55 protein-coding genes (2 of these 55 cut by a window edge) are annotated in these 56158 nt (G+C 70.8%); 28 read left to right on the top strand and 27 right to left on the bottom strand.

Translation table 11 applies throughout. The features are described from left to right. Positions 1 to 104, top strand: partial view of a DUF4307 domain-containing protein gene (locus IOD14_RS05900; RefSeq protein WP_123991358.1) — the end only. 295 nt of this gene lie to the left of the window's left edge; only the last 104 of its 399 coding nucleotides appear in the window; its start codon lies off the left edge, out of view; the stop codon is at positions 102 to 104. A gap of 180 nt (positions 105 to 284) precedes the next feature. Then, complete coding sequence (greA, locus tag IOD14_RS05895; protein WP_123991357.1) at positions 285 to 785, top strand: transcription elongation factor GreA; 501 nt, start codon at positions 285 to 287, stop codon at positions 783 to 785. Between the two features lie 98 nt (positions 786 to 883). On the opposite strand, the gene IOD14_RS05890 is transcribed toward greA, so the two are convergent. The 3 genes from IOD14_RS05890 to ilvA all read right to left on the bottom strand — a co-directional run bounded on the left by IOD14_RS05890 (position 884) and on the right by ilvA (position 4148). Next, positions 884 to 1729, bottom strand: a complete 846-nt coding sequence (locus tag IOD14_RS05890) for an ABC transporter permease (protein WP_212669811.1) — start codon at positions 1727 to 1729, stop codon at positions 884 to 886. Beyond that, complete coding sequence (locus IOD14_RS05885; protein WP_212669810.1) at positions 1726 to 2751, bottom strand: ATP-binding cassette domain-containing protein; 1026 nt, start codon at positions 2749 to 2751, stop codon at positions 1726 to 1728. Before IOD14_RS05885 ends, IOD14_RS05890 begins: the two co-directional genes overlap by 4 nt. A gap of 167 nt (positions 2752 to 2918) precedes the next feature. Continuing rightward, positions 2919 to 4148 carry a threonine ammonia-lyase gene (gene ilvA, locus IOD14_RS05880; protein WP_123991354.1) on the bottom strand — a complete coding sequence of 410 codons (1230 nt, stop codon included), beginning with the start codon at positions 4146 to 4148 and terminating at the stop codon, positions 2919 to 2921. Positions 4149 to 4311: 163 nt separating this feature from the next. Here ilvA and IOD14_RS05875 point away from each other — a divergent pair, with 163 nt between their 5' ends. From IOD14_RS05875 to IOD14_RS05865, 3 genes are all read left to right on the top strand, one after another. Next, positions 4312 to 4815, top strand: coding sequence for a MarR family transcriptional regulator (locus tag IOD14_RS05875; protein WP_174269323.1), 504 nt, complete (start codon positions 4312 to 4314; stop codon positions 4813 to 4815). A 138-nt stretch (positions 4816 to 4953) separates the two neighbouring features. Then, entirely contained in the window at positions 4954 to 5457 is a 504-nt protein-coding gene (locus IOD14_RS05870; RefSeq protein ID WP_123991353.1) for a sigma factor-like helix-turn-helix DNA-binding protein, read from the top strand. 28 nt (positions 5458 to 5485) lie between these two features. Further along, positions 5486 to 5734, top strand: a complete 249-nt coding sequence (locus tag IOD14_RS05865; protein ID WP_212669809.1) for a hypothetical protein — start codon at positions 5486 to 5488, stop codon at positions 5732 to 5734. Between the two features lie 10 nt (positions 5735 to 5744). On the opposite strand, the gene IOD14_RS05860 is transcribed toward IOD14_RS05865, so the two are convergent. Next, positions 5745 to 6902 carry a cystathionine gamma-synthase gene (locus IOD14_RS05860; RefSeq protein WP_123991351.1) on the bottom strand — a complete coding sequence of 386 codons (1158 nt, stop codon included), beginning with the start codon at positions 6900 to 6902 and terminating at the stop codon, positions 5745 to 5747. 194 nt (positions 6903 to 7096) lie between these two features. On the opposite strand from IOD14_RS05860, the gene IOD14_RS05855 reads away from it, so the two are divergent. Together IOD14_RS05855 and IOD14_RS05850 are read left to right on the top strand one after the other, a co-directional pair. Next, entirely contained in the window at positions 7097 to 8215 is a 1119-nt protein-coding gene (locus IOD14_RS05855) for a hypothetical protein (RefSeq protein ID WP_123991350.1), read from the top strand. Between the two features lie 187 nt (positions 8216 to 8402). Next, positions 8403 to 9320: a DUF5829 family protein gene (locus IOD14_RS05850; protein ID WP_212669808.1), complete on the top strand. Its 918-nt coding sequence runs from the start codon at positions 8403 to 8405 to the stop codon at positions 9318 to 9320. A 116-nt stretch (positions 9321 to 9436) separates the two neighbouring features. Here the strand turns inward: IOD14_RS05850 and msrA are convergent, their stop codons facing one another. Continuing rightward, positions 9437 to 9949 carry a peptide-methionine (S)-S-oxide reductase MsrA gene (gene msrA / locus IOD14_RS05845; RefSeq protein ID WP_123991348.1) on the bottom strand — a complete coding sequence of 171 codons (513 nt, stop codon included), beginning with the start codon at positions 9947 to 9949 and terminating at the stop codon, positions 9437 to 9439. 163 nt (positions 9950 to 10112) lie between these two features. Here msrA and IOD14_RS05840 point away from each other — a divergent pair, with 163 nt between their 5' ends. Next, on the top strand, positions 10113 to 10706 hold the full coding sequence (locus IOD14_RS05840; protein ID WP_212669807.1) for a hypothetical protein: 594 nt from the start codon (positions 10113 to 10115) through the stop codon (positions 10704 to 10706). A gap of 73 nt (positions 10707 to 10779) precedes the next feature. After that, on the top strand, positions 10780 to 11088 hold the full coding sequence (locus tag IOD14_RS05835) for a hypothetical protein (RefSeq protein WP_212669806.1): 309 nt from the start codon (positions 10780 to 10782) through the stop codon (positions 11086 to 11088). Positions 11089 to 11118: 30 nt separating this feature from the next. Here the strand turns inward: IOD14_RS05835 and IOD14_RS05830 are convergent, their stop codons facing one another. After that, positions 11119 to 11502 carry a VOC family protein gene (locus IOD14_RS05830; protein WP_123991345.1) on the bottom strand — a complete coding sequence of 128 codons (384 nt, stop codon included), beginning with the start codon at positions 11500 to 11502 and terminating at the stop codon, positions 11119 to 11121. Positions 11503 to 11630: 128 nt separating this feature from the next. Then, positions 11631 to 12671 carry an NAD(P)-dependent alcohol dehydrogenase gene (locus tag IOD14_RS05825; protein WP_123991344.1) on the bottom strand — a complete coding sequence of 347 codons (1041 nt, stop codon included), beginning with the start codon at positions 12669 to 12671 and terminating at the stop codon, positions 11631 to 11633. Positions 12672 to 12854: 183 nt separating this feature from the next. Here IOD14_RS05825 and IOD14_RS05820 point away from each other — a divergent pair, with 183 nt between their 5' ends. After that, a complete protein-coding gene (locus tag IOD14_RS05820; protein ID WP_212669805.1) occupies positions 12855 to 13751 on the top strand; it encodes a helix-turn-helix transcriptional regulator in 897 nt (298 codons plus the stop codon). On the opposite strand, the gene IOD14_RS05815 is transcribed toward IOD14_RS05820, so the two are convergent. Then, a complete protein-coding gene (locus IOD14_RS05815; protein ID WP_212669804.1) occupies positions 13742 to 14512 on the bottom strand; it encodes an antibiotic biosynthesis monooxygenase in 771 nt (256 codons plus the stop codon). The genes IOD14_RS05820 and IOD14_RS05815 overlap by 10 nt on opposite strands. Positions 14513 to 14657: 145 nt before the next feature. Here IOD14_RS05815 and sigJ point away from each other — a divergent pair, with 145 nt between their 5' ends. Continuing rightward, the gene (gene sigJ / locus IOD14_RS05810) at positions 14658 to 15557 is read left to right on the top strand and encodes an RNA polymerase sigma factor SigJ (RefSeq protein ID WP_212669803.1); all 900 of its coding nucleotides are present in this window, start codon (positions 14658 to 14660) and stop codon (positions 15555 to 15557) included. An 83-nt stretch (positions 15558 to 15640) separates the two neighbouring features. On the opposite strand, the gene IOD14_RS05805 is transcribed toward sigJ, so the two are convergent. The 6 genes from IOD14_RS05805 to IOD14_RS05780 all read right to left on the bottom strand — a co-directional run bounded on the left by IOD14_RS05805 (position 15641) and on the right by IOD14_RS05780 (position 25194). Further along, on the bottom strand, positions 15641 to 18964 hold the full coding sequence (locus IOD14_RS05805; RefSeq protein ID WP_212673217.1) for a S8 family peptidase: 3324 nt from the start codon (positions 18962 to 18964) through the stop codon (positions 15641 to 15643). 214 nt (positions 18965 to 19178) lie between these two features. Beyond that, positions 19179 to 19862, bottom strand: a complete 684-nt coding sequence (locus IOD14_RS05800; RefSeq protein WP_212669802.1) for an ABC transporter ATP-binding protein — start codon at positions 19860 to 19862, stop codon at positions 19179 to 19181. A gap of 205 nt (positions 19863 to 20067) precedes the next feature. Further along, positions 20068 to 21531, bottom strand: a complete 1464-nt coding sequence (locus IOD14_RS05795) for an ABC transporter permease (RefSeq protein WP_212669801.1) — start codon at positions 21529 to 21531, stop codon at positions 20068 to 20070. Positions 21532 to 21678: 147 nt separating this feature from the next. Beyond that, complete coding sequence (locus IOD14_RS05790) at positions 21679 to 22632, bottom strand: DUF3710 domain-containing protein (protein WP_212669800.1); 954 nt, start codon at positions 22630 to 22632, stop codon at positions 21679 to 21681. A gap of 745 nt (positions 22633 to 23377) precedes the next feature. Further along, positions 23378 to 24643, bottom strand: a complete 1266-nt coding sequence (locus IOD14_RS05785; protein WP_123991338.1) for an Ig-like domain-containing protein — start codon at positions 24641 to 24643, stop codon at positions 23378 to 23380. A gap of 206 nt (positions 24644 to 24849) precedes the next feature. Further along, the gene (locus IOD14_RS05780) at positions 24850 to 25194 is read right to left on the bottom strand and encodes a hypothetical protein (protein ID WP_174269218.1); all 345 of its coding nucleotides are present in this window, start codon (positions 25192 to 25194) and stop codon (positions 24850 to 24852) included. A 130-nt stretch (positions 25195 to 25324) separates the two neighbouring features. Here IOD14_RS05780 and IOD14_RS05775 point away from each other — a divergent pair, with 130 nt between their 5' ends. Beyond that, on the top strand, positions 25325 to 25606 hold the full coding sequence (locus IOD14_RS05775) for an LPXTG cell wall anchor domain-containing protein (RefSeq protein WP_212673216.1): 282 nt from the start codon (positions 25325 to 25327) through the stop codon (positions 25604 to 25606). 42 nt (positions 25607 to 25648) lie between these two features. Further along, positions 25649 to 26404, top strand: a complete 756-nt coding sequence (locus IOD14_RS05770; protein ID WP_249125845.1) for a hypothetical protein — start codon at positions 25649 to 25651, stop codon at positions 26402 to 26404. A gap of 44 nt (positions 26405 to 26448) precedes the next feature. Here the strand turns inward: IOD14_RS05770 and hutH are convergent, their stop codons facing one another. The 3 genes from hutH to IOD14_RS05755 form a co-directional block, all read right to left on the bottom strand. Then, entirely contained in the window at positions 26449 to 27987 is a 1539-nt protein-coding gene (gene hutH, locus IOD14_RS05765) for a histidine ammonia-lyase (RefSeq protein ID WP_212673214.1), read from the bottom strand. A gap of 82 nt (positions 27988 to 28069) precedes the next feature. Then, entirely contained in the window at positions 28070 to 29218 is a 1149-nt protein-coding gene (locus IOD14_RS05760; protein WP_123991337.1) for a GGDEF domain-containing protein, read from the bottom strand. Positions 29219 to 29643: 425 nt separating this feature from the next. Then, complete coding sequence (locus IOD14_RS05755) at positions 29644 to 30444, bottom strand: enoyl-CoA hydratase-related protein (protein ID WP_212669799.1); 801 nt, start codon at positions 30442 to 30444, stop codon at positions 29644 to 29646. A gap of 201 nt (positions 30445 to 30645) precedes the next feature. Here IOD14_RS05755 and IOD14_RS05750 point away from each other — a divergent pair, with 201 nt between their 5' ends. Next, positions 30646 to 31314 (top strand): hypothetical protein, encoded by a 669-nt coding sequence (locus IOD14_RS05750; RefSeq protein ID WP_212669798.1) that lies wholly within the window; start codon positions 30646 to 30648, stop codon positions 31312 to 31314. Here IOD14_RS05750 and IOD14_RS05745 read toward each other — a convergent pair. Together IOD14_RS05745 and IOD14_RS05740 are read right to left on the bottom strand one after the other, a co-directional pair. Further along, positions 31311 to 32405: an adenylate/guanylate cyclase domain-containing protein gene (locus IOD14_RS05745; protein ID WP_212669797.1), complete on the bottom strand. Its 1095-nt coding sequence runs from the start codon at positions 32403 to 32405 to the stop codon at positions 31311 to 31313. The two genes, IOD14_RS05750 and IOD14_RS05745, sit on opposite strands and share 4 nt — an antisense overlap. Positions 32406 to 32580: 175 nt before the next feature. Continuing rightward, positions 32581 to 33444: a biotin--[acetyl-CoA-carboxylase] ligase gene (locus IOD14_RS05740; RefSeq protein ID WP_123991334.1), complete on the bottom strand. Its 864-nt coding sequence runs from the start codon at positions 33442 to 33444 to the stop codon at positions 32581 to 32583. Positions 33445 to 33555: 111 nt separating this feature from the next. On the opposite strand from IOD14_RS05740, the gene IOD14_RS05735 reads away from it, so the two are divergent. Together IOD14_RS05735 and IOD14_RS05730 are read left to right on the top strand one after the other, a co-directional pair. Beyond that, positions 33556 to 35151, top strand: a complete 1596-nt coding sequence (locus IOD14_RS05735; protein ID WP_123991333.1) for an acyl-CoA carboxylase subunit beta — start codon at positions 33556 to 33558, stop codon at positions 35149 to 35151. A gap of 17 nt (positions 35152 to 35168) precedes the next feature. Beyond that, complete coding sequence (locus IOD14_RS05730; protein ID WP_212669796.1) at positions 35169 to 35378, top strand: acyl-CoA carboxylase subunit epsilon; 210 nt, start codon at positions 35169 to 35171, stop codon at positions 35376 to 35378. On the opposite strand, the gene IOD14_RS05725 is transcribed toward IOD14_RS05730, so the two are convergent. Further along, positions 35375 to 36487 (bottom strand): SGNH/GDSL hydrolase family protein, encoded by a 1113-nt coding sequence (locus IOD14_RS05725; RefSeq protein WP_212669795.1) that lies wholly within the window; start codon positions 36485 to 36487, stop codon positions 35375 to 35377. The two genes, IOD14_RS05730 and IOD14_RS05725, sit on opposite strands and share 4 nt — an antisense overlap. 114 nt (positions 36488 to 36601) lie before the next feature. Between IOD14_RS05725 and IOD14_RS44720 the strand changes: the two genes are divergently transcribed. Next, complete coding sequence (locus IOD14_RS44720; RefSeq protein WP_086724589.1) at positions 36602 to 36730, top strand: hypothetical protein; 129 nt, start codon at positions 36602 to 36604, stop codon at positions 36728 to 36730. A 19-nt stretch (positions 36731 to 36749) separates the two neighbouring features. Next, positions 36750 to 37370 (top strand): nucleoside triphosphate pyrophosphatase, encoded by a 621-nt coding sequence (locus IOD14_RS05720; RefSeq protein WP_212669794.1) that lies wholly within the window; start codon positions 36750 to 36752, stop codon positions 37368 to 37370. A 131-nt stretch (positions 37371 to 37501) separates the two neighbouring features. On the opposite strand, the gene IOD14_RS05715 is transcribed toward IOD14_RS05720, so the two are convergent. Further along, the gene (locus IOD14_RS05715; protein ID WP_249125844.1) at positions 37502 to 38023 is read right to left on the bottom strand and encodes a hypothetical protein; all 522 of its coding nucleotides are present in this window, start codon (positions 38021 to 38023) and stop codon (positions 37502 to 37504) included. Positions 38024 to 38387: 364 nt separating this feature from the next. Between IOD14_RS05715 and IOD14_RS05710 the strand changes: the two genes are divergently transcribed. Continuing rightward, positions 38388 to 40160, top strand: coding sequence for a biotin carboxylase N-terminal domain-containing protein (locus tag IOD14_RS05710; protein ID WP_212669793.1), 1773 nt, complete (start codon positions 38388 to 38390; stop codon positions 40158 to 40160). Between the two features lie 665 nt (positions 40161 to 40825). On the opposite strand, the gene IOD14_RS05705 is transcribed toward IOD14_RS05710, so the two are convergent. Beyond that, complete coding sequence (locus tag IOD14_RS05705) at positions 40826 to 41785, bottom strand: DeoR/GlpR family DNA-binding transcription regulator (RefSeq protein ID WP_123991327.1); 960 nt, start codon at positions 41783 to 41785, stop codon at positions 40826 to 40828. A 166-nt stretch (positions 41786 to 41951) separates the two neighbouring features. After that, entirely contained in the window at positions 41952 to 43400 is a 1449-nt protein-coding gene (locus tag IOD14_RS05700; protein ID WP_123991326.1) for an NAD(P)H-quinone dehydrogenase, read from the bottom strand. Between the two features lie 96 nt (positions 43401 to 43496). Here IOD14_RS05700 and IOD14_RS05695 point away from each other — a divergent pair, with 96 nt between their 5' ends. The 3 genes from IOD14_RS05695 to IOD14_RS05685 all read left to right on the top strand — a co-directional run bounded on the left by IOD14_RS05695 (position 43497) and on the right by IOD14_RS05685 (position 46929). Beyond that, positions 43497 to 43934, top strand: coding sequence for a gamma-glutamylcyclotransferase (locus IOD14_RS05695; protein WP_123991325.1), 438 nt, complete (start codon positions 43497 to 43499; stop codon positions 43932 to 43934). 113 nt (positions 43935 to 44047) lie between these two features. Continuing rightward, entirely contained in the window at positions 44048 to 44872 is an 825-nt protein-coding gene (locus tag IOD14_RS05690) for a purine-nucleoside phosphorylase (protein ID WP_123991324.1), read from the top strand. 425 nt (positions 44873 to 45297) lie between these two features. Further along, a complete protein-coding gene (locus IOD14_RS05685; protein ID WP_212669792.1) occupies positions 45298 to 46929 on the top strand; it encodes a phospho-sugar mutase in 1632 nt (543 codons plus the stop codon). A 143-nt stretch (positions 46930 to 47072) separates the two neighbouring features. Here IOD14_RS05685 and IOD14_RS05680 read toward each other — a convergent pair whose 3' ends face one another. After that, positions 47073 to 48635 carry a metallophosphoesterase family protein gene (locus tag IOD14_RS05680; protein ID WP_174269322.1) on the bottom strand — a complete coding sequence of 521 codons (1563 nt, stop codon included), beginning with the start codon at positions 48633 to 48635 and terminating at the stop codon, positions 47073 to 47075. Between the two features lie 215 nt (positions 48636 to 48850). Here IOD14_RS05680 and IOD14_RS05675 point away from each other — a divergent pair, with 215 nt between their 5' ends. Continuing rightward, positions 48851 to 50002, top strand: coding sequence for a hypothetical protein (locus IOD14_RS05675; protein WP_212669791.1), 1152 nt, complete (start codon positions 48851 to 48853; stop codon positions 50000 to 50002). A gap of 127 nt (positions 50003 to 50129) precedes the next feature. Here the strand turns inward: IOD14_RS05675 and IOD14_RS05670 are convergent, their stop codons facing one another. After that, positions 50130 to 50789 (bottom strand): PH domain-containing protein, encoded by a 660-nt coding sequence (locus IOD14_RS05670; RefSeq protein WP_123991321.1) that lies wholly within the window; start codon positions 50787 to 50789, stop codon positions 50130 to 50132. A gap of 110 nt (positions 50790 to 50899) precedes the next feature. Here IOD14_RS05670 and deoC point away from each other — a divergent pair, with 110 nt between their 5' ends. Genes deoC through IOD14_RS05655 form a run of 3 tightly spaced genes read left to right on the top strand, consistent with a single transcriptional unit; the run spans position 50900 to position 54196 of the window. Beyond that, complete coding sequence (gene deoC / locus IOD14_RS05665) at positions 50900 to 51859, top strand: deoxyribose-phosphate aldolase (RefSeq protein ID WP_123992843.1); 960 nt, start codon at positions 50900 to 50902, stop codon at positions 51857 to 51859. A 5-nt stretch (positions 51860 to 51864) separates the two neighbouring features. After that, positions 51865 to 53301, top strand: a complete 1437-nt coding sequence (locus IOD14_RS05660; protein WP_123991320.1) for an aldehyde dehydrogenase family protein — start codon at positions 51865 to 51867, stop codon at positions 53299 to 53301. Next, entirely contained in the window at positions 53294 to 54196 is a 903-nt protein-coding gene (locus IOD14_RS05655) for an aldehyde dehydrogenase family protein (protein WP_123991319.1), read from the top strand. Before IOD14_RS05660 ends, IOD14_RS05655 begins: the two co-directional genes overlap by 8 nt. Before the next feature lie 85 nt (positions 54197 to 54281). On the opposite strand, the gene IOD14_RS05650 is transcribed toward IOD14_RS05655, so the two are convergent. Then, positions 54282 to 54677: a hypothetical protein gene (locus IOD14_RS05650; RefSeq protein WP_123991318.1), complete on the bottom strand. Its 396-nt coding sequence runs from the start codon at positions 54675 to 54677 to the stop codon at positions 54282 to 54284. Between the two features lie 129 nt (positions 54678 to 54806). Between IOD14_RS05650 and IOD14_RS05645 the strand changes: the two genes are divergently transcribed. Both IOD14_RS05645 and IOD14_RS05640 read left to right on the top strand, forming a co-directional pair. Then, the gene (locus IOD14_RS05645; protein ID WP_249125843.1) at positions 54807 to 55439 is read left to right on the top strand and encodes a uridine kinase; all 633 of its coding nucleotides are present in this window, start codon (positions 54807 to 54809) and stop codon (positions 55437 to 55439) included. Positions 55440 to 55510: 71 nt separating this feature from the next. Beyond that, positions 55511 to 55834, top strand: a complete 324-nt coding sequence (locus tag IOD14_RS05640; RefSeq protein WP_123991316.1) for a DUF6281 family protein — start codon at positions 55511 to 55513, stop codon at positions 55832 to 55834. A 147-nt stretch (positions 55835 to 55981) separates the two neighbouring features. On the opposite strand, the gene IOD14_RS05635 is transcribed toward IOD14_RS05640, so the two are convergent. After that, positions 55982 to 56158, bottom strand: the 3' portion of a protein-coding gene (locus IOD14_RS05635) for a SigE family RNA polymerase sigma factor (RefSeq protein ID WP_123991315.1). 567 nt of this gene lie beyond the right edge of the window; only the last 177 of its 744 coding nucleotides appear in the window; its start codon lies off the right edge, out of view — the gene reads right to left on this strand; it ends in the stop codon at positions 55982 to 55984.

Here is a 56158-nt window from a genome sequence, read left to right as displayed (position 1 = left end):
ACTTCCGCTTCGACGGGGACGCCACCCGCATCGACAAGGTCGTCACGCTCCGTACGACGGCCCCGGGCACCACGGCCGAGCTGCTGGGCTGTCACGCCGACTGATCCCGTCGACTGGCGTCACCCCGATACGTGACCGCTGACCTGCGCCGACGTATTTCTGATGGCTTATGTCCTCCCCCTTCGGCTCCTGAATTGTTAGGCTCGTGGTTTCGCCCATCCGTGAAGGAACATTCTTCTGGGTAGGGCGATGCTTTGTATTCCCAGTACCTACGAGGAGCACCTGTGACCCAGACCAGCGAAGACGTCACCTGGCTGACCCAGGAGGCGTACACCAAGCTCAAGGAAGAGCTGGCGTACCTGTCTGGTCCCGCGCGCGAGGAAGTCACCGCGAAGATCGCGGCAGCGCGCGAGGAGGGCGACCTGCGCGAGAACGGCGGGTACCACGCGGCCAAGGAAGAGCAGGGCAAGCAGGAGCTCCGCATCCGCCAGCTGACCCAGCTCCTGGAGAAGGCCAAGGTCGGCGAGGCTCCGGCGTCCGCGGACGGTGCGGTGGCGCCCGGCATGGTCGTGACGATCGCCTTCGACGGGGACGAGGACGACACCATGACCTTCCTGCTCGCCTCGCGCGAGTACGCGAGCGCGGACGTCGAGACCTACTCTCCGCAGTCCCCGCTGGGCTCGGGCGTGATCGGCCACAAGGTCGGCGAGGACGCGGAGTACGAACTGCCGAACGGCAAGAAGGCCTCCGTGACCATTCTCAAGGCCGAGCCCTACAACGGCTGAGGCCGACCGAGCGTCCGCCTTCGACGGGCCCCCGGCGTCTTCCTGACACCGGGGGCTCTGTCATGCCCTGCTCGATCCCTCATGCCGTGGCCGAGCCGTCATGCCGTGGCCGAGCGGTACTTGCGGACCGCCAGGGTTCTGAACGCGACGATGATCAGGATCGAGTAGATCAGCGAGGCCCACACCGGATGCTGCATGGGCCAGGCGTCCGACGGGGACACCCCGGGGTTGCCGAACAGTTCGCGGCAGGCCTGGACCGTGGCGCTGAACGGGTTCCAGTCGGCGACGTGCCGCAGCCACGGGGTCATGCGGCTGGAGTCCACGAACGCGTTCGAGATGAACGTCACCGGGAAGAGCCAGATCAGCCCGCCCGAGGTGGCCGCCTCGGGAGTGCGCACGGACAGGCCGATCAGAGCGCCGACCCAGGTGAACGCGTACCCGAGCAGGAGCAGCAGGCCGAAGGCGCCGAGCACCTCGCCGAAGCTGGTGTGGGTGCGCCAGCCGACCAGCAGGGCGACCATGGCCAGCACGAACAGGGTCAGCGCCGTCTGCACCAGGTCGGCGAGCGTCCGTCCGGTGAGCACCGCGCCACGGGCCATCGGCAGGGAGCGGAAGCGGTCAATGAGCCCTTTGTGCATGTCGTCCGCGATCCCCGCGCCGGCACCCGCGGTGGCGAAGGTGACGGTCTGCGCGAAGATGCCGGCCATCAGGAACTCGCGGTAGACGGAGGAGTCCGTGGTTCCGCCGATGTTCATGGAGCCGCCGAAGACATAGCTGAACAGCACCACGAACATGATCGGCTGAATGAGGCCGAAGATGATCATCTCCGGGATCCTGGACATCCGGATCAGGTTGCGCTTGGCGACGACCAGCGAGTCTCTGACGGACCGGCCGATGGGATTGCCGGGAGCCGCGACCCGGGCGATGTCGGTGACGGCACTCACTTGGCGTCCTCCTGCGTCTCCGTCTTGGCTGTCTTCTTGTCCGACTTCTTGTCCGACTTCTCGCCCGTGTCCTCGTCCTTCGCCTCGGCCACGTGTCCCGTCAGGGACAGGAACACGTCGTCGAGGGTGGGGCGGCGCAGTCCGATGTCGTCTATCTCGATGCCGCGGGTGTCGAGTTCCCGGATGACCTCGGCGAGCAGCTTGGCGCCGCCGGTGACGGGCACGGTGAGCTTGCGCATGTGGTCCTCGACCGTGGTGTCGCCCTTGCCGAAGCCGCGCAGGATCTCGGAGGCGGCCTGGATGTGCTCGCGCTCGTGCACGACGACCTCGACGCGCTCGCCGCCGGTGCGGGCCTTGAGCTGGTCGGAGGTGCCGGTAGCGATGACATGGCCGTGGTCGACGACGGCGATGTCGTGGGCGAGGTGGTCGGCCTCTTCCAGGTACTGGGTGGTCAGCAGCAGGGTCGTCCCCCCGGAGACCAGCTGCTTGATGACCTCCCACAGCAGTTGGCGGTTGCGCGGGTCGAGGCCGGTCGTGGGTTCGTCCATGAACATCACGGGCGGTGAGACCACGAGGGCGGCCGCGAGGTCGAGGCGCCGGCGCATGCCGCCGGAGTAGGTCTTGGTGGGGCGGTCGGCCGCGTCGGCGAGATCGAACTGCTCCAGCAGCTCGCTCGCGCGGACCTTCGCCTGCTTGGCCTTCATCTGGTAGAGCTGGCCGACCATCTGGAGGTTCTCGCGGCCGGTGAGGTATTCGTCGACCGCAGCGAACTGGCCGGAGAGGCCGATGGAGCGGCGCACGGCGTCGGGGTGCTTGAGGACGTCGATGCCGGCGACGACGGCCGAGCCGCGGTCCGGCTTGAGCAGGGTCGTCAGACAGCGGACGGTCGTCGTCTTGCCCGCGCCGTTCGGTCCGAGGAGGCCCAGGACGGTGCCCTCCGGGACATCGAGGTCGACGCCGTCCAGAGCCTTTACGTCACCGAAGGTCTTGACCAGGCCTTCGGCGTAGATGGCGCCTGGCATATGAGTCTCCACGTCGTCGGGGATTTTGAGGAAGCCTAGATTTGTGCGGTTTCATCCGCCCGTGCTTTTTCGCGACGGGCGTGAGCGGCGGCACGAGACACACCATAACGCGATGTATCGCGTCTCTCAATGGACTTGCCCGAACGAGTGAACCCCGGCTCGTGACCTCAGTCGATGACCGTGTAGCCCGCCTCGCGCAGAGCTCGGCCGACCTCGGCGCAGTGCTCGGGTCCCTTCGTCTCCAGGTGCAGCTCGACCTCCGCCTCCGCGAGCCCGAGCCGTGGATCGGTCCGGACGTGGCTCACGTCCAGGACATTAGCGTCGACCACTGACAACACCCCGAGAAGCGTCGCGAGGGCCCCGGGCCGATCCGTGAGCCGCAGCCGTACGGCCAGGTAGCGGCCCTGCGCGGCCATGCCGTGCCGCAGGACGCGCTGCAGCAGCACGGGGTCGACGTTGCCACCGGACAGCACCGCGACGACCGGCCCTTCGAAGGCGTCCGGATCGCTCAGCAGAGCGGCGACCGGGCTCGCCCCGGCCGGCTCGACGACCAGCTTGGCCCGCTCCAGGCACAGCAGCAGCGCGGCGGACAGTTCGTCCTCGGTGACCGTGCGGACCTCGTCCACGAGTTCGCCCACGATCCCGAACGGCACGTCCCCGGGCCGACCCACCTTCATGCCGTCGGCCATCGTCGCCGGGTTCTCGATCGACACCGGGTGCCCGGCCGCCAGCGAGGGCGGATACGCGGCCGCGCCCGCCGCCTGCACGCCCACGATCCGCACGTCGGGCCGCAGCGCCTTCACGGCGATCGCGACACCGGCCGCGAGTCCGCCGCCGCCGATGCCGAGGACGATCGTGCGCACCTCCGGGCACTGCTCCAGGATCTCCAGGCCGACCGTGCCCTGGCCCGCGATGACGTCCGGGTGGTCGAAGGGGTGGATGAACACCGCGCCCGTCTCGGCCGCGTACTCCTGCGCGGCGGCCAGCGTCTCGTCGACCACCTGGCCGTGCAGGCGCACCTCCGCGCCGTAGTGCCTGGTGGCGCTGATCTTCGGCAGCGGGGCGCCCTTGGGCATGAACACCGTGGAACGCACGCCGAGCAGTGTGGACGCCAGCGCGACGCCCTGCGCGTGGTTCCCGGCGCTCGCGGCCACCACACCCGCGGCCCGCTCCTCGGGCAGCAGCCCGGCGATCCGGACGTAGGCTCCGCGGAGTTTGAAGGACCCCGTCCGCTGGAGGTTCTCGCACTTGAAGTGCACCGGCGCGCCCACCAGCCGGGTGAGATGGCGGCTGCCCTCCATGGCGGTCGTCCGCGCCACGCCCGACAGCATCTTCTGCGCGCCGCGCACGTCGTCGAGCGTCACCGGCGGCACGGGGTGGGCCTTGCGGTAGTTCATGACTCAAGTCTCGCAGTTCACACGTGCGCGCTCGCGCTGTGACCAACGTCCGAGACGGGTTTGCGCAGCGCCGGTACGGCCCGCCTCCCGGCCGCGTACTCTGTCCCCCAATCCAGCTCCCCCTTCATGAAGTGAGCCTCCGGCCATGCCCACAACACCTGGAATGTCGATGGACATGACGACCGTCGGTGACACCGGTCTTCTCGACACCCTGCAGCACGAGGTGGCGGTCTTCGCCCGTCGTGCCGAACAGACCCGGCTCGGCGGGGTGGGGCAGGTGCGCAATTCCATGGACCGCGCCGCGTACCTGCTGCTCAACCGGCTCGACAAGGAAGGCCCGATGGGCGTCAAGGCGCTCGCGGCGAGCATGGGGATCGACTCGTCGACGGTCACCCGGCAGGTGGCACCGCTCGTCGACACCGGCCTGGTCAAGCGCACCTCGCACCCCGAGGACGGACGCGCGGTCGTCCTTCAGCTGTCCCCGCGCGGGCAGTCCCGGCTGGAGGAAGTGCGCTCCTCCCGGCGTCAGTTGATGGCCGAGCTGACACACGACTGGGCCCCGGAGGAGCGCGAGGCGTTCTGCACGCTCCTGACGCGCTTCAACACCGCGCTGTCCTCCCGGATGTCCGCCCAGGGCGTTCCGGGACCGGAGGCGCAGTCCTCGTAGGCACGCACGCGCGCGTGTACTGCCCCACCTCTTGACCGGACGGCCGCGCCGGGCCTCATATGAGACCGGGTCCTTCGAGACCGGGTCCTCGTGGTCGTACGAAGCCGTCGTACGGCCATCCGCAGGCGGGGAGGTGCGGTGCGGCAACGGCAGGTGTCCCAGGGCACGCGTCGGGCCCGGGAGTTCGAGGCGTTCGTCGCGGGCGCCGCCGGGCGGCTGCTGCATGCCGCGACGCTCCTGACGGCGGAGGCGCCGGACGACAACCCGCGCGCGCGGCGCCTGCTGACGCTGGCGCTCGCCCACACGTACGCGTGCTGGGACCGGCTGCGCGGCGAGGACCCCTACGACCGGACCCGCCAGTACCTCGCCCTGCGCTTCGCCCACGGAGCGTGGCGGCGGCACGGCATCCTGTTCCGCGGCCGCACCCACCCCTCCAGCCCGTTGGCCCGGCTGGCCCCCCAGGAGCGCCTGATCGTGGTGCTGCGACTGTACGAGGGCGTGGCCGAGGAACAGGCCGCGGCCCTGCTCGGTCTGCCCACGGAACGCGTGCACACGATCTGCGACCGGGCGACGGCCACGCTCCTGCACCCGCCGCGGGGGCCGGCTCCGGCGGTCGTGGGGGCGAAGGTGGCGGCGTCATGACAGGGGCGGCCCGCCCCGGGAGGTGCGCGTGAACCGGACCCAGCGCGAGGCGGCCGTGCGACAGCTCATGGAGCGGGTGTCGCCGCAGGTGCCCGCGGACCTGTACGGGGACGCCGTACGGCGCGGGTCGCGCATGCTGCGGCGCAGGGTGGCGGCGCGCCGGCTCATGTGGCTGGTGCTGTTCGCCGCGAGTGTGGCTTTCGTGGTGTGGGCGCTGACCGCGCGCCCGTGGGCGGAGCCGCCGTCCACGACGACTCCACCGATGACGGGCTGGTGAGCCGGTCCCGCTAGCCGGCCAGCGCCTGCTGGAGGTCCTCCAGCAGGTCGTCGACGTTCTCGATGCCCACGGACAGGCGAACGAGGTCGGCGGGGACCTCCAGGGCCGAGCCCGCCACGGACGCGTGGGTCATCCGGCCGGGGTGCTCGATCAGCGACTCGACGCCGCCCAGGGACTCCCCCAGTGTGAAGATCCTGGCGCGGTTGCAGACCTCGACGGCCGCCTCCTCGCCGCCTTCCACGCGGAAGGAGACCATGCCGCCGAAGGACCGCATCTGCTTCGCCGCGACCTCGTGGCCGGGGTGGTCCTCCAGGCCGGGGTAGAGCACCTGCGTCACGCGCGCGTGCCGGGTCAGCATGTCGGCGATCTTCGTGGCGTTCTCGCTGTGCCGGTCCATGCGCACCGACAGCGTCTTGGCGCCGCGCAGCACCAGCCAGGAGTCGAAGGGCCCGGCGACCGCGCCCATCGCGTTCTGGTGGTACGCCAGCTCCTCGCCGAGCGTCTCGTCGGCGGTGACCAGGGCGCCGCCCACGACGTCGGAGTGGCCGCCCATGTACTTGGTCAGGGAGTGCACGACGACATCGGCGCCCAGCGACAGCGGCTGCTGCAGGTAGGGCGTGGCGAAGGTGTTGTCGACGACGAGCCTCGCGCCCGCGTCCCGGGAGACCTGGGCGACGGCGGCGATGTCGGTGATGCCGAGCAGCGGGTTGGAGGGGGTCTCCACCCACACGACCTTGGTCTTCGGGGTGATGGCGGCCCTTACGGCGGCCGGGTCGCTGGTGTCGGCGACCGACCACTCGACGCCCCAGCGGGCGACGACCTTCGCGAAGAGGCGGAACGTGCCGCCGTACGCGTCGTTGGGGATGACCACGTGGTCGCCGGGGCTGAGCAGCGTACGCAGCAGGCAGTCCTCGGCCGCCAGTCCGGACGCGAACGCGAGGCCCCGGCGGCCGCCTTCGAGGGCGGCGAGGTTCTCCTCCAGGGCGGTGCGGGTCGGGTTGGCGCTGCGGCTGTACTCGTAGCCGCCGCGCAGACCGCCCACGCCGTCCTGCTTGTAGGTCGAGACCTGGTAGATCGGCGGGACCACCGCGCCGGTGAGGGGGTCCGCGGTGTTGCCCGCGTGGATCGCGAGGGTCTCGAAGTGCTGACTGATGTGCCTGTCGCTCATGGGCTCCGAGGGTAGTCCGCCCGACGGGCCGATGGCGGACGGCGGGCTCCGCAGGGCCGTACGGCAGGGTTTTCCCCAGGCGTTCGGGCCGGTCCCGGTGAGTTTTCCCCAGGATTCCGGGCCGGCCCGGGGAGTTTTCCACAGGGCGCGGACCGGGTTGGGCAATTGTCGGCGGCGTCTGGAACTCTTGGGGCATGGAGATTCTCTGGGTCCTGATGGCGGCGGTCCTGCTGAGCTTCGTGCTGCTCCCGTTCCTGCGGCGCAGGCGGGGCGGGATCGAGCAGGTCCCGGCGGGCCACCCGGACGCCGCGGACCCGGCGGACTACGGCTTCGTGCGGCAGGAGGAGCTGGACATCCGCATGCCCGGCCCCGACCAGGACCTGCTGGACGTCCTGGACCTGGTGCAGCGCACGCAGGACTACAAGGCGGCCTCCCAGCTCCTCTCCGGCACCGAGCGCGAGGGCGAGCGGCGCTGGCAGCGCGTGCAGGCATTCGCCGGGGCCGCCTCGCTGGAACTGCAGCAGCGGCCGGGCGGGGTCTCCGAGGCGCCGGGCGGGCAGTGGCTGCGGGTGTGGCGGACCGAGCAGCCCAAGGACGCGGGCGGCGCGGCCGTGCACGCGGAGTTCCTGGTGCAGCAGGCGTGGCGCACGTCGACGCCGGGCACGGACGAGTTCCGGATCATCATGGAGGAGGCGAAGGCGGCCTGCGGCCAAGCGGCGCTGCTGGCCCCGGGCGACCCGGTCCCGTACATCGTCGAGCTCTCCGTCGCACGCGGACTGGCCTATTCCCAGTCGGAGTTCGAGCAGCTGTGGCTGAAGATCCTGGACCGCGCGCCGAACCACATGGGGGCGCATCTGGCCGCGCTGCACTACTGGTGCGAGAAGTGGCACGGCTCGCGGGAGCTGGCGTACAGCTTCGCGGAGGCGGCGGCCGCCCGGGCCCCGCGCGGTTCGCTCCTCGCGGCGATGCCGTTGTTCGCGGTCTTCGAGCATCTGCCCGAGGTGAACCTGGTCAGCGGTTTCTACCGGAGCGAGGTCGTGACCAAGGCGATCCACGGCGCGCTGCACGCCGTGCACTCGGCCCGCGCCGACGACCCGATGCTGGCCCACGTCCGCCATCTGCTGGTCTTCTTCCTGGTGCGCGGCGAGCGCTGGGCGGAGGCCATGAGCCAGCTGGTGCACATCGACGGCCATGTCGGTGCCCTGCCCTGGACTCTGTCCGCCGATCCGGCCGCGGAGTTCGCGATATACCGGGCGCTGGCGGTCGCGGGATACGAGGCGAACGGCGGAAGCCCGGCGACGCTGACGCAGTGATCGACCGGACGTCGTCCGAGGGTGTCCGGGGTCGGCTCGGCGGTCGGCCGTATCCCGTGGCTCTCGGGGCGGCACGACACCCCGCCGCACGCCGGGTGGCAAGCACTTCGACCTCGTTGGAAAGGAACCGCGGTCGTCGCCTCCCCGACCTACGATCGCCCGCATGGGGATACAGCGGATATTACGGATGATCGTCGTGCTCGTCGCGGCCCTCGCCGCAGCGATCGGGGGCGCCGTGGGAACGGCACAGGCCGAGGGGAGCCGGTCCTCGTCCGACCGGCAGTTGTTGTTCTACAACCACTCCTACGGGGTGCTCGACCGGGAGACCGCCGACGCCATCGAACACTCCGACTACCTGAAGGACTTCGCCAACTTCCTGGTCCGCACCACGACCGGCACCGGCGGGCAGACCTGGACCGGCCGCTACCTGATGGGCCGCGAGACCTACTTGGAACTGTTCGGAGTCGGGGACATCTCCGGCCCGGACGGCACCCTGGGCTCCGCGGGGCTGGGCCTGTCGACGGAACGGGACGGCGACCTGGCGACGGTCACCGAGCGGCTGAGGAACGAAGGGGTCACCCCCATCGACTTCCTCCAGACGCGGGACTTCGGTGACGGTGTGCCCGTGCCGTGGTTCGACGCCGTCCTCACCGCCACCGAGTACGACGCCTTCAACGCGTGGGCGATGGAGTACCGGCCGGAGTACTTCGCCGATCCCCGCAGCAAGACCGAGCCGCCGAGTTTCCCCGGTGACGTCGGCAGGGAACGCGTGCTGTCCGACGACTACAGCACCCACCTGATGCGTGACGTGACGTCCATCCGCGTCGCGGTCACCGAGGGTGACCTGGCCGACACAGTGCCGCTGCTGCGGGCCGGCGGGTTCGCCGTCAAGGGCGTGGCGGGCGGTGGAGTCGTCGCGCAGGGGGGCGGCACCGCGATCCGGTTCGACGTCGTCCCGCGCGAGCGGGCGGGCCTGCAGCGGGTCGACATGTCACTCAACCGGCCTGTGAAGGACCGGCACGTGGAGCGGATCGGTCACTCGACCCTCACCGTCGGCCCCGGCAGCCGTGCCGTGTGGACCTTCGCCGCGAACGGCACCCGGTAGGCGGGCAGATGACGGGTGCGCCCCGGCGAGGGGCGCACCTTCATGTCCGGAACCGGAGCGGGGTGCGTCACGGGGACGAACCCTTCAGCTCTGCGGAGCCTGCGCTGCTCCGCCGGTCAGCCCTCGGTGCGGGCGGGCAGCCGCCATCCCGGGCGCGGGAAGTGGCAGGTGTAGCCGTCCGGGTAGCGCTGGAGGTAGTCCTGGTGCTCGGGCTCGGCCTCCCAGAAGGGGCCGACCGGCTCCACCTCGGTGACGACCTTGCCGGGCCACAGGCCGGAGGCGTCCACGTCCGCGATGGTGTCCTCGGCGATCCGCTTCTGCTCGTCGTCCACGTAGTAGATCGCGGAGCGGTAGCTGAGGCCGATGTCGTTGCCCTGGCGGTTCTTGGTGCTCGGGTCGTGGATCTGGAAGAAGAACTCCAGGAGCGCGCGGTAGTCGGTCTGCTCGGGGTCGTAGAGGATCTCGATGGCCTCCGCGTGCGTGCCGTGGTTGCGGTAGGTCGCGTTCGGCACGTCACCGCCGGTGTATCCCACACGGGTCGCCGTCACGCCCGGAAGGCGACGGATCAGCTCCTCCATCCCCCAGAAGCATCCGCCCGCCAGCACGGCCCTCTGTGTCTGCGCGGCCATTACGGCCCTCCCAATCTGTCGGCTCGGTCACTCGGGCGGGCCACTGTGCTCACACATCACCGGCATTCTGCGCCCACCCCCCTCAACGCACGAGCGCTCCGGACGATTCCGGGCCGCCCGACCGGGCGCGTCCCCTGGCGGGCGGACAGGCGATCATGGCGGGGTGACAGCACTCTCGCCGTATCAGCAGACCCTGCGTGACCGGTTGCTCGCGGTGCCCGTGGTGGCCGCGCCCGCTCCCTGGCGGCCGGTGTTCGAGAGCTGCGCCGCCGTCGGCGGACTGCTCGGCATCGGCTTCGCGACGCACCCCGACAGCGGCGACGACCTGCTGATGGTCGTCTCGCACGACGGTCACGGTCTCTTCGACGCCGTCAGCGGCGAGCGGCTCGCCCGGGACCGGGACCCCGATCCCGGGAGCAGTACGCCGGACACGACCGCGGATCTGACCTGCCCGGGCCTCGGACCGGTCGCCGGCCACAGGGTGCACATCGCGGGGCTGTTCGGCGGCGGGCTCCACACCACGGCCACCGGCGGCTGGTCCGTGGACGTCGTCGCCCCGGCCTGGCCGAACGAGCGTGTGCTGCTCTCCCGGGGCAGCGGAATGCCCCACAGCGATCCGCACGGCGAACGGTGGTGGCACATTTTCCACTCCGACTGCTCCGAGCTCCGAGCCGTCGGCTTCTCCCCTTCCGGCCGCACCCTCGCCGTCGCGACGAGCAGCGACGTGACCCTGTGGACCCGCGCGCCGAGCCGGTGATTCACCGAGGCGCCGACGCGGGCTCCGCACGCCCCGCACCAGTCCACGATCACCGTCCACGGGAAGGTGCGCCATGACCCACTACCTGCGGTTCTTCTTCGAGGCCGGTGTGGACACCCCGCTGTGGCCGGAGGACACGGCCAGTCCGTACGGCTGCCCCTGCGAGTTGGCGCGCCTGCCGATCAAGCCGGAGACACGGGCCGAGTTGGCCAGGTTGAGCGAGTGGTACCAGTCGTCGATCGACTGGGATTATCCGCCGAATCCTTCGCCGTGGTCCGAGGAGGAGCTGCAGCGGTTCAAGGAGCAGGCGGGCAGCGCACTGGAGGTGTTGCGTCGAGAGCTGGGTGCGGGCTGGGTCGTCCGGGACGAGAGCCTGCTCTGAGGCCGGCCGGACCGCCTCCGGGACGCCGCGTCAGGCCCCGCTGCCGTAGGGGCGGGTCAGGATCTCCAGCCGATGACCGTCCGGGTCGTCGAAGTACGCGCCGCGGCCGCCGTCGTTGTGGTTGATCTCGCCGGGGCGGTGGTGGAAGGGATCCGCCCAGTACATCAGCCCCGCCTCCCGGACCCGGGCGAAGATCGTGTCGAAGTCGTCCTCGGAGACGAGGAACGCGTAGTGCTGGGGCGTGATCTCGTCGGTCGTGTCCATGAAGTCGAGGGTCACGCCGTTGGGGATCTCGACCGGGATGAAGGGGCCGTACTGCGGGCTCACGCTCAGGCCCAGGATGTCGGCGAGAAACCGGGCGGAGGTGTGCTTGTCGTGTGCGGCGACGATGGTGTGGTTCAGCTGAACGGTCATCGTGAAGCCCTCCTCCTTCCGACCCTACTGCGCGAGCGGTCGGGGGGAGCCCTGCGTGGATCCAGGGCGCCCGGTCCGCGGAAAGGGCCCCGGCATCAGACCGGGGCCCTTCGTTCACGCGGTGGGTGTCAGATCGTCGCCGTGTCGATCACGAACCGGTACCGCACGTCGCTGTTGACGACCCGCTCGTACGCCTCGTTGACCTCCGCCGCGGCGATCAGCTCGATCTCGGCGCCGATGCCGTGCTCCGCGCAGAAGTCCAGCATCTCCTGGGTCTCGGCGATGCCTCCGATCGCCGAACCGGCGAGGGTCTTGCTGCCGCCGATGAGGGAGAAGAGGTTCAGGGAGACCGGCTCCTCGGGGGCACCGACGTTCACCAGGGCGCCGCCGGCCTTGAGGAGGCCGAGGTAGGCGCCGAAGTCCAGCGGGGCCGAGACCGTGGAGAGGATGAGGTCGAAGGAGCCGGCCAGCTCCTTGAAGGTGTTCTCGTCGCTGGTCGCGTAGTAGTGGTCGGCGCCCAGCTTGAGGCCGTCGTCCTTCTTGCGCAGCGACTGGGAGAGGACGGTGACCTCCGCGCCCAGCGCGTGCGCGATCTTGACGCCCATGTGGCCGAGCCCGCCCAGGCCGATCACGGCGACCTTCTTGCCGGGGGCGGCGCCCCAGCGCTTGAGCGGGGAGTAGGTGGTGATGCCGGCGCACAGCAGCGGCGCGGCCTCGTCGAGGGACAGGCCCTCGGGGATGCGGACGACGAAGTTCTCGTCGACGACGACCTTCTCGGAGTAGCCGCCGTACGTGGGCTCGCCGTCCTTGCCGACGGAGTTGTACGTGCCGACGTTGCCGCCGGTGCAGTGCTGCTCCAGGCCGGCCTTGCAGTTGTCGCACTCACGGCAGGAGTCGACGAGGCAGCCGACGCCCACACGGTCGCCGACCTTGTACTTGGTGACACCGGGGCCGACCTCGGAGACGATGCCCGCGATCTCGTGGCCCGGGACCATCGGGAAGATGGCCTCGCCCCAGCCCTCACGGGCCTGGTGGATGTCGGAGTGGCAGATGCCCGCGAACTTGATGTCGATCAGCACGTCGTGCTCGCGGACCGCGCGGCGCTCGATGGTGGTGCGCTCCAGGGGTGCCTTGGCGGCGGGTGCGGCGTATGCGGCGACAGTGGTCATGCCGGGGTTTCTCCTAGCGGGGGGTCCGTGCCCGGCTGCCTTCTGTCTGTCCATCCGTCCGGGCACGATCACCAGCGTGCCCCAGGAACGGGGATTCACCCAGGCCACGGCTCTGCGTACGTCCGGCGGTCCTACTACTGGCGGGGACAGGATGCTGTGCGTACGACCAGGAATACTTGACGTATGGACGACATGGCCGAGAACCGGACCGGAGGCGGCTCGCTGGACCGGCGTGCCGAGCTCAGCGAGTTCCTGCGCACCCGGCGGGCCCGGCTGAAGCCGGAGGACGTGGGGCTGCCGGACTTCGGGCGGCACCGCAGGGTGCCCGGGCTGCGGCGCGAGGAGCTGGCGCAGCTGGCGGGCGTCTCGGTGGCGTACTACACGCGCCTGGAGCAGGGCAACGGACGGAACGTCTCGGCGGAGGTCCTCGACGCGATCTCCCGCGCGCTGCGGCTGAGCGACGCCGAGCACGCGCACCTCATGCATCTGGCGAAGCCGAAGCAGCAGAAGAAGAAGGCGACCGCGCGGAGCGAGCAGGTGCGCGGTGCCGTGCGGCAGCTGCTGGACTCCATCGAGGTCCCGGCGTACGTCTCGGGGCGGCGCTCCGACATCCTCGCCTGGAACCGGATGGCGGCGGCGGTCTTCGGGGACTGGTCGCAGCTGCCGGTGCAGGAGCGGAACTGGGCCCGGCTGGTGTTCCTGAGGCCGGAGTACCGCGACCTGTTCGTGGAGTGGGACCAGAAGGCGTACGACATGGTCAGCTATCTGCGCATGAACGCGGGCTGCCATCCCGACGACCCGGCCCTGTCCGCCCTGGTGGGTGAACTCTCCGTCAAGAGCGAGGAGTTCAGGCGTCTGTGGGCCATGCACGACGTCAAGGAGAAGAACTACGGCGTCAAGCGGCTGTGTCACCCCCTGGTCGGTGAACTGACCCTCAACTTCGAGTCGTTCCCGCTGTCCGACGGCACCGAGCAGGCCCTGATCACCTACCACGCGGAGCCGGGCTCCCCGTCGGCGGAGGCCCTGCGACTGCTGTCCAGCTGGGGAACGGACGCGTTCCACGCGAGCCCTCAGCCCTGATACGGCCGCGCGGCTCCCCAGTTCCACCTCGGCACCGGCTGCTCGGCGGGCGGCTTCGCGTCGGGGCCGGAGAAGTACACCGCGAGCCGGGTGCCCCACTCCACGTAGGCGAGGAACGCCGAGCGGAACTCCGCGTCGGTGGGCAGGCCCGCCTCGTCGGCCGCGTCCTGGATGAGGTTGACCCAGCGGCGGCGCTGCGGCTCGGTGATGCCGCGGCCCATGTGCTTGGCGACCATGTGCCCGTGCCCGCCCTGTGTCTCGGAGTAGGCGGACGGCCCTCCGAAGACCTCCGCGAGCCACAGGGCGACATGCTCGGCGTGCTCGGGGGCCAGGCCCTCGAACACCGGGGCCAGGACGTCGTCGGCCAGGACCTTCTCGTAGAACACCGTGGTCAGCCGGGCGAAGGCCTCCGCGCCGCCGGCCCACGCGTACAGGGTGGGCACCGAGGCGCCGGCCCCCCGTACGGTCGTCGGCTTGTAGTGGCGCATCTCCTCGATGCTCTCGATGTACGGCTGGATCTCGGCGAGGAAGTCCGGGAACAGGTCCGACTTGCGGAAGCCCTCCAGGTGGTCCTCGGTGGAGGTCCAGGTGATGCGCAGGACGTAGTGCTCGAAGTCCTCCTCGCAGCGCGCCAGTTCGTAGTCGACGCACTGCGGGGCCGCCGCCAGTTGCACCGAGGCGTGGGTGTAGGCGGACAGGAACTCCGCCGAGCGGTCTGCCGGGATGCGGTAGCGGATGTACTCGACGGTCTCTGTGGTCATGTCCTTACACAAACACGGGCACCCCGCCGGAGGCTGCCCCTTTGACCCGGAGTTCGCTGAGGGCTCAGTCGGAGGCCGTCGGTCCGCGTGTGGACGTCACTTATCGGGACGCTGTCGCGTCGTACCGGTAAAGGAGGGAACCGTCATGAGCACACCGTCCGAGCCGGCCCTGAGCGCGATCATGGGTGAGCGGCGCCGGCTGATCAATCTCGCGTACCGGCTCCTCGGGTCCCTGGCGGACGCCGAGGACGTCGTGCAGGAGACGTACGCCCGCTGGTACGCCATGTCCGCCGAGCAGCGGCGGGCGATCAGGTCGCCGGGCGGCTGGCTGACCACGGTCGCCGGGCGCATCTGCCTGGACCTGCTCGGCTCGGCGCGGGCCAGGCGGGAGAGGTACGTCGGTGAGTGGCTCCCGGAGCCGCTGCCGGAGAGCGCGGAGTGGCCCGGTCCGCCGGCGGATCCGGCCGACCGGGTCACCCTCGACGAGTCGGTCGGCATGGCGTTCCTGGTGGTGCTGGAGTCGATGACCCCCGCCGAGCGGGTGGCGTTCATCCTGCACGACGTCTTCCGCTACCCGTTCCCCGACGTGGCCGAGATCGTCGGCCGTACTCCGGCGGCCTGCCGTCAGCTGGCCGTCTCCGCCCGTCGGCGTGTGCGGGAGGCGGGGCCTCCGGCGGCTTCCCCGGTCCGCGACGCGGGCGTGGTCCGGGATTTCAAGGAGGCCTGGCAGGCCGCGGACATCGCCGGTCTGGTCCGGCTTCTCGACCCGAACGCGGTGGCGACCAGCGACGGCGGGGGACTCGTCAGCGCCCTGCCCGTGCCGCTGCACGGCGGTGAGCCGATCGCCCGTTTCCTGGCCGGCCTCGTCACCGCGGCCTCAGGACTGGTCCTGGTGGAGCGCACGGTCAACGGCCGGCCCGGCCTGGTGGTCCAGGTGGACGACACCGTCCAGGCGGTCCTCGCCCTCGATGTCGAGGACGACCGGGTCACCCGTGTCTGGGCGGTGCGGAACCCGGAGAAGCTGCGGCCCTGGACGGCGGGCTGACGGCAACGGCAGGCTGACGGCATGCGAGAGGCCCGCCGGAAGCAGTGCTTCCGGCGGGCCTCCCCGCTATCGCTTCCTGCAGGTCACTTCCCGTAGTAGGCGTTGTAGATCGAGATCGTCGACTTGTTGCCCTTCTTGTCGGCGATCTTGGCGTGGAAGGAGATCGCCTTCCCCTTCGCCGGGTTCTTCACGGTGATCTTGCCGCCCGAGACCGTGACCTTCTTCCAGGTCTGGCCGTAGTCGTACGACACGTACACCGCGAGGGACTTCAGGTTGGAGCCCTTGGCGGAGCCCTCGACGGTCAGCGGGATCGTGGCCGTCTTGCCGGCCTCGACCCTGCTGTCCAGACCCGTCTTCGCGTTGAAGCGGACCATGGAGGCGGGCAGCTTGGTGAAGTCGGTCGTCTTCTTGGACGAGAACGTCCAGCTGGCGTCGATCCGGGTGGAGGCCGCCGCGACCTTGACGCTGCGCTTGACCGAGGTCGTCAGCTTGTAGTTGGCCTGGCCGGCCGGGACCTTGAACGTCTTCTCGCCGAACAGCGGGTCGTCGTTCGAGCCCACCTTGACGCCGTTCTTGTACAGCGTGGTGTTGACCGAGGTGAACAGCGAGGAACCGGCGTGGCCCTGGCCGTCCGCGAACAGCGGGAGGGAGCCGAGGATCTCGTTGCCGTCGCGGTACAGACCGAAGTTGGCGTTGAGATGCGGGCCGAAGACCGCGGTGTTGAAGGTCTTCGCGTACGACTTGCCGCCCTGGAAGGACTGCGCGGCACCGAGCGTGTAGAACGCGTCGGCGATCGGGAAGCCGTCCGGGTCGACACCGCTGTCCTGCTCGAAGTCCATCTCCCACTTGACGCCGCTGAGAGTGGACAGGTTCAGGGTGCGGGTGCCGGGCAGGGTCTGCTGAATGCCGATCGAGGAGGCGGAGAAGGAGCCGGGCAGCCAGCCCACGGCGCCGATCGAGCCCTTCTTGTTGCTCGCCGCCGCGCCCAGGCCGACCTTCACCTTGGCCAGCTCGCTCGCCTTGTAGTGCTTGGTGTAACCGGTGGCGAACTGCTTGACCTTGCCGCCGGCCACGGTGTCGTACTGCTCGGTGGCGCCCTTGCTCCAGTGGCCGTCGAACTGCTCGATGAGCGAGCCGTCGGTCACCTGCGGGCCGAAGTGCGCGGTACGGAAGCCCGCGTACGAGTCCAGGAACCAGCCGTAGCCGTAACCGCCGTTGGCCGTGTTGACCTGGAAGCCGGGCGAGGCGAACTCCGACTTGGCGGCCGTGTCCGGCACGGTGATGTCGACCGGCTTGGCCTTGCGCGCGTCCAGCGTGATCGTCGTGTTCTTGGTGACGTTCAGCTTCGGCTGGACCATCCAGTCGGCGCCCTTGGTGCCGTCCTCCGGGTCCACGAAGTACGCGGAGTTGAGGATGTAGGCGCCCTTGGGCGCGCGGACGGTGACCGAGCCGTCCTCCTCGTACGGCGTGAACCACTTGCCGTTGGCGAGGCCGGAGATGCCGGTCAGGTCCGCACCGTAGTTCTTGGTGGGCTTGCCGTCACGGTCGAGGACGTTCAGCGTGACGTCGTACGACTCGACCTCGCGCTGCACCGCGGCCGCCGTGCGGACGGTCTGGCCGCCGCCCGTCGCGGTCACGTACGCCGAGTAGGCACCGTCGAGCGTGCCGCCCAGCTTGGTGTTGACGACGAGGTCGACGGAGGCCTTGCCGCCGTTCGCCGGGACCGTCACCGTGGTGGCGCCCAGCTTGAAGAAGCCGGCCGGAGCGGCCTGCCCCTTCGGGTTGGTGGCCGTCGATGACAGCTTCAGCGTGACGTCCTTCGTACCGAGGTTGCGGTACGTCACCTGCTTGGTGACCGGCTTGTCGTCGGTGTGCGGCCACAGCTGCGTGCCGAAGCTCACCGACACCGGGTCGGCGATGACGGTCTGCTTGATGGCCTTGTCGACCTGAATACGGCCCGAACCCTGCTGGAACGGGGTGTACTTGCCGCCCTTGGTGGAACCCGTCAGGGCGCCCTTGAGCTCGGCGTAGCCCCAGTCCGGGTGCTCCTGCTTGAGGATCGCCGCCGCGCCCGCGACATGCGGGGTCGCCATCGACGTACCGGAGATGGTGAGGTAGCCGGCCGGCTTCTCGCCGACCTCCTTGGCGATGAGGCTGCCGGGAGCGGCGGCCGCGGTGATGTCCACGCCGGGCGCGGTCACATCGGGCTTGATCTGGCCGTCGAGGCCGGGGCCGGTGCTGGAGAAGGACGCCAGCTTGTCCTTGTCGTCGACCGCGCCGACGGTCAGAGCCGAGGCGGCGCTGCCCGGGGAGCCGATGGTCTGGTCGCCGAAGTCGCCCTCGTTGCCTGCGGCGATGGCGAACAGGATGCCCTTGGTCTCCGAGAGCTTGTTGACCTCGGCTTCCAGCGGGTCGATCGCCGGGGTGTCGCCGCCGCCCAGGCTCAGGTTGACGACGTCGGCGCCCTGCTCGGCCGCCCACTCCATGCCGGCGAGGATCTCCGAGTCCTCGCCGAAGCCGTCGTCGCTGAGCACCTTGCCGTTGAGGAGCTTGGCGCCCGGCGCCACGCCCTTGTACTTGCCGTTCGACTTCTTGCCGGTGCCCGCCGCGATGGAGGCGACGTGGGTGCCGTGGCCGAACTTGTCGGTCGCGTCGGCGGAGGTCGAGAAGTTCTTCGAGGCGATCACCTGGTCCTTGAGGTCCGGGTGGGTCGCGTCGACACCGGTGTCCAGGACGGCGATCTTGACGCCCTTGCCGTCGTAGCCGGCTGCCCAGGCGGTCGGGGCGCCGATCTGCGGCACGGACTTGTCGAGGCTGGCCTTGCGGACGCCGTCGAGCCAGACGTGCGCGATGCCGGAGGCGGTCTTGTCGCCGTTGGTGACCGCGTCCCACAGCTCGGGCGCGTCCTCCTTCGGCGTCTGCACCGCGTCGGCGTTCAGCGAGGTCAGGGTGTGGCGGAGCGTGCCCGCGTCCCGGACGTCGCCCTTGGCCGCGCTCGCGGCGCCCTTGTAGCCGACGATCACCTTCAGTCCCTTGCTCTGGGACTTGCGGGTGGCGGCCTTGTTGAGCTCGGTGACGTCGAACAGGCGCTGGTCGAGCTTGCCGCTCGACACCAGGCGCACGACGTCGGACGGCAGCACAAAGGTGTGGCCGTCGGCCTTGCGGAGCTGGACGGGTATGTGTTCCCGGCCCTTCGCGGGCTCCAGGCCCACGACACGGCCCTTCGCGTCGACGACGACGCGGTCACCGGTGATCAGGGTGATGCGGTGCTTGGGTGCGAGCTGTGCCTTGTTGGTCTGCGCGACGCTCGCGGTCTGCTGCGCGTCCGCCGACGCCGGGCTGGTCATGCCCGCCGCGAGCGCTACCGCGGCCGCCGTGGCGATCGTGGCCACGCATGCCTTTTTCACTTGTCTGCGCAAGATTCCCCCTTGCAGAAGGACCGGGTGAATTCCCCGTTCACCCGGGCGGGGGGAGACTCGCACGCCTATGCGTGCACCCCCCGGTTCCCGAAGTATGCCGAGGGGTGATCACGACCTCAATAGACAACCGGCTGACAGCAAAGTCTGTTACAAGACTGCCGGATTCAGGGGGTGTTGGGGCTTCGGCCGCCGAGGCTTCCGGTCAGGAGGGGGCGTTCTCCTTCACCGTGATCCTCCCTTTGCGGATGGTGGCGACGCGCGGGGCCTTCCGCGCGATGGCGGAGTCGTGGGTGACCATGATGAAGGTCAACCCCAGCTCCTTCCACATGCGTTCGAGTACGTCCATGATCTCGTCGCGCATCGACTCGTCGAGGTTGCCGGTGGGTTCGTCGGCGAGGAGCACCTTCGGCTGCTTGACGAGGGCGCGGGCGATGGCGACCCGCTGCTGCTGTCCTCCGGACATCTCGGAGGGCAGGTGCGCGAGCCGTTCCCCGAGCCCGACGGAGGTGAGGGCCTCGGCCGCCCGCTCGCGCCGCTCCCTGGCCTTCACGCCCAGGGGTACGAGGGCGGTCTCGACGTTCTCCTGGGCGGTGAGGGTGGGGATGAGGTTGAAGGACTGGAAGACGAACCCGATGTTCTCGCTGCGGACCTTCGTCAGCCTGGCCTCCGACAGCTTCGCCAAGTCGGTGCCGTCCAGGACGACTTCGCCCTCCGTGGGCTTGTCCAGGCCGCCGAGCATCTGGAGGAGGGTGGACTTGCCGCCGCCGGTGGGCCCCTGGATGACGAGCCGGTCCCCGTCGGCGATGGTGAGATCGACACCGGCGAGCGCGTCGACGGTGTCCTTGCCTCGGGAGTAGCGCTTGGTGACGCTTCTGAGTTCGTACATGGTGAGCTCCTGGGTGGGGTGGGGTTCGGGGCGTGCGGTGGGGTGTCGGGGTCGTGCGGTGGGGTTCGGGGGGCGTGCGGTGGGGTGTCGGCCGCGGGTGAGCGGGGGCCGGTCGCGCAGTTCCCCGCGCCCCTCGGTGGGTGCGCCGGGCGTACGTCGAGAGGCGCCGGGGCTGCGGTCCTTTCCGCCGCCCCGGCCGACCCTGCTACTCGACCCGGCGCAACGCGTCCGCCGGCCGCAAGCGGGACGCCCGCCAGCCGCCGAAGGCCCCGGCGATGAGACCGCCGGCCACCGCCAGGCCCACCGCGATCGCGACCGTCGTAAGGCTGACCGGCGCGGTCAGGGCGACGTCCATGGTCTTGGCGGCCGCCCGTCGGCCGAACCCCCCGAAGCCACCGGGACCCTCCGCCCCGCCTCCACCACCACCGCCGCCCAACTGGGCCTGCAGCGTGGGGCTGATGGCCGTCACGGCGTACGCCCCCGCCAGGCCCAGCGCGATGCCCAGCGCGCCACCCAGCAGGCCGTTGACCATGGCCTCGCCGACGACCTGGCGGGTCACCCGCCCCGACTTCCACCCCAGCGCCTTGAGCGTGCCGAACTCCCGCACCCGGCGCGACACCGCGGACGAGGTCAGCAGCCCGGCGACGAGGAAGGCGGCGATCAGGACGGCGATGGACAGCCACTTGCCGACGTTGGACGCCAGGGAGGAGGCCGTGGACAGCGACCCGGACACCGTGTTCGCGAGATCCGCCGAGGTCGTCACCGTCGTACCCGAGATGTTCTTCTGGATCGACGACTTGACGGAGTCGATCCTCTGCGAGTCGGTCGCCTTGACGTAGATCGTGGTGACCTTGTTCTTCGAGTCGCTGAGGGTCTGCGCCTGGGTGAGCGGGATGTAGACGTTGGCGGCCGCGTCCCCGCTGTCCGCGGTGGCGATGCCGATCACCGTGAACTTGACGCTCTTGATGGTGAGGGTGGAACCGACCTTGAGCTTCTTCTCCTTGGCGTACGCGGAGTCGAGCACGGCGACCTTGGCGTCGGTCTCGGTCGTCTTGAACGTACGGCCGCTGGTGAGCTTGGAGGAGGTCAGCGGGCCGAGGGCGGGCTTGGTGACGTCGGTGCCGTAGACGGAGTAGTTGTTGACGTCGAAGTCGGCGCCGCCGCCCCGCACTTCACCCTGCGGCTGCCCGGTGCCGCCGCCCTCCCGGCGGAAGCCGCCGCCTTCGCCGCCCCCGTTGCCGTTCTGCTGGAACTCGCCTCGGGTGAACTGGCCGTTGATCTTGATGACCTGCAGGCTCAGCCCGCCGACCGCGTCGGAGACACCGCTCTGCTGGTCGACCTTGGTGACGGTGGAGGTGGACAGGGTCTGGAAGCCCTGCACCATCACGCGGTCGCTGCTCTGTTCCGCGTCGGAGCCGTTGGCCTGCGCGTCGAACCGGAAGCGCGGCCGGTCGGACGAACCGGCCTGCGGCTGGGCCGCCTTGGTGACGGTCATGTCGGTGCCCAGCCCGTACAGCGACTGGAGCACCTTGTCCTGGGCCTTGCCCATGCCGGACGACACGGAACTGACCACGATGACCAGCGCGATCCCGAGCGCGAGCCCGGAGGCGACGACGAGGGCCGCCTTTCTGCGGCGGCGCAGTTCGCGCCTCAGGTAGGTGAAGAACATGGCCGCAAGCTAGGTACGACGCGTGATGACTCCATAAGCCACGTATAAGAGCTGCATGAGAAGGCTGTCCGGAAGCCAGGAATCCCCCCGGACGAACCTGTCAGGACCGGCCACCGCGCCCTGACGGCGAGGGCCGTCCTCTCCGTGTCATTCCCCGGCCGGCCAGCGGATCTGCACGGCCGTGATCTCCTGGGCGGGCCCCGTGGAGTCCTCGGCCGCCGACAGGTCGACCACCGTCTGGGTGAAGAGGTGGTGGACTCGTGGGTCGACCCACTCCGCCGGCGCCGACGGCCATGCGCAGGTACAGCGCAGCAGCCATCCCGGCCCGTCGCACGCGAAGATCCGCGTCGGCTGGAGGATCCGCTGTCCGTCGCGTACGACGGGCACCTGGGCGCGGACCTCGAAGCCGAGGCTTCCGACGGCTTCCTCCGCGCTGCCGCCCTGGTCTCGGACACCCTGGGCGACCTTCGGGCGGACCGTGTCCCAGAGCGGGCCCGTCGGAGCCCGGAACACCTGGAGGCCGAGAGCCTGGTCGCCGAGGGACACGACCACTCCGACGATGCGGTCACCGGCGGTCAGCGGATGCAGCACGGCTCCCTCCAGCCGCGGCACGCGCAGCACGCCGCGGTCGAGGCGTGCCATGTCGGTCGCCGGTTCGGCCGCGTCCCAGGGACCGCACTCGCCGTCCCGCACCCGGGGCCGGGTCACCTCGCCCGACTCCATGATCTCGGTCCACAAGGACTCCGCCTCGTCGAGGAGGGTGTCGAGGGCGTCGGATGGCGTACCTGGAAGGTTCAGATAGGCCAGGATCAGGGCCGGCAATTCGTCCCAACGGAACTCGCCGTACCGCTGTGCGAGGGCGATGCCGTCGAGCCCATCGCGCAGAGTCGCGGACAGCACCCTCGCGCCGGGCCGGGCGGAAGTCTCCGCGAGCATGGGTTCCTCGGCGTCGACGAGCAGGGCGGCCGCGATGATCAGCGCCCCCGGCGTCACCCGGTCCCAGACCCCGAACTCCGCCTTTTCGAGACTGTGTGCGGACAGAGTCCCGTCCCGCGCGTACTGCTCGACGAACTCTTGAGCAGCCGCCCTGGCGCCGCTCACGAGAAGCCCTCTGACGCCGTCACAGTGCCGGCCCACCTCCAACGCGAACGACTTCCGCCCAGGAGACTTGAGCAAGCCCCCGCAGTGTTTGTGGCAGTTCTCGTGCCAGCGACACCAGTTGGCCCTCCTCGGCCACGACGATGCATCCGCCCCAAGGATGATGGTCAAGAGGAACCACACACGCGCATTCCGCACCCGCGCATCCCGCAAGGTACTGCCAGGTGGCCGACTGATGCGCAGACTCCACCGGGACGTTTCCCTCGGCTTCCACTGCCAGCAGAGCCCGCCCCACTATGCCCATCGACAACGCACACCAGTTGCGCGGCGATTTCCCGGGCGGAACGTGAAGTCATGGATTTCCGCCGACCCGGGATGCACGGCCGACCACTCCGACAGCACCTTCAGGCCGCGCGGTGTCTTCATAACGCTGTCGGCGACAATCTCGCGCACCATCGCCGGGTACCGCTCCATGAAGCCGCTCGGCGCACGCGAAGAGGAACTGGTCGCGTACCACGTCCCCTGCGCAAACCATTCGAAGTGGCCCCATGCTGCACTGAGCTCAGCGACCAGGACCGCCTCATCGTCCGGATGCGCCGCCAGCCACAGTGCACCGAACCCGACATCAGGCGCACTGCTCGGGCCCGCCGGCAAAGCACACAATTCAGCTGTACCCCCAGGAGGAACCACAAAAGGCGGCCACCTCCGAGGAGGTGGCCGCCTTTCCGTGTCAGCCGGTCCGCGTCCCTCAGACCGCCGAGCCCGCCTTCCAGTCCGCCCAGCTCAGGTTCCAGCCGTTGAGGCCGTTGTCCGGGGCCACCGTCTTGTCGCCGGTGTTCTTGACGACCACGACGTCGCCGACGATCGAGTGGGTGTACATCCAGTAGCCCGCGGTGCCGGTGTCGTTGGCGCCCTTGGTGTCGGAGAGGCCCACGCAGCCGTGGCTGGTGTTCACGGAGCCGAAGATGGACTTGGCGCCCCAGTAGTTGCCGTGCATGAAGGTGCCGGAGTTGGTGAGCCGGATGGCGTGGGGCACGTCCTTGATGTCGTACTCGCCCTTGCCGTCGTCGTCGGTGAAGCCCACGGTCGCGCCGTTCATGCGCGTCTCCTTGAACTTCTCGGACATCACCATGACGCCTTCGTACGTCTTGTTGTCGGGCGACCCCGCGGAGATCGGGATCGTCTTGATCGTCTGGCCGTTCTGCGTGACCTTCATCTGCTTGGTCTTGGCGTCGACGTACGAGACCTGGTTGCGGCCGATCTTGAAGGTGACCGTCTTCTGCTGGACGCCGTAGACACCGTTGGCGCCCTCCACCCCGTCGAGCGCGAGCTTCAGCGTGACGGTGGAGTTCTCCTTCCAGTAGTCCTCGGGGCGGAAGTCGATGCGGTTGGCGTTGAACCAGTGACCGACGACCTCCTGACCGCTGCTGGAGGAGACGGTGATGCCCTTCTGGACGGCCGCCTTGTTGGTGATCGCCTTGTCGAAGTTGATCGACACCGGCATGCCCACGCCGACTGTCGAGCCGTTCTCCGGCGTGAAGTTGCCTATGAAGCTGTTGGCCGGGGAGACCGTCGTGAAGGAGGCGTTCTCGTGGGCGGCGAGCCCGTCGGAGTCCTTGGCCTCGGCGGCGACCTTGTAGGTCGTCGAGCGCTCCAGCTGGGTGTCGGGCTTCCAGCTGGTCTTGTCGGCGGACAACTCGCCGGGGACCTTCGTGCCGTCCGCGGTCGTCATCGTCACGTCGGTGAGCGTGCCCTTGCTCACGGTGACGGCGGCGGAGTTGTTGATGGAGGCGTTGTCCGTGCCGTCCTTGGGCGTGATCTTGATCTCGGCCTGGGAGCTCTTCTTGGCCGCCGCCTCGTCGGCCTTGGCCTGCGAGGTGTCGTTGCCGCCGCTGCCCGACGAGGAGTCGTCGCCACCGGAACAGGCCGAGAGCACCAGCACCCCGCCGAGCAGAGCGGACGCGACCGTCAGGCCCCTGCGCCGCTTACTGACCGTCATCACACGCTTCTCCATCGTTGCCGAATCCCAGAAACCCCGAGAGTCCCCGTCAATAAAAACTAAACGCTACGACCGGTTCGTCCCGTTCCACCTTCTCGGAAGGTGTGGGGCACACCACGTCCGCCGTGGCGGAAGGTGCGTCTGTCGGTCCGTGCGACCCCTGAGACGACGAAACCCCGGACGGCGGTTGCCGCCCGGGGTCACGAATTTCCCGAGCACGCTCAGCCGACGACCTCTTCTTCTTCGTCCTCCTCGACATCATCCCCGTCGAGATCCCAGTCCGGCGAATCCGGGTCGTAGTCGATCTGTTCGCTGCTCCAGGAGGCCTGGGCCAGTTCGACCCCCGGCACCTCCCCCACCAGGTCGAACGGGTCCACGAGATAGGCGAGCGCCTCCGCAGTGTCTTCCGTCACAGCGCCCTCGGCGTGGGCCCGCTCCTCGTCCGGCATGTCCGGATCCTCCGCGATCCGTGCCAGCGCGGCCCGGGTCACGGCCTCCTGGTCGTCGACCTCGACGACGAGTTCCACCCGAAGCCGTACAAAACGTGATGTCTCTTCAGTGCTCATGCCCGGAGCGTAAAGCCCATGGCTCCCGTGACTTTCCCGTGACCCGCGCCTTTCACTAACATCGCCCCACACGGCCAATTCGCCAGCACCACAAGGGGATCGATATTCCGTGTCATCCGTTCGCCGTCCGTTGCTGACCGCCACCGCCGCGGGGACCCTTCTGGGCGCCCTGTGGTTCGTCCCGTCCGCCAACGCGACTCAGGACCAGCCGGTCAGAACAGAGCCGTCCGTGCAGGCCACGGCGCAGGCGCGGGTCACGACCACGAGCACGCAGACGTCCACGGACAGCGTCCGCCTCGCCGACACCGGCAGCTTCGACACCACGCCGTACGTCGTCGGCGGCACCCTCTTCCTCACGCTGGGTGCCGGCTTCGTCGTCTACTCGGTACGGCGGGAACGGCTGGGCTTTTAAACGCGCTTGACGCGCTCTTGACGCAAGCTTCATAGTCCGCGCATGAAGAGATCATGGACGGCGCGCACCGGTGTCACGGCGACCATGGGCGTGCTGTCGCTCGCGCTCGTCACGGGCTGCGGCGGCTCGGACGGCGACTCGAAGGCGGCCGCCGGCCCCCGGCAGTCGGAGGCGCCCGCCTCGCCGGCCACGACCGCCGCGAAGGCGCTCGGCTCGGCCGAGCTGGAGAAGCTGCTGCTCGTCCAGAGCGATCTGCCCAGGGACAAGGTCGCCGACGGCGACGCCACCCTGCCGAAGTCCCGGAGCGAGCTGAAGACGGACAAGGCCGCGTGCGCCCCGCTCGCCTACGCCCTGACCGGCCTGCCCCCGGGCGACACGGACGCGGGCGCGAGCAACACCGTCACGTCGGAGGAGCGCACGGGAGACGCCTTCGACGTCACGATGACCAGTGTGGGCCTCTCCTCGTACGGGGGCGACGGCGCCGCACAGGCCCTCAAGGCCGTCTCCGAGGGGATCGCCGCCTGCTCCGGCGGGTTCGGCATCACGGCCCAGGGCGAGGAGTTGAAGATCACCAAGGTCGCCGCGGGCAAGGCCTCCGGCAAGGGTGACGAGTCGGTGGCCTTCGTCGTGGACGCCGACATGGACGGCGAGGGCACGGGCGCGTTCACCGTCGAGGTGGTGCGCGTCGGCTCACTCGTCTCCACGTACTACTCGGTCGACTTCGCCTCGATCGAGAGCGGCAGGACGTCCGCCGTCCCGCTCGCGGTGATCGACGCCCAGGTAGGCAAGCTCGCGTAGTGCTCCGGGCCCCGCCGCCGCCGTACGGCGGGGCCCGTCGCGCTCTACCGCAGCGGCCCGGTGACGGCCTCCACCGCCGACACCAGCCGCCCCTCCCGCACGAACACGTCGGCCGCCGCGAGGTCCGGCGCCAGGAACCGGTCGGGACCGGGACCCTCGACTCCCGCCTTGCGTACGGCGGTGATGGCGGCCTGGGTCGCCGGCGCCGGGCTCAGACCCTCACGCAGCTCGACGGCGCGCGAGGCGGCGTAGAGCTCGACGGCGAGGACCCGGGTGAGGTTGTCGACGGCGGTGCGCAGCTTGCGCGCGGCCGACCAGCCCATCGAGACGTGGTCCTCCTGCATCGCGGACGAGGGGATCGAGTCCGCGGACGCGGGCACGGCCAGCCGCTTCAGCTCACTGACCAGCGCGGCCTGGGTGTACTGGGCGATCATCAACCCCGAGTCCACGCCGGCGTCGTCGGCGAGGAACGGGGGCAGCCCGTGGGAGCGGTTCTTGTCGAGCAGCCGGTCCGTGCGCCGCTCGGCGATCGACGCGAGGTCGGCGACGGCGATGGCGAGGAAGTCAAGAACATAGGCGACCGGCGCGCCATGGAAGTTGCCGTTGGACTCGACCCGACCGTCGGGCAGCACCACAGGGTTGTCGACCGCGGAGGCCAACTCCCGCTCCGCCACCAGCCGCGCGTGGGCCATGGTGTCCCGCCCGGCGCCGGCGACCTGCGGTGCGCAGCGCACGGAGTAGGCGTCCTGGACCCGGGGCGCGTCGTCCTGGTGGTGCCCGGTGAGCTCCGAACCCTCCAGCACGGCCAGCATGTTGGCCGCGGAGTCCCCCTGCCCCGGATGCGGCCGGATGGCGTGCAGCTCGGGAGCGAGCACCCTGTCGGTACCGAGCAGCGCCTCCAGGCTCAACGCGGCGGTGATGTCGGCGGACTTGTAGAGCATGTCCAGGTCGGCGAGCGCCATGACCAGCATGCCGAGCATGCCGTCGGTGCCGTTGAGAAGGGCGAGCCCCTCCTTCTCCTTCAGCTCGACGGGTGCGATCCCGTGCTCGGCGAGCAACTCACCGGCGGGCCGCACCACCCCGTCGGACCCCTCGGCGTCCCCTTCTCCCATCAGGGTGAGGGCGCAGTGCGACAGCGGCGCGAGATCACCGGAGCAGCCGAGAGAGCCGTACTCGTGCACGACCGGCGTGATCCCGGCGTTGAGCACGTCGGCCATGGTCTGCGCGACCTCTGGCCGCACTCCCGTGTGTCCCGAGCAGACGGTCTTGAGCCGCAGGAACATCAGCGCCCGTACGACCTCCCGCTCCACCCGCGGCCCCATTCCCGCGGCGTGCGAGCGGACGATGTTCCGCTGCAACTGGGCCCGCAGCTCCTGGCTGATGTGCCGGGTCGCGAGGGCGCCGAAGCCGGTGCTGACGCCGTAGACGGGCTCGGGCTTGGCCGCGAGGGCGTCCACGATCCCGCGGGCCGCGGCGAGGGCGGCGACCGCCTCCTCGGAGAGCTCGACGCGGGCACCCTCCCGCGCCACGGCAAGGACGTCGGACGCGGTGACCCCGGACGTCCCCACCACCACAGTGTGCATATCCATATTCAGGAGCGTACGCACTGAATTCCTGGATGTCACTAGTGGGTCGGGGTTACGCCCCTTACAAGCGGCGCCCCCCTCAGGGCTGCCGCCCCCGGAACTTCCGCCGCTCCGGCGTCTGCCCGGAAGAAGCGGCATCGGCCAGCCGTACGACGGGATCGTCGGCCCCTCCCCGGCCCGCGACGACGGGCCGGTCGGCACGCTCGGCCTTGGCCCGGTACTGCGCGGCGTCGGCCAGCCGGAAGAGCCGCCTGGCGGACCGCACGGGGCCGATGGAATCCCCGGTCGAGGCGACCCCGCAGGCCACCCCCTCCCCCAGCTCCAACTCACCGGCCCGCCGGCACAGTTCATCGGCCGCCTTGACCACCTCGTCGGCGGGCGGCCCGACGGCGAGCAGACAGAACTCGTCCCCTCCGAGCCGCGCCGCCAGGGCTCCCGGCAGCATGGCCCCGCACAGCGACAGCACCGACCCGAAACGTTCCAGCAGACGGTCGCCCACCGCGTGCCCCTGGGTGTCGTTGACCCGCTTGAGCCCGTTGAGATCGCACACGACGAGACTGACGACGACCCCGTCCCTCTTGTGCCGGTCGACGGCCTCGTCGAGCCGCACGTCGACGGCACGGCGATTGGCGAGCCCGGTCAGCGCGTCCGTGAACGCCAGCCGTCTCGCCTCCTCCAGCCGCTCCGCCTGCGCGATACCGGCGGCGACCACGGCGGCCAGCACGGTGGCGAAGTCGGCGTCCTCCCGCCCGAAGACGGGGGCCCCGGTGGGGCGGGCGACATACAGCTCGCCCCAGGCCCGCCCGTTCAGCACGATGGGGGCCACGACACAGCTCCCCCGCCCCCTCCTGCGCAGGGCGGCGACCCGCTGATGCACATATCCCGGCCGCCCTCCGGCCGCCGGCCCCTCCGCCGTCTCCACCCACGCGTTCGGCTCCCCGCCCCCGGCCCACCGCTCGTGCAGAAACTCGGTGATCTCCGGGAACTGATGCACCGGATATGCCTCACCGTCGGGAAACTCCTCCTCCCCGGCGGCCCGCTCCCCCACGTTCACCAGCACCCTGAGCCGCCCGAGCTCCCGCTCCCACACGGACAACGCGGCGAAACTCCCCCCGAGCGCACGGCACGCCCCGGCGGCAGCGGCCCGCCACGCCTCCCGCGAGCCGTGCGCCGCCGCCATCCCCTGCGCCAACGCGACAACCGCCGCCAGCCGCATGTCCTCACCCATCACCCCAGGCTAGGGAGGATTCGGGCGGGGGCCGGTTGTGGTTGGGCCGTTAGAGGGCCGGTGCGGTTGTCGGGCGACTGCCGGCCGGTGGGGGCTGGTCGCGCAGTTCCCCGCGCCCCTAAGGAGCTTCAGTCGCCGACGGTGCGAAGGGGACGGGGTGGGGGGTGTCCGCCCGCAGCGGCCGGCGTCCGTTACCGAGCACTGCTCAAGTGACCGAGCCGCCGGACCGAGGACGGATACCCCCCACCCCGGCCCCGACCCCCAACGCACCCGCACGCGCTACAACAGCCCCCACCGAACCGAAGCAGGCCGCCGCAGGCATCCAGGGGCGCGAGACTGCGTCGATGTGCGGTTCCGCCGCGTGGGCGCAAAACGCCCGCCCCCACCAACCCGCACCCGGCACCGCCCCGCCACCCCAGCCACCGTCACTCCCCAGGCCACCGAGGCACCCGCCGCTCATTGAACGCCGCCACCCCCTCCGCCCGATCCCCGGAGAACGCCACCGAACGCCACGCCGCGTCCTCCACCTCCAGTCCCGCCCGCAGATCCAACCCCTGCCCCAGCCGCAACGCCCGCTTCGCCGCCCGCAACCCCACAGGCGAGTTCGCTGCGATCCGCCCCGCCAGCTCCAGCGCCTCGGACCGGTCCTCCCCGGCCTCCACCAGCTGATCCACGAGCCCCAGCCGATGCGCCTCCTCCGCCTCCAGCCTCCGCGCCGTGAAGATGAGCTCCGCCGCCCGCGCCGCCCCCACCCGCCGAGGCAGCAGCTGCGTCCCCCCGCCCCCGGGAATCACCCCCACCGACACCTCCGGCAACCCCACCACCGCCGTACGGTCGGCCACGATCAGGTCGCACGACAGCGCCAGCTCGAACCCCCCGCCCAACGCGAACCCGTGCACCGCGGCGATCGTCGGCACAGGCAGCTCCAGCACCCCCGTGTACGCCCCCCGGGCCACCGGCCGCTGCCGCAGCAGCTCCGCGTCGCTGAAGGAGTTCCGCTCCTTCAGGTCGGCCCCCACGCAGAAGGCCCGTTCATGGGTGGAGGTCACCACGACCACCCGTACCCCCTGATCACCCGCCAGCGCGGCACAGGCGGCGGCGACGGACCGTGCCATCTCGGTGGAGACCGCGTTCATCGCCTTGGGCCGGTCGAGCACGAGCTCGGCGACACCGTCCTCCCCGTGCCGCCGTACCAGCACGAACTCCCCGAACCGCTCCTCGGCCATGACACCCTCCCGGTTAACGCGGGTTAACAAGAACGCTCCGATCATCGCAGCCCCACCCCCCGCCGTGAAAGGTTCCCGCCGACCCACCCGACACCCCGTTCGAGTGACATCCCGCCCAACTCCTCCCCGACCGCCCACGGCAGCGCATAACGTGCGCCCGGCCACGGCGCACAGGGGGCGCGGGCATCCAGGGGAGGAAGCATGACGGCGACGACGATGACGACAGGACCGACGGCGGACGGCGGCACCCGCCTGTTCGGACCGCGCGGCCGCCACCGCAAGCCCCGCCCCCGCAAGGTCCTGCTCGCCGCGGGCGGTCTCGCCCTGGCCGCGGGCGCCCTGAGCCTCGTACGGCTGACCCCCGACGCCGGACTGGGCGGCTACGGCGCGACGGAGCCGGACCCCCAGGCCGCCCCGGGCACGGACACCGACATCGACCTCGTCCCGGGGACAGGCGCAGGCCCCGGCACGGAGCGGGCGACGAACACCTCCGCCACCGTGGGCGCCGTCCCGCTGGTGAGCCCGTCGTCGACGACAGCGATGGGCGGCATCTCCGCGACCCCCACCCCGGGCGCCGCCCCGGCGGCCCCGGCGGCGTCCGCGACCGCAGCGACCGCCGCGACCGTCGTCCCACTGCCCCGCGGGGCGGCCCCCACGACGATCCCGGAGGCACCGAACACCCCGGCTCCGGCTCCCACGGCGACCGCGCGGCCCCACTCACCGGCGACGAGCGCCGCCCCAGCGCCGGGCCGGACCGCACCCCCACCGGCCCCCGCACCGGCGCCCACGGCTCAGCCCACCCACGCGCCGCAGCCCGCCCCGGGCCTGTGCGTGCCGATCATCGGCCTGTGCGTGCAGCAGCGCGGCTAGGAGGGACCCACGTCCCGGCGGGTCAGCAGCCAGGGCTCGACGACGCCGAGTCCACGCACCGGCCGCTGCCACATCGGCTGGAGCGCGAAGCGGTACGTCGGCGGCTCCTCGCCCTCCTTCTCGGCGGCGGCCGCGGCCTCGGCCGCCTCGGCCTCGGAGGCGGGCGCGTCGCCGTGGCGGATCAGCTCCTCGGCGAAGGCGGTGTCGACGAGCACGGCGTCCCGGGGAGCTATCGAGGTCAGCCGGGAGGCGAGGTTCACCGTCGTACCGAAGACATCGCCCATCCGAGTGGTCACCGTGCCGAAGGCGATGCCGACGCGCAGCTCGGGCATGGTCTCGTCGTTCGCCATGGTCTCGATCAGGCGCAGGGCGATCTCGGCGGCCACCGCGGCGTCGTCGGCCGCGTACAGCACCTCGTCGCCGAGGGTCTTGATGAGCCGCCCGCCCCGGGCCGCCACGAGATCCGCGGCGGTGGTCTCGAAGGCCTCGACGAGCTCGCCGAGTTCCTCCTCCTCCATCCGGCGGGTCAGCCGCGTGAACCCGACGAGGTCGGCGAAGCCGACGCACAGCCGCCGGTCGACCATCTCCTCGTCGTCGGCGGCCTGCACGACCCGCCCCGCCGAGGCGGAGAGCTGGCGGCGCCAGACGTAGACGAGGAACTCCTCCAGTTCCGGCAGGAGCAGCTCGATGATCGGGTACGTCACCTCGGTGCGGGTCATGCCCGGCTCCGGGGGGTCGGTCAGGCCCTCCAGGAAGGAGTCGATCTGCCACTCGGCCAGCCGGGCGGTGGTCTGCCCGGTGGACCGCGCCACCTGTACGGCCATGGCCTCGCTCAGCAGCCCCGCCTCGACGAGACCGGCGAGCCGGCGCAGCGCGAGGACGTCCGCCTCGGTGAACGCCTTGGCCTGGCCGACGTCGGCGAAGCCCATCGCCCGCCAGAAGCGGGTCGCGAGCTCCATGGAGACGCCGGCGGTGCGGGCCGCCTGAAAGGGGGTGTAGCGCCGCTCGGCGCCGAGGATGAGCTGCTCGAGACGCACGGCGAGCGGGTGCGGGGTCGCGTCCGCGCCGGAGCCCGTGTCGTCTGCGGTCACGCCTGCTGCCCTTCCGATCTGTCACGGTCAGGTATCGACCGGCCTCAACTGTACGGCAGGTGTGCCGCAGCTCACGTCCTCACTCCGTTAAGTGGAGGAGGGAGACCCTGGCACGCCGACGCCCTCGGTCGACTGCGGGCCGTCCGTGGCTGGTCGCGCCCCTGAGGATCTCAGCTCACGCCGGTCGCAAGTGGACGATGTCTCCGGCGCCCACCGGCTCCTGCACGCCCTCCTTCGTCGCGATCACCAAGCGGCCGTCGCCGTCCACCGCCACCGCCTCTCCCTCCAACGCACGATCACCCGGCAGCTCCGCCCGTACCGTCCTTCCCAGCGTCGCGCACCCCGCCGCATACGTCTCCTGCAAGCCGCTCACGGTCGGATCGCCCGCCGCCGCCCGCCACCGCTCGTACCACTCCTCCAGGGAGCGCAGGACGGCCCGCAGCAGGGGGTCCCGGTCCGTGCTCACCGCTCCGGCCAGCGCCAGCGATCCGGCGCCGGGGACCGGCAGCTCGTCCTCCCGGAGCGTGACGTTGATGCCGACGCCGACGACGACGCCGTCCTCGCCCGCCCGTTCCGCGAGGATCCCGCCGGCCTTGCGTTCCTCGCCGCCCACGGTCACCAGGAGGTCGTTGGGCCACTTCAGGGCCGTGTCGACGCCCGCCGCCCGCGACAGGCCCGTCGCCACGGCCACGCCTGTCAGCAGCGGCAGCCAGCCCCAGCGGGCGACCGGGACGTCGGCCGGGGTCAGCAGGACGGAGAAGAACAGGCCCGACCGCGGCGGAGCGGTCCAGTGGCGGTCCAGGCGGCCACGACCGGCGGTCTGTTCCTCGGCGACGAGGACCGCGCCCTCGGCCGCCTTGCCCGCGTTGGCGCGGGCGACCAGGTCGGAGTTGGTGGAGCCGGTGCCGGCCACCACCTCGATCCCGGACCAGAGCCCGCCCTCCCGCACCAGCCCGCGGCGCAGCGCGGCGGCGTTGAGGGGCGGCCGGTCGAGATCCGACCAACGGCTGTCGTCTCCTGAAACATCTCGCGGCGTCATGCAAGCCACCCTAGGTGTGTGAAACGCCGCACTGCTGATTCGTAGGGGCACCACTACTCTACGGATGAGTAACCGTCCCCCCTTTTGAGCAGGCAGGGAGCCGCGAGACCGATGTCCGAGCCGGAAGAGATCGACATCCACACCACCGCGGGCAAGCTCGCGGATCTCGAGCGCCGCGTCCAGGAGGCGACGCACGCCGGCTCCGCACGTGCCGTCGAGAAGCAGCACGCCAAGGGCAAGCTGACGGCCCGTGAGCGCATCGAGCTGCTCCTCGACGAGGGCTCTTTCGTGGAGTTGGACGAGTTCGCCCGTCACCGCTCCACCAACTTCGGGCTGGAGAAGAACCGGCCGTACGGCGACGGTGTCGTCACCGGGTACGGCACCGTCGACGGCCGCCCGGTCGCCGTGTTCTCCCAGGACTTCACCGTCTTCGGCGGCGCGCTGGGCGAGGTCTACGGGCAGAAGATCGTCAAGGTGATGGACTTCGCGCTGAAGACGGGCTGTCCGGTCATCGGCATCAACGACTCCGGCGGCGCCCGGATCCAGGAGGGTGTGGCCTCCCTCGGCGCCTACGGCGAGATCTTCCGCCGCAACACCCACGCGAGCGGTGTCATCCCGCAGATCAGCCTGGTCGTCGGGCCCTGCGCCGGCGGAGCCGTGTACTCCCCGGCGATCACCGACTTCACGGTGATGGTCGACCAGACCTCGCACATGTTCATCACCGGCCCGGACGTCATCAAGACGGTCACCGGCGAGGACGTCGGCTTCGAGGAGCTGGGCGGCGCCCGTACCCACAACGCGGTGTCCGGCGTGGCGCACCACATGGCCGGGGACGAGAAGGACGCCGTCGAGTACGTCAAGCAGCTGCTGTCGTACCTGCCGTCCAACAACCTCTCCGAGGCTCCGGTCTACCCGGAGGAGGCGGACCTCTCGGTCACCGACGAGGACCGCGAGCTGGACACCCTCGTCCCGGACAGCGCGAACCAGCCGTACGACATGCACACGGTGATCGAGCACATCCTGGACGACGCCGAGTTCTTCGAGACGCAGCCGCTGTACGCGCCGAACATCCTGACCGGCTACGGCCGCGTCGAGGGTCATCCGGTCGGCATCGTCGCCAACCAGCCGATGCAGTTCGCCGGCTGTCTCGACATCACCGCGTCGGAGAAGGCGGCCCGTTTCGTCCGCACCTGCGACGCCTTCAACATCCCGGTGATCACCTTCGTGGACGTGCCGGGCTTCCTGCCGGGCGTCGACCAGGAGCACGACGGCATCATCCGTCGCGGCGCCAAGCTGATCTACGCCTACGCCGAGGCCACGGTCCCCCTGATCACGGTGATCACCCGCAAGGCTTTCGGCGGTGCCTACGACGTCATGGGCTCCAAGCACCTCGGCGCGGACCTCAACCTCGCCTGGCCCACCGCCCAGATCGCCGTCATGGGCGCCCAGGGCGCGGTCAACATCCTGCACCGCCGCACGATCGCGGAGGCCGAGGCGAACGGGGAGGATCTGGAGGCGGTGCGCGCCCGGCTGATCCAGGAGTACGAGGACGCCCTCCTCAACCCCTACATCGCGGCCGAGCGCGGCTACATCGACTCCGTGATCATGCCGTCGGACACCCGCCGCCATGTGGTCCGGGGCCTGCGCCAGCTCCGCACCAAGCGCGAGTCCCTGCCTCCGAAGAAGCACGGCAACATCCCCCTCTAGCCCTGCCGGGAGCCGTCATGAACATCAAGGTCGTACGGGGAAACCCCACCCCGGAGGAGCTCGCCGCCGCCCTGGCGGTGGTCCGGGCGCGCGCCGCGGCGGCATCGGACACGCCGTCGGGCGCGGAGGAGCCGAAGGACGCGTGGTCCGACCCGTCCCGCATCACGGGGCGCCGCCTGCCCCGGCCGGGGCCGACGGCCTGGTCCCGCACCTACTGGCCGTCCTAGAGGACGGCCGACAGGGCTTCGGCCATCACCTCGTATCCGGGATCGTTCGGATGCAGGTGATCGCCGAAGTCGTACGAGGGACGCAGCCGGTCCGGGTCCGCCGGATCGGCCAGCTCCCGTGCGAGGTCCACCACCGCGTCGAACTCTCCCGAGCGGCGTATCCACTCGTTGACCTCGTGCGCGACCTTCGCCGCGTGCTCACCCCAGTGGTCGGAGCCCCCGAACGGCACCAGGGTGCACCCGATGACCCGCAGCCCCCGGCCCTGCCGTAGCAACTCCCGGTATCCGGCGACGAGTTCGTCCGCCTCGACGACCGGGGCCGGCTTGTACGTCGGCTCCGTGCCGGTCTCGCTGAACCCGATGTCGTTGACCCCCAGCAGCACGACGGCCGTGTCCACCCCGGTGAGCCCGAGCACATCGCGCCGGAACCGCCCGACCCCCTTCTCGCCGTACCACGCGGAGTCGTTGAGGAGCAGGTTCCCGCCGATCCCGGCGTTCAGGACGGGCCGTCCGGTGCGCCTGGCCAGTGCGTCCGACCACCGCCGGTCGGCCCCCACCGTGGACCCGAACCCGTCCGTGAGGGAGTCACCGAACAGCGCGACACCGTCCGTGCGCCCGGAGTCGGTCTCCACGACGGCCAGGAAGTACCAGGACTCGCTCACCGCGTCGAATCCCTCCCCGCCGACATCGCCGAGCAGGTCCCCCTCGCCCCGGTAGCCGGTGGTGAAGGCCTGCGCGTGGAAGGTGGCGGGTCCGGTCGCCGCGTCGAAGTACAGCGTGACGGTCACCGACTCCCCGGCGGCCACGGGGAGTTCGGCGGGTTCGCTCACCGCCTCCCCCCTCGCGGGTATCCCGTCCGCGAAGACGAGTGGACGCAGTGAGCCCGGTTCGACGCCTGCCCCGGCGGTCGTGCGGCCGACGGTCGCGCCCGCGATACGGACCGGTGAGGCGCCGTAGGCGTTCGAGAGCCGGACCCGCACCCGCCCTCCGCCCGCCGACAGCCGGACGACCTGGCGCACGGACTGCCGCCAGAAGCCCTCCCGGGACCAGTTGGGGGTGAAGCCCTCGCTGGGGAGCTGGGGCGAGGCGGACCAAGCGGTGGTGAACACGACACGTACCCCTCACATCGACACTCAACGACCTAATGGAACCACAGTACCGTTTAGAGAAGTTGAGTACGCGTACTCAGGCGCCCCCCGCGAAAGCGCCGCACCCTGGAAACCATGCTGTGGTCCGACCCCGAGAACGAACCGCCGAAGGAACTGCGCGACATGCAGGACATGCTTCGGCGACTGAGCGTCTTCCTGGCCCTGGCCATGGTGCTCGCGATGATCGTGATCGGGCTGCGCTGACCGGCACTACGCTGACCGCATGACCGATCAGCCGCGCCGCCGACTCGTCCTCGCCTCCCAGTCCCCCGCCCGGCTGGCCCTGCTGCGGCAGGCCGGACTGACCCCCGAAGTGCTCGTGAGCGGGGTCGACGAGGACGCCGTCTCCGCCCCCACGCCCGCCGAACTGGCGCTCGCCCTCGCCGAGGCGAAGGCCTCCGTCGTCTCCGCGAAGCCCGAGGTCAAGGGCGCGCTGGTGATCGGCTGCGACTCCGTGCTCGACCTGGACGGCCAGGCGCTCGGCAAGCCGGCCGACGCCGAGGAGGCGACGGCCCGCTGGAAGGCCATGCGCGGACGCGCGGGCACCCTGCAGACCGGCCACTGCGTCTACGACACGACGAGCGGCCGGTACGTCTCCGCGGTCGCCTCCACCGTCGTCCGCTTCGGCGAGCCGACCGACGCCGAGATCGCCGCGTACGTCGCCTCCGGGGAACCCCTCTACGTCGCGGGGGCGTTCACCCTGGACGGCCGTTCGGCCCCGTTCATCGAGGGCATCGACGGCGACCACGGCAATGTGATCGGCCTCAGCCTGCCGCTACTGCGCCGCCTGCTGGCCCAACTGGGAGTCGGCATCACGGAGTTGTGGGCCCAGACGGAGGAGTGAGCGGGCAGGCGCCGGCCTCTTGGGGGCGCGGCGGCTCCCCGACGCCCTCGACCACCACGCTCACCACGCCGAGGCGACCGACCCCAACCCAGCCCCGCCGACCTGCCCGCCGACCACCCCGGGCAACTGCGTCACGGAGTCGTGGGCGTGGGCGGAGGTGTGAGCGGGGAGGTGGCGGGCTCCTGGGTGTCCTGCGGCTCCTCGGCGCTCTCGGGGCTGTCCGGTCCCTTCGTGTCCTGCGGGTCCGTCGCGGCCGGGCCCCGGCGTCCGTCGTAGGTCACCAGCACGAGCACGATCAGCCCCAGCATCACGACCATGAAGAGGAACTGGGGCCGGCCGATCAGCGCCCAGGCCACCGCGGCCAGCAGGCCGTGCACCACGGCTGCGCTGACCAGCAGGACCCGGCCGAGCCCGGCGGGCTGCCGGTCGCGCACCGCCACCAGCACGGCCACCAGCGCGCACAGCGCGAAGTAGAGGCCGAAGACGACCCCGCCGATCTTCGAGGACATCGACATCGCGTCCGGATCCAGTCCGGCCAGCGACATGTTCTGCGCGTCGACGAGATTGCCCATGAGCCAGTTCAGCATCGCCACGCCGAGCGCCTCGGCCAACAGGACGACCGCCACGACCCACGCCACCGGCCTGCGTATCACCGGTCCCCACCCACTTTCGAGCCGTGCTCTGGTTACCCGAAGTACGTTCAATACAGCGCGAACGCTACTAACGGGTAAACCGCGGGACAAGGGTTCGGCCGAGGGCAAAGAATCATTGGGCCATTCGTAGGGACTCCACAAAGAAACGGAGTGGTCCGCAGCACGCTCTCACAGAGACCTTGGCCACAGAGGAGGACTAGGGTTTCCGGGAGGAGTCCTGCGTACCGAGGTGCGACAAGGGATTTCGCCGGTCGTGCAAGCCCCGCATCACGCTCCGTGTGGGGAAGCTCACCACAGGGGATGGGTCGAAGAGCCGTGTCGGCAGTCCCTAAACTCGGCTTGTTTCAAGGAGGGAGCCTCAATCGTGCGCAAGGTGCTCATCGCCAACCGTGGCGAAATCGCTGTCCGCGTTGCCCGGGCCTGCCGGGATGCCGGTATCGCGAGCGTGGCCGTGTACGCCGACCCGGACCGGGACGCTCTGCATGTCCGCGCCGCGGATGAGGCGTTCGCCCTGGGCGGTGACACCCCGGCCACCAGCTACCTGGACATCGAGAAGGTCCTGGGCGCCGCGCGTGAGTCGGGCGCGGACGCCATCCACCCCGGCTACGGCTTCCTGTCCGAGAACGCCGACTTCGCGCAGGCGGTCCTGGACGCGGGTCTGATCTGGATCGGCCCGCCGCCGCAGGCCATCCGCGACCTCGGTGACAAGGTCGCCGCCCGGCACATCGCGCAGCGCGCCGGCGCCCCCCTCGTGGCCGGCACCCCCGACCCGGTCTCCGGTGCCGACGAGGTCGTGGCCTTCGCCCGGGAGCACGGACTGCCGATCGCCATCAAGGCCGCCTTCGGCGGTGGCGGGCGCGGTCTGAAGGTCGCCCGCACCCTCGAAGAGGTCCCCGAGCTCTACGACTCCGCGGTGCGTGAGGCGGTGGCCGCCTTCGGCCGCGGCGAGTGCTTCGTCGAGCGCTACCTCGACCGCCCCCGGCACGTGGAGACCCAGTGCCTGGCCGACAAGCACGGCAACGTGGTCGTCGTCTCCACCCGTGACTGCTCGCTGCAGCGCCGCCACCAGAAGCTGGTCGAGGAGGCCCCCGCGCCCTTCCTCTCCGACGAGCAGGTCGCCGAGCTGTACCGCGCGTCCAAGGCCATCCTCAAGGAGGCCTCCTACGAGGGCGCCGGTACCTGCGAGTTCCTCGTCGGCCAGGACGGCACCATCTCCTTCCTCGAGGTCAACACCCGCCTCCAGGTGGAGCACCCGGTCACCGAGGAGGTCGCCGGCATCGACCTGGTGCGCGAGATGTTCCGTATCGCCGACGGCGAGGAACTGGGCTACGGCGATCCCGAGCTGCGCGGCCACTCCTTCGAGTTCCGTATCAACGGCGAGGACCCGGGCCGCGGCTTCCTGCCCGCCCCCGGCACGGTCACCCGCTTCGACGCGCCCTCCGGTCCCGGTGTCCGCCTGGACGCGGGCGTGGAGTCCGGCAGCGTGATCGGCCCCGCCTGGGACTCCCTGCTGGCCAAGCTGATCGTCACCGGCGCCACCCGCGAGCAGGCCCTGCAGCGTGCCGCCCGCGCCCTGGAGGAGTTCCAGGTCGAGGGCATGGCCACCGCCATCCCGTTCCACCGCAAGGTGGTCACCGACCCGGCGTTCGCCCCCGAACTGACCGGCTCCGCCGACCCGTTCACGGTCCACACCCGCTGGATCGAGACCGAGTTCGTCAACGAGATCAAGCCCTTCGCGGCTCCGGCCGACACCGAGGCCGAGGACGACGCGGACCGCGAGACGATCGTCGTCGAGGTCGGCGGCAAGCGCCTGGAGGTCTCCCTCCCCTCCTCCCTGGGCATGTCCCTGGCCCGTACCGGCCTCGCGGCGGGTGCCAAGCCCAAGCGCCGGGCGGCCAAGAAGTCCGGCCCGGTGGCCTCCGGCGACACCCTCGCCTCCCCGATGCAGGGCACGATCGTCAAGATCGCCGTCGAGGAGGGCCAGGAGGTCAAGGAGGGCGACCTCATCGTCGTACTCGAAGCGATGAAGATGGAGCAGCCCCTCAACGCGCACAAGACCGGCACCGTCAAGGGCCTGTCCGCGGAGGTCGGGGCGTCGATCACCTCGGGCGCGGCGATCTGCGAGATCAAGGACTGACCGCACCTCGTACGCCCTGTGCCGCTACGGCATCCCGAGGCGCCCCGCGGACCGGAGCAGTCGGTCCGCGGGGCGCCTCGCTTCCCCGTCCCCCGAGACGGTGGCCTTACGCGGTGCGCACCCGGCTACGGCTTCCCTCCGCCACGTGAAGCGTCCGGCTCGGATCGCCGGGGTTGGACGGAGGGCGGGTTGAGCGGGCATCCCGCCCACGCCGAACGTCGGGGACTCAAGGGCACCTCTGCCCGCACCCGGACACCGATCCCGATCCCGCGAGGCACGGCGGCCCCACGACCATCGGAAATCGCACGACAACCCCACGCCAACGAACCGCCCCGGCTCCCGGAGCCCAAGCGCCCCCACCGGCGCCCCGCCCCACGACAGCCGAACCGCACCGCAGCCCAGCCCCTCAACCGGTTCCGAGGCTCCACGGGCCCAGCACCTTCGACCGAACCCGCTCCACGACCGCCGAGCCGCACGGCACCCCCGGCCGTCAACCCGGCCCGCCCGGAACAGCCCCGCACTTTCCGAGCAACCGGCATCGAGCAACCGGTCTCAAGCAGCCGGTCCCGAGCGGCCGCACCCTCGAAGCGGTGCGCCGCTTCCCCCCGCCCGGCCGGCCCGTTTCCTCAGGCCGCCGAGGACAACCGCCCCCTCACCCAGCGGGCTCAGCGGCGACGAAGGTCTGCCACTCGTGCCCGCTCCGCCCCCGGAGTCGGGTCGCCGAGGACCGTGGCGGTGCGGAGGGTGGGGCCGGACGGGACCTGGCCGCGGCGGGGTCCCGGCAGGGGCACGTCCCGGCGCTGTTGCTGCCGCGCCGGGACCTGATCACCCCCCGGCGCTCCCGACGCGCCGGCCACGGCGATCTGCACCCCCTGGTCGGCGAGCGCCTGGAGTTCTGTGGCGGCCCGGTCGTCGTGGGCCGGCGGCTCGTCCGTCACGAGGCGGGTGATCACGTCGGTCGGCACGGTCTGGAACATCGTGTCGGTGCCGAGCTTGGTGTGGTCGGCGAGGACCACCACCTCCGCGGCGGCCTGCACCAGCGCCCGGTCCACGGACGCGGACAGCATGTTGGACGTGGACAGCCCGCGCTCGGCGGTGAGCCCGCTTCCGGAGAGGAAGGCCCGCGAGACCCGGAGCCCCTGGAGCGACTGTTCCGCCCCCGAACCCACCAGGGCGTAGTTGGAACCGCGCAGGGTGCCGCCGGTCATGACGACTTCCACCCGGTTGGCATGGGCGAGCGCCTGGGCCACCAGCAGGGAATTGGTCACGACGGTCAGTCCCGGAACCCGGGCGAGCCGGCGGGCCAGCTCCTGGGTGGTGGTACCCGCCCCCACCACAATGGCCTCGCCTTCTTCGACGAGACCCGCGGCGAGATCGGCGATGGCCGTCTTCTCGGCGGTCGCGAGATGCGATTTCTGCGGAAAGCCGGACTCCCGCGTGAACCCGCCCGGCAATACCGCACCGCCATGTCGGCGGTCGAGGAGTCCTTCTGCCTCCAGTGCGCGCACGTCCCGCCGTACGGTCACTTCGGAGGTCTGGACGACGCGGGCGAGCTCACGGAGCGATACAGCCCCGTTGGCTCGCACCATTTCGAGGATCAATTGGCGACGTTCTGCAGCGAACACGAAACTGACAGTAACGCCAACGACCGTCTGCTTTCAGCTGTTTGCGCCGAATAGCAGAAGATGTTCGCACGGCAGGGCGCGAAGTGGTATAGGGCCTAATCTCCCCGCCTATGCCGCGCGAATGGTCGGCAACTCCCTGTGACCAGGCAGGAATCGCTTTCGGCCGTCAGGCCCCGCCGGTCTCCTTGCGCGTGTGCAACTGCCGCGCCACCTCGGCGATCGAGCCCGAAAGGGAGGGGTAAACGGTGAACGCGTTCGCGATCTGTTCGACCGTCAGATTGTTGTCGACCGCGATCGAGATGGGATGGATCAGTTCCGAGGCGCGGGGCGAGACCACGACACCGCCGACGACGATCCCGGTGCCCGGACGGCAGAAGATCTTGACGAAGCCGTCGCGGATGCCCTGCATCTTGGCGCGCGGGTTGCGCAGCAGCGGGAGCTTGACGACCCGGGCGTCGATCTTCCCGCCGTCCACGTCCGACTGCGAGTAGCCGACGGTGGCGATCTCGGGGTCGGTGAAGACGTTGGACGAGACGGTCTTCAGGTTCAGCGGGGCCACCGCGTCGCCGAGGAAGTGGTACATGGCGATGCGCCCCTGCATGGCGGCCACGGAGGCCAGCGCGAACACCCCGGTCACGTCACCGGCGGCGTACACGCCCGGAGCCGTCGTCCTGGACACCTTGTCGGTCCAGATGTGCCCGGACTCGCGCACCTTGACCCCGGCCTCCTCCAGCCCCATCCCCTCGCTGTTGGGAATGGCGCCGACGGCCATCAGGCAGTGCGAACCCGTGATGACCCGCCCGTCGGCCAGCGTGACCTCGACCCGGTCCCCGACCCGCTTGGCGGACTGGGCACGGGAGCGGGCCATGACGTTCATGCCCCGGCGGCGGAAGACGTCCTCCAGCACGGCGGCCGCGTCCGGGTCCTCCCCGGGCAGCACGCGGTCCCGGGAGGACACGAGGGTCACCTTGGACCCGAGCGCCTGGTAGGCACCGGCGAACTCGGCACCGGTGACACCGGAACCGACCACGATGAGCTCTTCGGGCAGCTCGGTGAGGTCGTAGACCTGGGTCCAGTTGAGGATGCGCTCGCCGTCGGGCTGGGCGTCGGGAAGCTCACGGGGATGCCCGCCCGTGGCGATGAGAACGGCGTCCGCGACGAGCGTCTCCTCGCTCCCGTCGGCGGCCCGCACGACGACCTTGCGCGACCCGTCGAGGGCCTGCATCCCCTCGAGACGGCCACGCCCGCGCAGCACCCGGGCCCCGGCACGCGTGACGGAGGCGGTGATGTCGTGCGACTGGGCAAGGGCCAGCCGCTTCACACGCCGGTTGACCTTGCCCAGATCCACGCCCACCACCCGGGCGGCCTGCTCCAGCGGAGGGGTGTCATCGGCCACGATGATCCCCAGCTCCTCGTAGGACGAGTCGAAGGTCGTCATGACCTCAGCCGTAGCGATAAGGGTCTTCGACGGCACGCAGTCGGTCAGCACCGACGCCCCGCCCAGACCGTCGCAGTCGACGACGGTCACCTCCGCGCCGAGCTGGGCGGCCACCAGGGCCGCCTCGTATCCGCCGGGTCCGCCACCGATGATCACGATCCGAGTCACATGCCCCATTGTCCCGCACGACTGGGGGCGCCACGGCCAGGGGGGCGCCCCGAGATGCCACTGTTACGGGAGAGACACCGGGGAAGGCTGCCGTACTCTCGACCCATGTCGCTCTACGCCGCCTACGCCGGCAACCTCGACGCGCGGCTGATGACCCGCCGCGCCCCGCACTCGCCGATGCGCGCCACGGGGTGGCTGAACGGGTGGCGGCTGACGTTCGGCGGCGAACACATGGGCTGGGAGGGTGCGCTGGCGACGATCGTCGAGGACCCCCTCTCCCAGGTCTTCGTGGCCCTCTACGACATCGCCCCCGCCGACGACGAGTCGATGGACCGCTGGGAGGGCGTGGGCCTGGACATCTACCGCCGCACCCGCATCCGCGTCCACACCCTGGAGGGCGAGGAGCAGGCCTGGACGTACGTCCTCAACGGCTACGAGGGCGGTCTCCCCTCCGCCCGCTACCTGGGCGAGGTGGCCGACGCGGCGGAATCGGCCGGCGCGCCCCACGACTACGTCATGGAACTGCGCAAGCGCCCCTGCTGAATCACACAGGCCACTCGCGTCACGCCGTTGGTTGGAAACGACAAGACAACGATCGCCATCCCGTCAGCTCTGTCATCTACGCGCGTAGGCCCGGACCGGCTACCCTCGTCCGCGTGAACGCATCTCTTCTTCCGGACGACATCCAGGGCGACCCGCACGCCGCCGCCGACGCCGCCGCCGCACGCCTGCGTGAACTGACCGGCGCCGAGACCCACGACGTCGCCCTCGTGATGGGCTCCGGCTGGGCACCGGCCGTGGACGCGCTCGGTGCCCCCGACGCCGAGTTCCAGGTCACCGAGCTGCCCGGCTTCCCGCCGCCGGCGGTGGAGGGCCACGGCGGCAAGATCCGCTCGTACCGGATCGGCGCGAAGCGTGCCCTGGTCTTCCTCGGCCGCACCCACTACTACGAGGGCCGTGGCGTGGCCGCCGTGGCCCACGGTGTGCGCACCGCGGTCGCGGCCGGCTGCAAGACGATCGTCCTCACCAACGGTTGCGGCGGCCTGCGCGAGGGCATGCGCCCCGGCCAGCCGGTCCTGATCAGCGACCACATCAACCTCACGGCGACGTCCCCGATCATCGGCGCGAACTTCGTCGACCTGACCGACCTCTACTCCCCCCGCCTGCGCGCCCTGTGCAAGGAGATCGACCCCACGCTGGAGGAGGGCGTCTACGCCCAGTTCCCCGGCCCGCACTACGAGACCCCGGCCGAGATCCGCATGGCCCGCGTCATCGGCGCGGACCTGGTGGGCATGTCGACCGTCCTCGAGGCGATCGCCGCACGCGAGGCGGGCGCCGAGATCCTCGGCATCTCCCTCGTCACCAACCTCGCCGCGGGAATGACGGGCGAGCCCCTCAACCACGAGGAGGTTCTCCAGGCCGGCCGCGACAGCGCGACCCGGATGGGCGCGCTGCTGGCGCAGGTGCTTGAGCGGATCTGAGGGAGCGCGGTAGGGGGTGCCGGGTTCGGTTGTCGGGCGGCCACAGCTGCGATGTGGCTGGTCGCGCAGTTCCCCGCGAGCAGCTGCGCTGGGCTTGGACCGGGCACCCACCAGGGTGCCGGGTTCGGTTGTCGGGCGGCCACAGCTGCGATGTGGCTGGTCGCGCAGTCCCCCGCGCCCCTGGCTTGGGACGGTGGACGCTCGTGCAGACGCGTACGGCGGGAAGGGGACGGGGTGGGGGGTGTCCGCCCGCAGCGGCCGGCGTCCGTTACCGAGCACTGCTGAAGCAACAGCTACCGCCGGACCGAGGACGGATACCCCCCACCCCGGCCCCGACCCACCACGCACCCGCACGCGCTACACACGCCCCCACCGAACCGAAACAGGCCGCCGCAGGCATCACACAACGAGAGGCTGACGCAACCGTGCAAGACGATCTCATCGCCCGGGCCAGGACCTGGCTCGCCGAGGACCCCGACCCGGACACCCGCGACGAGCTCACCAAGCTCATCGAGGCCGGAGACGTCACCGAACTGACCGCCCGCTTCAGCGGCACCCTCCAGTTCGGCACCGCCGGCCTCCGCGGCGAACTCGGCGCAGGCCCCCTGCGCATGAACCGCGCCGTCGTCATCCGAGCCGCAGCCGGCCTCGCGGCGTACCTGAAGAAGCACGGCAGCAAGAACGGCCTCGTGGTCATCGGCTACGACGCCCGCCACAAGTCGGAGGACTTCGCCCGGGACACCGCCGCCGTGATCACCGGCGCCGGCCTGAGGGCCGCGGTGCTCCCCCGCCCCCTCCCCACCCCCGTCCTCGCGTTCGCGATAAGGCACCTCGGCGCGGCGGCCGGCGTAGAGGTCACCGCCAGCCACAACCCGCCCCGCGACAACGGCTACAAGGTCTACCTCGGCGACGGCTCCCAGATCGTCCCGCCCGCCGACGCGGAGATCGCCGCGGAGATCGCCGCGATCGGGTCGCTGAACGACGTCCCCCGCCCCGACACCGGCTGGGAGACCCTCGACGACAGCGTCCTCGACGCCTACCTCGCCCGCACGGACGCCGTACTCGCGGAGAACTCGCCCCGCACCGCCCGCACGGTCTACACGGCGATGCACGGAGTCGGCAAGGACACCCTCCTCGCCGCGTTCGAACGGGCCGGCTTCCCCACCCCGGACCTCGTCGCCGAACAGGCCGACCCCGACCCCGACTTCCCGACCGTGGCCTTCCCCAACCCGGAGGAGCCCGGCGCGATGGACCTGGCCTTCGCGAAGGCCAGGGAGACGGACCCGGACCTGATCATCGCGAACGACCCGGACGCGGACCGCTGCGCGGTGGCCGTGAAGGACGACGGCGCCTGGCGCATGCTGAGGGGCGACGAGGTCGGCGCCCTCCTGGCCGCACACCTGGTGGCCCGCGGAGCGCAGGGCACGTTCGCCGAGTCGATCGTCTCCTCCTCCCTCCTCGGCAGGATCGCCGAGAAGGCGGGCCTCCCCTACGAGGAGACCCTCACCGGCTTCAAGTGGATCGCCCGGGTGGAGGGTCTGCGCTACGGCTACGAGGAGGCCCTCGGCTACTGCGTGGACCCCGAGGGCGTACGGGACAAGGACGGCATCACCGCGGCCCTCCTCATCACGGAGCTCGCCTCCGAGCTGAAGGAGCAGAACCGCACGCTCCCGGACCTCCTCGACGACCTCGCCGTGGCACACGGTCTGCACGCCACGGACCAGCTCTCGGTGCGTGTGGAGGACCTGTCGGTCATCGCCGGGGCGATGCAGCGGCTCCGCGAGCACCCGCCGACGGCACTCGCGGGCCTGCCCGTCACCCGGGCGGAGGACCTCACCCGGGGCACGGACAGGCTGCCGCCCACGGACGGCTTGCGCTACACGCTCACCGGCGCGCGGGTCATCGTCCGCCCGAGCGGCACGGAGCCGAAGCTGAAGTGCTACCTGGAGGTGGTGATCCCCGTGGCCACCCACGCGGACCTCCCGACGGCCCGCGCCGAGGCGACCGCCCTCCTGACCACCATCAAGCAGGACCTCTCGACGGCAGCCGGAATCTGAGCCGAGGGGCGGCCCCCGTCCGGACCGCCCCTCCCCTCCCCCGTCACAGCACCTCCGGCACCACCCCGGCCGGCCCACCCCCGCACCACCCCGGTCAGCCCACCCGCACCACCCCGGTCAGCCCACCCCCGGCACCACCCCGGTCAGCCCACCTTCCGCGCCACGGTGAACCGATCCACCTCCGCCCCGGTCGCCGCCAGCGCCCGCACGGTCAGCGTGGCCGTCCGCCCCACGTGCGCCGGCTTCACGTCGACGCGGATGAACGAGTAGCCGGTGTACCGCACCCGCGACCAGTCCACGTTCTCGGTGACCTTGCCGCTCGCGCCCGTGCAGTACGTCGGCACCGCACCGACCTCGTCCTCGTGCCCCTCGTAGCTGTCGGCGACGGGGAAGCTGTAGACGCTCTCGCCGCCGGCGCCCGCGGTCACGTAGACGACACCACCGCGGGACGGCTCGTGCGTGCCGCCGATGGGCAGCTCCCGCACGGCCTTGTCCCGCACCACGGGGTCCGTGCGCTCGTACACGTGGTTGTGCCCGTTGACGACGAGATCCACCTGGTGCTTCTCGTAGAGCGGCACCCACTGCTCCCGCACCCCGCCCTCCGAGGCGTGCGAGCTGGTGGTGGAGTAGGCGCAGTGGTGATGGAAGACCACGATGAAGTCGATGCCGGGCGTCTTCCGCAGCTGCCCCAGCCGTCGGTCGAGCCACGCGGTCTGCCTGCCGTCCGTGTAGCCACGGTTCGCCGGGATCTCGTAGGACACGTCGTTCGCGTCGACCGAGACGACGGCGACGTTGCCGTGGACGAAGGAGTACACACCCGGCGCCTTCTCCGGATCGAACCCGTTGCCCGGCAGCGTGAAGCGCGCCTCGTTGCCGCCGTACCCGTTGGGCGAGTACCAGGCCTCCATGTCGTGGTTGCCGAACGCGACCATCCACGGCACCCGGCTCGACGTCGGTTCGATCTGGGCGAGGAACTGGTCCCACTGCCGGGCGTCGTAGTTGCTGCTGTCGGCGGGCAGTCCGTGCCCGGTCTCCTCGGCGTAGCAGATGTCCCCGGCGTGCAGGTGGAAGGCCGGGTTCTGGGCCTGGACGAGGGCGTTGAGGCCGATGGCGGTGTAGCTGGGGTTCTGGTCGCCGAACGCGGTGAAGGCGAACGGCCGCCGGGTGTGCGGGTCGGGAGCGGTGGTGAAGGAGTAGACGGTGTGCGCGGCTCCCGGGTGGGCCGGGTCGAAGCCGTCGTGTCCCACGCCGTAGTAGTACGTCGTCCCGGGCCGCAGCTTGTCCAGCGCCGCGTGCACGTAGTACTGGTCGATGTCGGCGCTCTTGCCGACGCCGGCCGGGGTGAACAGGTCCCGCACCTCGGCGGGGACCTTGTGCCCGAGGTCCAGCGGGCTCAGTCCGATCCGCAGGAACGGCTTGCGCACCGGCAGCGGCACCTGCCAGGAGACCCGCATCTGGGTGCGCGGGTCGGCGCCGTAGGCGAGGTGGCGGCCGAACGGTGCCACGAGCGCGCCGTCGACGTGCTCGGTGGCCGGGCGGGTGACGAGGTCGGGGCTCGCCGCCCGCGCCGTACCGCCCGTGGCGAGCCCGGCCGCACCGGCGACCGCGGTCGCGGCGAGGAGTCCGCGCCGGGACAGGGACCGCCGGAGGTACTCGTGCCGCTCCGGCATGCTCAGGGTGTCCGCGAGACGGGCGGGGATGCCCATGCGCGGGGTGTTCAGGGGTGCGTTCATGGCCGGAGGCTGACAGCGGCCGGTGAATGCCGACTGGACTGGACCTCTGCGTTGACCCATGTACTGGTCCGTAGCATCCCATCGGGTGATTTAGGGATCGATGTTGACCTTGGTTGCGCCGTGCGCCCCGGCCTCCGGGCAACGGTGGACGCGAAGTGCACCCGAGCCAGTCCTGGAGGCCCGTCACCGTGTCCTCGACCGCCCTCCGGCCGACCCCGAACACGGCGGCCGGTGCCCCGAACGCCCCGCGCCGCCGCGTCCCGGCCCTCGTCCAGGCACTGCTCGCCTACGTCGGCGTACGCGCCCTGGGCCTCGTGGTGCTCTCCCTGTGGGCGCACCGGCAGCACCACGGCGTCTGGCCGATCCTGGCGACCCAGTGGGACGCGGAGTACTACCTGGCCATCGCCGACCACGGTTACGCGCGTGAGCTCGGCGCCATGGACGGCGGCAACAACCTGGTCTTCTTCCCGCTCCACCCGGTCCTGGTCAAGGCGGTCGCGGCCGTCACCCCCGGAACCCGCGCGAGCACCGCCCTGTGCCTCGCCGTCGCCGCGTCACTGGTCGCGGCCTGGGGGGTCTTCGCGGTCGGCGACCGGCTGCACGGCCGGCGCGTCGGCGTGCTGCTGACCGTTCTGTGGGCCGCCTTCCCGGTCGGGCTCGTGCAGTGGATGGGCTACACCGAGTCCCTGTTCACGGCGCTCGCGGCCTGGGCGCTGTACGCCCTGCTCGCCGACCGTCCGCTCACCGCGGCCTGTCTGGCGGTCCTGGCCGGCCTCACCCGCCCGACGGGCATCGCGGTGGCGGCGGCGGTCACGGTGACGTGCCTGTTCTCCTGGCGCCGCCCCCGCGCCCTGGCGGCCGCGTTCCTGGCCCCGCTGGGCTGGTGCGCCTACGTGGGCTGGGTGGGCCTGCGCCTGGGCCGCTGGGACGGCTACTTCGCCGTACAGCGGACGTGGCGGAACGAGCTGGACGGCGGCGTGGAGACCCTGCGGCGGTTCAGGAGCCTGCTGGCGTACGACTCGACACCCGAGCTGTTCCTGGTCCTGGTGACGGTGACGCTGCTGGCGTCGGTGCTCCTGTTCGCCCTGTCCGTGAGGGACCGCCAGCCGCTGCCCCTGCTGGTGTTCACGGGCGTGACGCTGCTGATCGTGCTGGCCAGCGGTGGTGTGTACTTCCCCCGGGCCCGCTACCTGCTCCCGGCGTTCCCGCTGCTGCTCCCGCTCGCCGTACGCCTGGCCGGGGCCGCGTCCCGCCACCGCGCGGCGGCGGTGACGGCGGCGGTACTGAGCTCGGCGTACTGGGGCGCCTACATGGCCCTCGTATGGACAGGGCCGCCGTGAGGTTCTCAGGGGCGCGGGGCCGTACCGGCATGCGGGACCGTACCGGCATGCGGCTCCGCCGCGTGGGCGCGAGAAGCCGCGGCGAACCCGCGTCCGCCCGACGGCCCTCGCGCCACCCCGTCGGGCGTCACCCGACCACCGCCAGAATCACGAGAAGCACCGCTCCCGCCACCGCGGGCCCCGCGATCTCGTAGGCCCACCGCACCGAGACCTCCCCCTGGGAGGTCTTCGCCTTCCCTCGAGCCTCCAGCAGCTCCCCCAGGTCGTCCATGATCTGGTCGGTCTCGGCCCGGGTCGGCCCCTCGGGAACCGGCGTACGGCCGCCGAAGCCGTCCGTCTGCATTCCCCCGCCGAACAGTCCGAGCCCCCGGCTCGGCCCGCGCCCGGAGGCCTGCCGGGCGGTCTGGCGCGCCGCCTTCTTGCGGCCGCGCAGGGACACCGGGATGGCCCACAGCTGGTACTTGGTGCCGGACTTGACGAGGACCTCGTTCGAGAAGCCGGAGCGGAACATCTCGACCTCGCCCCACGGCACCACGATCACGCGGAAGGGGTTGCGGATGCGCAGCCGGTCGTGGTTCGCGAAGACGGCCGGGCGGAGGGTGAAGGCGATCACCAGCGGCACGGCGAGGAGCAGCGCGGCGAGGGCCAGCCAGGGCGTGCTTCCGGTGCCGGAGACGACGGCGTCGATGCCGAGCCAGCCGATGATGACGAGGAGGAGGAAGCCGCCGATCAGCGCCATGGGTGAGCGGTAGATGCGGTCCCTGGACTCGGGGGGTGCGGTCGTCATGAGGCCGATCCTAAGCGCCGTCCGCGGTGGTGCCCGTGTGCGGGTGCCATCGGAACCGTCTCACCGGGGTGTACAGCCGCTACGCGCGTAGATATGCTCGTCTGGTGACCATGCCCACCACTGCATCAGCCGCACACCCGCTCACGGACGTGACCGCGTCCGACAGCACGCTGCGCCGGTTCCTTCACGGGCTGCCCGGCGTGGACGCGGTCGGCCTGGAGGCGCGTGCCGCCTCGCTCGGTACCCGTTCCATCAAGACGACCGCCAAGGCGTACGCCATCGACCTCGCCATCTCGATGGTCGACCTGACGACGCTCGAAGGCGCGGACACCCCGGGCAAGGTCCGGGCACTCGGCGCCAAGGCGGTCCGCCCCGACCCGACCGACCGGACGGCCCCCGCCACGGCCGCGGTCTGCGTCTATCCCGACATGGTGGCCGTCGCCAAGGAGGCCGTCGCCGGCTCCGGCGTCAAGGTCGCCTCCGTGGCCACCGCGTTCCCGGCCGGCCGCGCCGCCCTCGAGGTGAAACTGGCCGACGTGCGCGACGCCGTGGCCGCCGGCGCCGACGAGGTCGACATGGTCATCGACCGCGGAGCGTTCCTCGCGGGCAACTACATGAAGGTGTACGACGAGATCGTCGCCGTGCGCGAGGTCTGCGGCACGGCCGCCCGGCTCAAGGTCATCTTCGAGACCGGCGAGCTGTCGACGTACGACAACATCCGCCGCGCGAGCTGGCTCGGCATGCTGGCGGGCGCGGACTTCATCAAGACGTCGACCGGCAAGGTCGCGGTCAACGCCACCCCCGCGAACACCCTCCTCATGCTGGAGGCCGTGCGCGACTTCCGCGCCCAGACCGGCATTCAGGTCGGTGTGAAGCCGGCCGGCGGCATCCGCACCTCGAAGGACGCGATCAAGTTTCTCGTGCTGGTCAACGAGACCGCCGGCGAGGACTGGCTGGACAACCACTGGTTCCGTTTCGGCGCCTCCTCGCTCCTGAACGACCTGCTGATGCAGCGTCAGAAGCTGGCCACCGGCCGCTACTCCGGCCCCGACTACGTGACGGTGGACTGATCACCATGGCATCGGCATTCGATTACGCACCCGCACCCGAGTCCCGCTCGGTCGTCGACATCGCCCCCTCCTACGGGCTGTTCATCGACGGCGAGTTCGTGGAGGCCGCGGACGGCAAGGTCTTCAAGACCGTCTCCCCGTCGACCGAAGAGGTCCTGTCCGAGATCGCCCAGGCGGGCGAGGCGGACGTGGACCGCGCGGTGGCGGCGGCCCGCAGGGCCTTCGCGAAGTGGTCGGCGCTGCCCGGCTCCGAGCGCGCCAAGTACCTGTTCCGCATCGCCCGGATCATCCAGGAGCGCAGCCGCGAGCTCGCCGTCCTGGAGACCCTGGACAACGGCAAGCCCATCAAGGAGACCCGCGACGCCGACCTTCCCCTGGTCGCCGCGCACTTCTTCTACTACGCGGGCTGGGCCGACAAGCTGGAGCACGCCGGGTTCGGCTCCGCGCCGAAGCCCCTCGGTGTGGCCGGCCAGGTCATCCCGTGGAACTTCCCGCTCCTGATGCTGGCGTGGAAGATCGCCCCGGCGCTCGCCACCGGCAACACGGTGGTGCTGAAGCCCGCCGAGACGACCCCCCTGTCCGCCCTGTTCTTCGCGGACGTCTGCCGCCAGGCGGGCCTGCCCAAGGGTGTCGTCAACATCCTTCCGGGCTACGGCGACACGGGCGCCGCGCTCGTCGCGCACCCGGACGTCAACAAGGTGGCCTTCACCGGCTCGACGGCCGTCGGCAAGGAGATCGCGCGGACGGTGGCGGGGACGCGGAAGAAGCTCACCCTCGAACTGGGCGGCAAGGGCGCCAACATCGTCTTCGACGACGCCCCGATCGACCAGGCCGTCGAGGGGATCGTCAACGGCATCTTCTTCAACCAGGGCCAGGTGTGCTGCGCGGGCTCCCGCCTTCTCGTCCAGGAGTCGATCCAGGACGAGCTGCTGGACTCCCTCAAGCGGCGCCTGTCCACCCTCCGTCTCGGCGACCCGCTCGACAAGAACACCGACATCGGCGCGATCAACTCCGCCGAACAGCTCTCGCGGATCACCTCGCTCGTCGAAAAGGGCACGGCCGAGGGCGCCGAGCCCTGGTCCCCGGAGTGCGAACTGCCGTCCTCCGGCTACTGGTTCGCCCCGACGCTCTTCACGAACGTCACCCAGGCGCACACCATCGCGCGGGACGAGATCTTCGGCCCGGTGCTGTCGGTCCTGACCTTCCGCACGCCCGACGAGGCGGTCGCCAAGGCGAACAACACGCAGTACGGCCTGTCGGCGGGCGTCTGGAGCGAGAAGGGTTCGCGGATCCTGGCGGTGGCGGGCAAGCTCCGGGCCGGGGTCGTCTGGTCCAACACGTTCAACAAGTTCGACCCGACCTCGCCGTTCGGCGGCTACAAGGAGTCGGGCTTCGGCCGCGAGGGCGGCCGCCACGGCCTGGAGGCGTACCTCGATGTCTGAGAAGTCCGAGCAGCAGCGACTGTCCGTCCTCAAGACCTACAAGCTGTACGTCGGGGGCAAGTTCCCCCGCTCCGAAAGCGGCCGGGTGTACGAAGTGAGCGACTCGAAGGGCAAGTGGCTGGCCAACGCGCCGCAGTCCAGCCGCAAGGACGCCCGTGACGCGGTCGTCGCCGCGCGCAAGGCGGTCGGCGGCTGGGCGGGCGCGACGGCGTACAACCGCGGCCAGGTCCTCTACCGCGTGGCGGAGATGCTGGAGGGCCGCAGGGCGCAGTTCGTCCACGAGGTGGCCGACGCCGAGGGCCTGTCCAAGTCGAGGGCGGCCGAGCAGGTCGAGGCGACGATCGACCGCTGGGTCTGGTACGCGGGCTGGACCGACAAGATCGCCCAGGTGGTCGGGGGCGGCAACCCGGTCGCGGGCCCGTACTTCAACCTGTCCTCGCCGGAACCGACGGGTGTGGTCGTGGTCCTGGCCCCGCAGGAGTCGTCGTTCCTGGGCCTGGTCTCGGTGGTGGCCCCGGTGATCGCGACGGGCAACACCGCTGTGGTGGTGGCCTCGGAGCGGTCCCCGCTCCCCGCCCTCTCCCTGGGCGAGGTCCTGGCCACCTCCGACGTCCCCGGAGGCGTGGTCAACGTCCTCTCGGGCCGTACGGCGGAGATCGCCACCCCGCTGGCGTCCCACCAGGACGTCAACGCGATCGACCTGGCGGGCGCGGACGAGGTCCTCGCGAAGGAACTGGAGATCGCGGCGGCGGACAACCTGAAGCGGGTCCTGCGTCCACAGCCTGTGGACGACTGGGCGGCGACACCCGGCATCGACCGCATGACGGCGTTCCTGGAGACGAAGACGGTCTGGCACCCGACGGGGTCGCTGGGGGCGTCCGGCTCCTCGTACTGACACCGGGTCCCGGCACCACGGAGCCGCGCCTCCCCTCCGTCCGGGGAAGGCGCGGCTCTGTGCCGAAGCGGCCTGCGCACCGGGGTCAGTTGTTCAGCAGCCCCGCGACCTGCCCCACCACCGGCATGCTCCCGATCGACTGCGCCTGCGCGACCGGCCCGGTCAGCGCCTGCGAGGTCAGCGGCTGGAAATCCGCCAGCTGGGTCCCCACTCCGTTGTCCAGCGGGTCCACGCCCGTGCCCGCGAGCGGGTTGGGCTTGAGGCCGGCGACCGGGCCGGTGACATAGCCGACGGTGCCGGTGAGGGACTGGAGCCCGGCCTGGGGGTTGACGGAGCCGAGCGAGGTGGGCCGGGTGCGCATCACGTCGACCACCGGCTCGGTGTCCGCGGCGGCCACCCCGGCGCCTGCGCCGAGGGCGACACCCGCGGTCGCGAGGGCGGTGAGGGTGCGCTGGGCGGTCGGGTGCGTGTGTCGGGCCATCGTTTCTGCCACCTTTTCCGTGCACTGGGTAATCGTGTCGACACGAAGGGTAGTTGAGGTGTGACGCACGCTTCAAAGCCAACCCGCGGGGTCGATGAACAGCAGGTGAATGCCCCACACTGGTGTCCCGTGAGTTCCCAACCGCCCATACCGACGCGAGTCGTGCTGCTCTGCGGCCCCTCCGGCTCCGGCAAGTCCCTCCTCTCGGCCCGTTCCGGTCTTCCGGTCCTCAGGCTCGACGACTTCTACAAGGAGGCCGACGACCCGACGCTGCCGCTGGTGGCGGGGAGCTCCGACATCGACTGGGACCACCCCGCGTCGTGGGACGCGGACACCGCGGTGACGGCGATCGTGGAGCTGTGCCGCACGGGCCGTACGAAGATCCCCGTGTACGACATCTCGCTGAGCGCCCGCACCGGCGAGGAGGCCGTCGAGATGGACGGGACCCCGCTGTTCATCGCGGAGGGCATCTTCGCCGCCGAGATCGTCACCCGCTGCCGGGAGCTCGGGGTGCTGGCCGACGCGCTGTGCCTGAGCCGGGGGCCGGTGCGCACCTTCCGCCGCCGGTTCCTGCGGGATCTGCGCGAGGGCCGCAAGTCGGTACCGTTCCTGCTGCGCCGCGGCTGGCGGCTGATGCGTCTGGAGCGCTCGATCATCGCCCGCCAGACCGCGCTGGGCGCCCACCGCTGCGACAAGGACGAGGCTCTGGTCCGTCTCGCCTCGGCGGCGGGGCCCCGGCCGGCGGCGACTCCGGCGGTCTGAGCGGCCCGGTCGAACGACTTCGGCGCCTTCTCCGTCGTAGGACCGGAAAACGGTCCCCGGAAAGGAAGCCGATGACAACTGCCCTGCGGTTCCTCGCGGTCGCGCTGCTCGCGGCCGTCGCCGGCTGCACGTCGGACGGCGACGCCGCGTCCTCGTGCGCGGGCTCGGTGCTCTACGAGAACCGCGAGTACCTACCGGCCCCGGAGGTCGGCTTCACCGTGGGCGAGCGATTGGGCACCGCCGAGATCCCGGAGTGCGACGACACCCCGAGCGACCCCGGGGTCGCCGTCCCCGAGGGCACGACCGGGGCGTACGCGGTCCAGGGGCGGGAGCCCGCCGAGGCCATCGCCGTCGGTGACACCCCGGCCGGGGCGAAGCTCATGAAGGTCGGCTGACCGCGCACACGAAAGCGGGACCGGACGGACCCCCCGGCCCTCCGGTCCCGCTCTCGTGCTTCCCCCGTGATCCCCGTTGATCCCCCCACGGGTACCGGCCCCCCAGCCGGTACCCCTGGTCCCCCGTTCCTTGCTGTCCCCCCACCCTCAGGCGACGAGCTCCCCGAAGGCGTTCTCCTCGTCACGGCCGAAGCTGAGGACCTCGTCCTCGCGCAGGCGGCGCAGGGACCGCCAGATGCTGGACTTCACCGTGCCGACACTGATGTCGAGGATCTCCGCGATCTCCGGGTCGGTGCGGCCCTCGTAGTACCTGAGGACCAGCAT

Source organism: Streptomyces sp. A2-16 (assembly GCF_018128905.1).
Lineage (GTDB): Bacteria > Actinomycetota > Actinomycetes > Streptomycetales > Streptomycetaceae > Streptomyces.
Note: the sequence above shows the minus strand (reverse complement) of the source record. Positions and strands in the feature narration are given on the sequence as shown.

Coding starts and splice junctions, on each gene's coding strand:
- IOD14_RS05885 (WP_212669810.1), bottom strand. CDS start 2,751: ATGCCAGGCGCCATCTACGCCGAAGGCCTGGTCAAGACCTTCGGTGAC.
- ilvA (WP_123991354.1), bottom strand. CDS start 4,148: ATGAACTACCGCAAGGCCCACCCCGTGCCGCCGGTGACGCTCGACGAC.
- IOD14_RS05875 (WP_174269323.1), top strand. CDS start 4,312: ATGTCGATGGACATGACGACCGTCGGTGACACCGGTCTTCTCGACACC.
- IOD14_RS05860 (WP_123991351.1), bottom strand. CDS start 6,902: ATGAGCGACAGGCACATCAGTCAGCACTTCGAGACCCTCGCGATCCAC.
- IOD14_RS05855 (WP_123991350.1), top strand. CDS start 7,097: ATGGAGATTCTCTGGGTCCTGATGGCGGCGGTCCTGCTGAGCTTCGTG.
- IOD14_RS05850 (WP_212669808.1), top strand. CDS start 8,403: ATGATCGTCGTGCTCGTCGCGGCCCTCGCCGCAGCGATCGGGGGCGCC.
- msrA (WP_123991348.1), bottom strand. CDS start 9,949: ATGGCCGCGCAGACACAGAGGGCCGTGCTGGCGGGCGGATGCTTCTGG.
- IOD14_RS05835 (WP_212669806.1), top strand. CDS start 10,780: ATGACCCACTACCTGCGGTTCTTCTTCGAGGCCGGTGTGGACACCCCG.
- IOD14_RS05830 (WP_123991345.1), bottom strand. CDS start 11,502: ATGACCGTTCAGCTGAACCACACCATCGTCGCCGCACACGACAAGCAC.
- IOD14_RS05825 (WP_123991344.1), bottom strand. CDS start 12,671: ATGACCACTGTCGCCGCATACGCCGCACCCGCCGCCAAGGCACCCCTG.
- IOD14_RS05820 (WP_212669805.1), top strand. CDS start 12,855: ATGGACGACATGGCCGAGAACCGGACCGGAGGCGGCTCGCTGGACCGG.
- IOD14_RS05815 (WP_212669804.1), bottom strand. CDS start 14,512: ATGACCACAGAGACCGTCGAGTACATCCGCTACCGCATCCCGGCAGAC.
- sigJ (WP_212669803.1), top strand. CDS start 14,658: ATGAGCACACCGTCCGAGCCGGCCCTGAGCGCGATCATGGGTGAGCGG.
- IOD14_RS05800 (WP_212669802.1), bottom strand. CDS start 19,862: ATGTACGAACTCAGAAGCGTCACCAAGCGCTACTCCCGAGGCAAGGAC.
- IOD14_RS05795 (WP_212669801.1), bottom strand. CDS start 21,531: ATGTTCTTCACCTACCTGAGGCGCGAACTGCGCCGCCGCAGAAAGGCG.
- IOD14_RS05785 (WP_123991338.1), bottom strand. CDS start 24,643: ATGGAGAAGCGTGTGATGACGGTCAGTAAGCGGCGCAGGGGCCTGACG.
- IOD14_RS05780 (WP_174269218.1), bottom strand. CDS start 25,194: ATGAGCACTGAAGAGACATCACGTTTTGTACGGCTTCGGGTGGAACTC.
- IOD14_RS05770 (WP_249125845.1), top strand. CDS start 25,649: ATGAAGAGATCATGGACGGCGCGCACCGGTGTCACGGCGACCATGGGC.
- hutH (WP_212673214.1), bottom strand. CDS start 27,987: ATGCACACTGTGGTGGTGGGGACGTCCGGGGTCACCGCGTCCGACGTC.
- IOD14_RS05760 (WP_123991337.1), bottom strand. CDS start 29,218: ATGGGTGAGGACATGCGGCTGGCGGCGGTTGTCGCGTTGGCGCAGGGG.
- IOD14_RS05755 (WP_212669799.1), bottom strand. CDS start 30,444: ATGGCCGAGGAGCGGTTCGGGGAGTTCGTGCTGGTACGGCGGCACGGG.
- IOD14_RS05750 (WP_212669798.1), top strand. CDS start 30,646: ATGACGGCGACGACGATGACGACAGGACCGACGGCGGACGGCGGCACC.
- IOD14_RS05740 (WP_123991334.1), bottom strand. CDS start 33,444: ATGACGCCGCGAGATGTTTCAGGAGACGACAGCCGTTGGTCGGATCTC.
- IOD14_RS05735 (WP_123991333.1), top strand. CDS start 33,556: ATGTCCGAGCCGGAAGAGATCGACATCCACACCACCGCGGGCAAGCTC.
- IOD14_RS05730 (WP_212669796.1), top strand. CDS start 35,169: ATGAACATCAAGGTCGTACGGGGAAACCCCACCCCGGAGGAGCTCGCC.
- IOD14_RS44720 (WP_086724589.1), top strand. CDS start 36,602: ATGCTGTGGTCCGACCCCGAGAACGAACCGCCGAAGGAACTGCGCGAC.
- IOD14_RS05720 (WP_212669794.1), top strand. CDS start 36,750: ATGACCGATCAGCCGCGCCGCCGACTCGTCCTCGCCTCCCAGTCCCCC.
- IOD14_RS05700 (WP_123991326.1), bottom strand. CDS start 43,400: ATGGGGCATGTGACTCGGATCGTGATCATCGGTGGCGGACCCGGCGGA.
- IOD14_RS05695 (WP_123991325.1), top strand. CDS start 43,497: ATGTCGCTCTACGCCGCCTACGCCGGCAACCTCGACGCGCGGCTGATG.
- IOD14_RS05680 (WP_174269322.1), bottom strand. CDS start 48,635: ATGGGCATCCCCGCCCGTCTCGCGGACACCCTGAGCATGCCGGAGCGG.
- IOD14_RS05670 (WP_123991321.1), bottom strand. CDS start 50,789: ATGACGACCGCACCCCCCGAGTCCAGGGACCGCATCTACCGCTCACCC.
- deoC (WP_123992843.1), top strand. CDS start 50,900: ATGCCCACCACTGCATCAGCCGCACACCCGCTCACGGACGTGACCGCG.
- IOD14_RS05660 (WP_123991320.1), top strand. CDS start 51,865: ATGGCATCGGCATTCGATTACGCACCCGCACCCGAGTCCCGCTCGGTC.
- IOD14_RS05655 (WP_123991319.1), top strand. CDS start 53,294: ATGTCTGAGAAGTCCGAGCAGCAGCGACTGTCCGTCCTCAAGACCTAC.
- IOD14_RS05650 (WP_123991318.1), bottom strand. CDS start 54,677: ATGGCCCGACACACGCACCCGACCGCCCAGCGCACCCTCACCGCCCTC.
- IOD14_RS05640 (WP_123991316.1), top strand. CDS start 55,511: ATGACAACTGCCCTGCGGTTCCTCGCGGTCGCGCTGCTCGCGGCCGTC.